The following is a 57,671-nucleotide window of genomic DNA, read 5'->3' as shown; positions in this document are numbered from 1 at the left end:
ATGATCTTCATGCCGGTTGAAGCCGCACAGCACAACAGGTTCCCCGTTCAATAGGATGGTCTCGTCCTTCACAGCGACCGTTCTGAAACCCACACGTTCGTATAGATCGTCGGATGCAGCTTCATCTCCGGTATACAGATGGACAACAAGCTCATATAGATTAGGAGCGTCGCATGACCAAGATTTCACCTTCGGGAACGAATACTCCTTACTGAGGCTGACCGATACACCAGGACCCATCCATACACGACCGAAGGCCATTTGATAACCATCTAAAGTCCCGGTGACATTCACTTCTTGTCCTTGGGATAATGGATTGGAGAGTATCACAGAAATCTCGGCATTCCATCCATCGTTCCCAAGATAAGGTCGGAATTTCACCTGTTCTATAAAAGATCCCGAAAGAAGCTCCATGATCACAGGGCGGATTAACCCGCCGTAGGTATAATAATCATTCGGTACATGCAGCGAAGAGGCTTCACTAAAAGAATTATCTACTAATAGGGTAAGCTCATGAATACCCTGCGATACTTCTGGAATCAGTGCGGTAAATGCCGTATAGGCGTTGTAATGCTCTGCAATAAGGGTACCGTCGAGATAGACTTTGGCGGTATGACTCACTCCCTTGAAGGTTAGGCGCAATGCTCCGTCAGCATTCACTTTTATGAAGCGGCGATACACACCTTTACCCCGATAGGAGGCGAAGTCCGGATGTTGCTCCCAGCAGCCTGGTACCGGTAACCGATATGAATATATGGCTGAAGAAGGATCTATCGCAGATGAATCCAGTGGAGCAAAATCCCAAAGCCCCTCTAGTTCTTCAGAAAATCGAACATAGTGTGTTCTGAATAATCTTTCCATAGTTACCCCCTATTTCTATTTAAGTTGGCCCGCTACGGAATTTGTCCCGATATTGGGTAGGTGTTTGCTCCTTCACTGCCGCATTTACAGCAGCATCTTTGGACTAAGGATAGCGGAAGAATATTTTGCCGTTAACCGATTTAATTCGCATGAATTAGGTATACCACTCCGGCGGCGGCCCTGAATCCGACTTCTTCTCCTTCTCCAGTGCCAACTATACATCCGGTTGTTGTGTCTGTTACGGTTAATGCTCTTCCTGTAGACACACAGCACCAGCCGCCATGTTCTGCTGTAATGACCGCTTGACGCAGATGGCCCTGCTTCCATTCCATATCCACTGTATATCCCCCTCTGGAGCGTAGTCCCTTAACCTTACCCTCTACCCACAAATCGGGCAAGGCAGGAAGCAACCGGAGAACACCGTTATGCGATTGAAGCAGCATTTCGGCAATGCCTGCTGTGTACCCGAAATTCCCGTCAATTTGAAAAGGAGGGTGTGCGTCAAAAAGATTGGGATAGACGCCCCCGCGGTGGTAATTCAAATCCTGTCTGTCCACAGGCTGCAGCAGGTTATCGAACAGAGAATATATCCGGTTGCCGTTGCCAAAACGGGCCCACAGATTGATTTTCCAAGCCAAGCTCCACCCGGTGCCTTCGTCACCGCGCATCTCCAGCGACTGTCTGGCTGCTTCATTAAAAACCTCCATCCCCTGTTCCATCAACCATTCTCCGGGATAAATTCCGTACAAATGGGATACATGGCGGTGATGGACATCCTCATCCGCGAAGTCTTCGCTCCATTCCTGCAGCCTTCCCCCCTCTCCCACAGACAACGGCCATAAACGATCCAGCACTTGCTGCAGCTCTAACGTGAGATCATCTTGAAGGCCAAGCTCATCTATCGTTCGCAGGCAGTTTATGAACAGGTCCTGAATCAGCATTCGATCCATAGTAGAAGCAGTACTCACACCGCATAATGTTCCGTCCGGCAACCGGAAATTATGCTCCGGTGAAGTTGACGGCGAAGTGACTAGTTCTTTGCGTCCATTCTCTACAAGCCAGTCCAGAATGAACAATGCAGCCTCCTTCATTAGAGGGAAGGCCTTATCCCGCAGATAGTCCTTGTTAAGGCTGAATTCATAGTGCTCCCAAAGATGGCGGCATAGCCACGCCCCGCTCATCGGCCACAGCGCCCATACGGGATCGCCTTGCCCGTAATCACCCACCGGTGCAGTCTGGCACCACACATCGGCATTGTGATGGGCAGCCCAGCCCCGTGCACCGTAATGAATCTCAGCAGTCTTCCTGCCGTTCTGTGCCAGATTTCCGATATACTGCAGCAAGGGTTCATGGCAAGATGCCAAATTGCAGGTCTCTGCCAGCCAGTAATTCATCTGTGCGTTAATATTCAGTGTCCAGTTACTGCTCCAGGGAGGGCGCACCTCATTATTCCAGATTCCTTGAAGATTGGCTGGCTGAGATCCGGGTCTGGAGCTGGCAATCAGTAAATAACGTCCATAATGAAACAAAAGCTCCAATAGCTTAATGTCCTTCGCTCCGGATTCACGTATTCTTACATCAATTGGACGCTCCTCTATCCCGGTTTCTCCTCCTAGAGTCAGTTCCATCCTATTAAATAAGGATTGATGATCTGTGATATGCCGTTCCCGCAAACGGGTATACGAAGTTCCGGCCACATGTTCAATTGATTCGGCCGCGCGCTTAGCTACTTCCTCTACGTCTCTTCCAGGCATCTTGTCAAATCCGTTGAAGCTTGTGCATGCACTTAACAATAATGTGACTGCATTCGCATCACGGACATGAGTTGCGCCGTTAACCACGGTTACAGTCCCGCCTTCCGCTATCACCTGGAGACATGCAGCAAAGCGCATGGAGGGACTGGTGTCCGGCTCGCCATACAGGATCGGCCGTTTCCGGTCATTGTAGTTGGGCTCCACATGCTCAGGGGCAAGACCTTTAAGAACAAGACGTCCAGGCTCTGCACTTACGGTGTGCCGGAGCTTGCTGCCCAGCCCTGCACGGAAAGTAAGCATTCCTTCATCCGCTGCTTCCAGGCGGATAACTATAATACCATCAGGATAGGAGGCAAACACTTCGCGTGTGTAAAGAACCCCTCCAATGGCATATTCGGTCCTGCAAACACCAGTCTGTAAATCCAGTGCTCGGGAATATTCTTCAGCAATGTCCCCATGTTCAAATTGAAGATACAAATCCCCGAGTGGCAGATAAGACTGATTATATGGCCCCAGCATTTGCTTCGACAGCTGAGATGCTTGCTCATATTCACCTTCTGACAACAGCGCTCTCACCTGGGGAAGAATATGAATAGCATCCCGGTTATTCGTATCTCTTGGATATCCGGACCATAGTGTATCTTCATTTAGCTGGATATGTTCGGTCTCAATGCCTCCGAATACCATACCTCCCAGCCTCCCATTTCCGACAGGCAATGCTTCCGTCCATTCCGAAGCGGACTTCAAATAATTCAGCAGCACCATTAACACTCCTTTGTAATAATGTTAACGCTTTCAAATTAAAGTAAATAAATGGTTACTATTGATGTTAAATGAGAAAATCACACAATGGTTAGCTGCACCCGTGTGATCAAGGTAATAAGCATACGTACACCCTATATAGGCGATTCATTTCTAAATGTAGAATTAGATATAAATCGCCGTATAGTCAGCTACTGTAAAACAATTAACAGAATTATAGTATTTAATTACCGACTTCCACTATTGCCTTGATTACCCCAGACTCTGGTTTTAGCCAGCTGCCGAATTCATTGATCATATCCCCTAAAGCACAGCGGTGGGTAATATAGCCGTTCATATCAACATAACCTGCAGAGATTGCATCCAGTACACGATCGAAGTCTTCCTTAGTTGCATTTCTGCTGCCCATTAAAGTTAGTTCACGGCTATGGAAATCCGGGTCGTTAAAGGTAATGTTACTTTTGACCAGCCCGACATACACGAGCGAACCGCCATGCGCCACCAGGCCGAAAGCGTTAGCCATGGATATAGCATTACCCGTAGCATCAATGACTACAGAAGCAAGGTTGAAGTCTGTGACTTCCTCCAGCTGCTCCTTAGGATGTTGAGACGCATTTATAGTATGCTTCACCTGGGCCCAGGAACTGCAGAAAGCAAGCCGTTCCTCGTTCACATCCATCGCGATCACATTAGCACCGGCATATCGCGCAAGTGCCATTACACCCAGTCCAATCGGTCCGGCTCCGATAACCAGAACAGTGTCATCCGGCACAAGTCCCGAGCGACGGACCGCATGGGCCCCAATGGCCAGCGGTTCCAGCATTGCAGACTGATCCAGGGTTAGTCCGTCTGTCTTGATCAGATGCTCCACGGGAATGGAGACCCTTTCCCGCATGCCTCCGTCAATATGAACGCCGAATACTTTCATATGCTTGCAGCAGTTAGTTTTACCGCTGCGGCAGGCCGAGCATTCCCCGCAATGCATGTAAGGCACAATACTGACCTGATCTCCACAGCACAGTCCGGCATCATTGGCACCTATGTCCTCTATGATCCCCGACAGCTCATGACCCAGAATACGAGGATAGGTGAAATAAGGCTGATTGCCTTGATACGCATGCAGATCCGTTCCGCAGATGCCGATCCGGCAGATTCGGACAACCGCCTTTCCTTCTTCAAGAATAGGTTCCTCCAAATCATTGCGGAAGGTAAACTTGCCGATCTCTTCACAGACAATGCCTTTCATTATAATCCTCTCCCTTCACTGTGGAATGGGGATTCATTGTATTCCGGTCTGCCACTCACCCAAGTTTTGTTGTGGACCGGTTCCAGTATCTCCAAGACCTCTTTAAGCAGGACACGATCCAACGGCTCGTCGGTCCAAGCAGCATTCTTAATAATATTGTCCGGATTGGCCGTACTGACCAGGGTAGTAGGAATCCCCTCATGTTCAGTTGAATATTGAACGGCCAATTTCGCAATGTCAGCACCTTGAGAGGCACAGTATTCTGCGGCTTTCCGGCAAGCCATCTTCAGTTCATTGCTTGCTGGATGCCAATCCGCTGTCTCGCGGGTGCTCAGCAGTCCCATGGACAGCGGCGAAGCATTAACCAGCCCCACTCCTCTTTGATGGAGCAGCGCCAGAAGATCGAGCAAAGAGGTGTCATTTAGTGAATAATGACAATAGGAGAGAATTGCATCAACTTCAATCTGCGGCAATAAGGTCTGGAAGAGCTGCAGCGGCAGACCGCTGATTCCGCAGAAGCGGATCTTGCCTTGTTCTTTCAGCTTGTGGAGTGCAGGTACAGCCTCCTCAAGAATAATCCCAGCTGGCACGAACTCGATGTCATGCAGATACAGAATGTCCAGGTAATCCGTGTTCAACCGCGCAAGACTCTCTTCCACACTGCTGAAGATTCTTGCCCCACTGAAATCAAAAGTGTCCTCGCCGTAACGTCCTGCCTTAGACGAGAGCAGAAACTTGTCACGCGGTAACTGCTGAACCGCTTTGCCCAGCACAGTTTCAGCTTTGGTAAGACCATAATACGGTGATACATCAATATAATTAATACCTGCGTCTATGGCCGCATGCACAGTTCGGATGCTCTCTTGGTCATCGGTCTGACGGAATACGGAGCCCAAAGACGATGCCCCAAAGCTGAGAGCCGAAACATCCAGTCCAGTGTTTCCCAATTTACGATACTTCATTATAGAATCACCCCATCCTTAAATATGGATATTTCCTTGAATCCTTTAATTCCCTTCAGATAACCTAACCCACTGTCTCCATGACAGGCTCTCTTTCCCAGCGCATAAACCAAATGGCCACTTCCCTGGAGAGACCTTTCCAGCCTTTTAAAGATCGCCCCCATAACTTCTCTTCATCTAGTAACCGCCCGGCTATGTCTTCCATTGTTGCTCCAGCTGACTCTACCAAATCCCATATTTCCGCCATTATCTTCAGCGCCGAAGCATCATCTCTGACCGTATAGGCCTGCTGAACCAGGCTTATTCCGGTATAAGCGCCATCCTCTGCAGGTTTCACCCGATAATACCGCAGCAATCCAGCTAAACCGAGCACCAGCTGCTCCGGAATAGGCATATCCTGTTCCATGTAATATGTTAACGAAGGAAGCAGACGGACGCGGAACTTGCTTAAGCTGTTCATAGCGATATCACTCAGCCGGTGACTGATGTAAGGATTCGCGAACCTGTCGAATACCTCTCCGGTATAAGAACGCAACTCATCCGCAGAGTACGGAAGCGTCGGAATGATCTCATCCACAGCAACCTCACGGACCCTGCGGCCCAATTCCCCGTGTTCGAGCAGTTCTCGCACATGATCAACTCCGTGAATAAGTCCAAGTGGAGCCATCCAGGTATGGGCACCGTTTAATAGTCTGACTTTACGCTCACGAAATGGCTTCAGATCGTTCGTCCAGTGCACATTAAGGCCAGCCTTGCGGAATGGAAGAAGCTCCTCAAGCTCTGGCTCCCCCTCTATCGCCCACAAATGATAGGGCTCCGCTGTACAGAGCAATACATCCCGCACTCCCCACTCTCTAAACCAGGTTTCAGCCTGAGCCTCTTCCGGATAACCGGTCACGATCCGGTCGACCAATGAATTCAGAAAACGGTTATGCAGTTTTACCCATTCCCGGAAGGCTTGCGGCAGGTTCCAATCCTCCGCATATTGCAGCACCGCTTCCCGCAGTACGTCACCATTGTGTTCCAGCAGTTCACAGGGAAGGAAGATCAGCCCGTGCTCCGCTGAGCCTTGATAAGCTTGATACCGCAGATACAATATATAGGCAATCTTACCAGGAAAGGAGAGGATAGGGCCTTGGCCCAGAGGCTCCGCCTTATATACCAGACCGGCTTCTGTCGTATTGGAGACTACAAAGGCAAGCTCCGGGCTAACCGCGAGTTCAGTCAGACGCTCCCAGTCTGTATAAGGATCAAAAGCCTGGGAGAATACCGTCACGACCTCCTTCCTGGCTACAGACGCTCCGTTCTCCAGACCGCGTATAATCAGGGTGTACAGTCCATCTTGGGCAGCCAGCTGTTCAAGAAGATCTTTACCAGAGGGACGCGGCTGAACCACAGCAATACTTCCTGCAAACAGTTTTTGCCTGCGGCATTCGCCAATCATCCAATCGAAAAATCCGCGTAGAAAGTTGCCCTCTCCAATCTGCAGCACCGTCACCGGCGCTTCCAGCAAATCTTCATATCTTTGCTTATCTTCACCTTGCAGCACCGTACTCTTCAGCTGTTTCATAGTTTGTAGAACTCCTTCGCGTTGCCGCCGAATAAACGATCGTATTCTGTGCTTCCCCATCCTGCCGGGAGCGCATTCAGAACAATTTCTATGACCTGGCTATATTCGGCAGCCAGCAGGCATACCGGCCAGTCGCTCCCGAACATCACCCGGTCCGGTCCGAATAACTCCAGAACCCGGCTAATATATGGTATAAAGTCTTCTTTCGCCGAGCTGTCCTGCCCCGCTTCCGTAACCATTCCGGATAATTTGCAATAGATTCCGGGGAATGAAGCTATTTCAGCTAAATGTGTGGACCAGGGTTCCAGCTGACCGCTATAGATTGGAGGTTTGGCTAGATGATCAATCACGCCACGCAGCCCGGGTACCAGCCGCAGCAGATTCACCACCGGCTCCATTTGCTGAAAGGTAAGCAGCAGATCCACAGGAACTCCCTCCGCCGCATAACTGCGAAGAGCATCTACAAAAACTGGCTCCAGAATACGGGAGGCATCCGGCATATCCTGTATCATGATCCGGAAACCCTTGAACTTGGGGTGACGCCGTAATTCTTCATAGTGCTGCCTGTGATCACTGCTGAACAGATCCAGCCAGCCCACGACACCGAGCACTGATGCATTCTGGTCTGCAAGCGACAGAATATATTGAGTCTCTTCCAGTGTCGGAGCCGCCTGTACAAGTATGCTTCCGTCGATTCCATGTTCTTTCAGAAGTGGCTCGAGATCAACCGGTATGAAATCCCGGTATAATTGCGGCAGTTCTGGCGTAATCCAGCCATAGTCTCCCCGGTCAATTTTCCAGTAATGTTGATGAGCATCAATACGCATCCGGTATCCACTCCTTTTTTAGGGAGATCAATTTATGTTATGAATTAATCTATAAGACCATTGTATATCAGATCTAAATAGTAATGTAATCGCTTAACCTTGCATTTTTATAACAATATTTGATATTATTCATCTGTAATTTGTATCTGCGAATTGAAGGAGGAGCTCTTGTGAAGCCGTTCCGCAAACCCTTTACCGGTGATCCCTTATTCCCCTTTGAAGTAGTTCATAAAACTGTGAAGAAACAGGATAATGAACTTCCCGACCATCTTCATGACCGTTATGAACTCGTCTATGTGCATCAAGGTAAAGGGACCTTCTTTATTGACAATACATGGTATGAGAAAAAAAGCGGAGATCTGTTTATCATTCCGGGCAATACCATCCACCATTCCCTGCCGGACAACGATAACCCAATTATCTCTTCAGCACTGTACTTTGCCCCCACCCTGTTTGCTACAGATCCTTTGGATGATTTGTACACCCATCTCTTATGTTTCGATTACGCGCGCAAGAATAAGTCCTATAAACTTGAACTGCCCAATGTTTTAAAATCAATTACAGAAGTATCTATGGAGGGAATATCCGGGGAGATGACGGAACAAAGAACCGGCTATCATCAAGCTACCCGGCTGATCGTCTGCCAACTCCTCCTGCAGATCAACAGATTCATATTGTCGGGGGAGGGCAACACTAACGAGGATTCACGGATGGCCCCTGCCTGGATCATTAAGGCTTTAAAGGAGATTGATGAACATCCGGAACGTGAGATTGGTCTGCTCATGCTGGCGGAACGGGCTAATGTGTCTCCGTCTCATTTCTCCCGGGTATTCCGACAATTGACTACGATGAACGTTACTAACTATGTTAATGCCAAACGAATTATCCGGGCCAAGGAAATGCTGATTTACAGTGATAAGAATATCAGCGCAATCGCCGATATGTGCGGATTTGATACACCGACACATTTTTATCGTGTATTTAAAGCGCTGACAGGAGTAACACCAAATACATACAGGAGAAACCTCTCTAAGGCTTAGCCGACAAATCACCGCTGATTCCCCTGAGAGTTGCGTTACTCCCTACTTCAACCTTTCCGGTCTCTGAACTGTCCTGGAGTCTCATCATCGTAATGGCATCTCCCTGCTCAATGGCTGAGCCCTCTATAACACAAAGTCAACGGTAACCTCCGTTCCACCGCTAAGTATTAATTGAAGATGTTTGCCGATTTCATCCTGTTGCACATCCGCTTCATATCCATTAACCAGGGCCCGGGTCCAAGGAAGTCCTGCACTTAATTGGATGACATTATCATTCCTGCTCGACTTCAGTATCACTTGTACCCTCTCGGCGGAAAGATTCCAGGACAAGGCCTTGACTTCAACCCAAGTTCTGGCCATAAGTCCATGTATAGAACCCGATTCCCAATCGGGGGGCAAAGCGGGAAGCACCTCTATTACGCCGGTATTCGAGAATAGGAGCGCTTCATTAATGGCTCCAACCGTACCGAAGGAGGTATCCGTGCAATAGCAGTTGCATCTTCTGTTGGAATCATGATCTGTCATCAAGGAGGTGTAATAACCAGCAGCCCTCATCATCGGAAGCAGCGAAGAGAGTACCCCTTCACCATTTTTCAGCCTGGCTTGAACCAGCGCCTTATGCATCCAGCCATGCCCCGCAGTATCATCCTCGGTGTTATACCTATTCCTGTTTGCAATCGCCGTCTTGGCAGCCCGGGCCAATCCCGGATTATTTTGCGTTTCATAGGCAGGCCAGGCTGCATAGAGATGGCTCAAATGACGATGGTTGTTGTTCTCCGTATATTCATTCATGCTCCACTCGCATAAGGCACCATCCGAGTCATATTTATAATCCGGAAGCTGCTCAAGCAATGCTTCCCACTTAGCTACTGCAACTTCATAGCCTTCGCGCTTGACTACCTTTTCCATAGAGATGACCATAGACAGACCATCCCGCGCTGCTGAAATATCCATGGTGGCGTTAGCCGTAATTGTGCTGTTATAACCAATGGGATGATTCTCGGGAGAATACGCTGGAAGGATCATGTATTTTTCCCCCGGATTCAGTGCAGTCTTACCAGGCTGATGGCACGCATGTCCATCTACATCCGAATAGTACTCCGGCGTGCAGATCTGCTGCCAGAAATTCGCCTGCTTGGTAAGCAAAGGGAGCAGAATTTCCTCTTCCAGATCCAGATAGCCTCTATCTTTGATCCGTGCGAATTCCTCTTCGGTTAATCCCCCATCCTGAACACTTAATACCGTTCTCAAATCATTGAACCGCATGTGATCCTGAACCGGTATCTGCCTATTGCCGTAACACTGCCAGTACTCGTAGATGGGCAGAAGACACCAGCTTGCCCCTGCGTTCCAGTATTCAAAAGGGTAATCATTATCATATTCGACATGCATTCCCCGTTCGCCATCCGAGTTAACGGAAATCTGGATTGCATCATGCATACCATACGCCATCCGGGCATTGTATTCGAAATCCGGGGTATTCCTCAGGAAGAAAGCAATATATCCGGGCTGTGCTTGTGTTAAATGTCCGGTGTTTATGGAAGAAACCTGCAGATTCACATTGGCATCCAGTGTATAAATCCCGCGCCAGCCAGGATTCCACTCCCCGGTCCACATTCCATACAAGCGCGGTGCACTTGTACCACTACAGCAGATCATGGCATACCGTCCTTGGTTGTACACTTGCTCCATAAACGCATGATTGACTTTGGATGGCTCTGATCGTTGTACATGGATTAAGGTCAAGTTGTCTGAGTCCTTGTAATGCGTATCGTGCCCGATATTGAAGGTTACTGCATTAAATTCTGCTGAATGCTTCCGGGTATGGGAAGCGAGGGCTGCTTCATAATTCAAGTCACCGTCTGGAGCCTTATATTTATGAACGACTGCGTTAGTTTCTTCAAATAGCTCGTCTACAATATTGTAATGAGCCATTGATGCAAAATCTTCGATTCTTCCCATAGAATGAGTTCTGCTTAAGCGTGTAATCAGATATACGGCATCAGCATCTTTTATAAGAATGGCCGGATTTGCCTCTTTGCCGACATTGATCGGTTCATGGCTGTCAGCCATCAACACTCTTTTTCTGGTACCGTTTACAACAACAACCTGAGTCAGGCATGCGTATCCGCCGTAAGCCAGTTCACTTCCCTGGAACGATGGGTAATGGGCCACCTGAGCGAGATACTCCGCACCGGGGTTCACCAGTTTTTTATATTGCAGCCCCGTCAGCTCGTTGTGGCCTTCGTTCGCTCCGCTCATTACGGAGATGTCGTCAATGGAGAGGGTCATGTTAATCTTTGCACCAGTAGAAGAAGCGGAGATCTTGGTAAATGAGACATTATCCTCCCGGGAAGTAAAGGATGTGCGTATCCATTCCCCATGCCCATCGCAATAGCGTACTCCTGTCTCCGCTGTTTCATAATTTGTCCATCTCTCGTAACCGGTCAAATTCCCTTGGGGGAGGATGTTGAAACGGAGCTGGTGCCCGGGATGGTAGCTGTAATAAAAGGTTCTCATCCTTGTTGATCCGGTCTCATCCGTAATCTTCCACTGATCATTCCGCTTAAAAACATTTTGTCTGGCATCATTCAGCTGCCCCGTCAATTCTTCCGGAATCACTCTTGGATCCTTGGAAGGATAGTTAAACCACATATTTTGAAAAATAAAACTGTCCCTATACGGCGAGCCAGATGTGATATACCCGTTCTCCCCATTTCCGCTTACCATCCCCTCCCGCCACGCATTTCCAGGATGGACATCAGGAACCTCTGTATACGAGTTAGCATAATTTCCTTTCTTGTACATGCGTGTTGTTGCAGGTAGACTGTTCATTTGGTATCCTCCTCTGTATGCGTGCAGCCATAACATTCCACTTGAAATTCTGTAATAATTATATCAATGGGGGCTTAGATTGGTTATCCTAAGAGATGACAAGGGAGTGGAATAAATTTCGCATTATTACAAGGAGAGAGTCTGTGAGAATGAATTTACCCAACATTAACATCGAAAATCTGGATATCAAGCTGAACCTTGGTTCAATGGTATTGAACGTGTTGTATGTAAAATTCGGCTATTTCCACAGTTCTATGCCTGAGCACAGCCACAGTCAAGGAACTTACGAGTTGCATTATATTCCAATTGGCCAGGGTATTCTGAAGGCACAAGGAAACCGTTATGCCCTCTCGCCCGGCACGTTATTTGTAACAGGACCCGATGTCGTTCATGAACAGATTCCCGATCCGGAGGACCCGATGGCGGAATACTGCATCTTTTTTGAGATGTTACCCGGCAACTCCGTTTCTCTGAACGTCAAGAATTCCTTTGTGATAGAACCTTTTCTCCCAGAGCTACTAATGTCTACTCCATTCTGGATTGGACAAGAGGGCGGGAACATGCTCGGATTGTTTGAGATGCTTGCTGAAGAGCTTTCCCTCCAACAGATCGGAGTCCATCATATGGCGACCAATATTCTTGAGATGATTGTGATCTGTTTGATAAGACATTATGGAGAGCATCATGTCACCCTCCCGTCCTTCCCCCTGAAGACCCTTGATGATAGCAGACTGCTTATGATTGAGAACAGCTTTTTGTACCATTACAGTTCCATTACCCTGCAGCAGCTCGCCAGCCAATTAGGGCTGAGCACCAGACAGACAGAGCGGATGATTCATAAGCAATACGGGATTCCCTTCAAAGACAAAAAACTGCAAGCACGAATGAGTGCTGCCTCACGGCTCCTGCTCACAACGGATACTTCTATCAGCGTAATCGCATCAATAGTGGGCTTCGCCACACCTGAACAATTCAGTAATGCGTTCAAAAAATATTATGGAATTACAGCCACTCAATATAAAAATAAATGCTGAACCTAAGCTGAAACCTCCTTTGCTTACTCCGGCAAATCCCGGATTGTGCAAAGGAGGTTTCAGTTACTTCAACATTTAATTATTCGATCATCATATCGCCGCATGGTTATGCTGCTTACTTCAGCTTAATTTGCTGCTTCCGGTATTGCTGCGGTGTAACACCATATTGCTCCTTAAAAAGCTTGATGAAATATTGAGACTTTTTATAACCCACCATGCGGGAAATATCCACCACATGCAGATTGGAATCGATCAATAATCTGGAGCCACGCTCCAGCCGCTTAATCGATATGTAGTTTGAAAGGTTTTCTCCAGTCTCCTGCTTGTAGAACTTGGAGAGGTATACAGGGTGAAGATGAACGATCCTCCCTAAGTCTTCTAGGCTGAGCGCTTCATCGAGATGTTCAGCGATATATTTCCGCACGTTACCAATAATATCTTCATTCGACAGGTCTGCTTCCTTCCCCAGCCTCGATATCGCTACAATCACAAATTCATAAGCTTCACTTGGGTTGTCCAGCCGGTGAATTATCCAGTCCATAACCTCTTCAGCACGCAGATTGTTATTGCTAATGTATAAATAATAAATCGCCTCCAGAAGATATATGATCCTCTGCTTCCGGCCCACCAATAGGGAGAACCTTTTATGAATTTTTTGAAGGGAGCACTCCCATTTCCTCGACTCCAATATTGAGAATTCTTCCACATTGTGCAGTACACTGAAGTCGCTGGGCACAACCTCTTCCTGATAGTAGAACTGATAGAACGAATCCCTGACTGAATCCTTGTGGCTAAACTGAAACGACCCTGAAAAGGTGATGAACGGGGAAGTCCTCTCCAGCTTTAGAGCCTCCGATTCAGGAATGATTCCTACCAAAGAAGGGGGTACTGCCCAAACAACAGCATCACACCCTTTAAGAATGTTCCGGAGTGCAGCTTCCTCCTCCCCGTCCGCTGGTGAACTCCTGAAGAACCGCATACGCTTTTGCTCAAAACCACTATATCCTGGTTTGAATTCCTGATATAATGCACCGTTCACGCTGAGAGCCGACAACAGATAGCCAAGAGATTCATAAGGTCCAGAGACATTAACACTTTGTGGTCTGTTATCCTCAATCACTTGGGTGACCTTCCTTATGACCTTTTCCATATCCTCTTTATCCACAGGCTTCAACAAATAATCGAACGCTCCCAGGCGGATGGCCTTTTGTGTGTATTCAAATTCCGAATATCCGGTCAGAAAAATCACCTTAGTCTTCAGCTTCAATGTACTGACATGCTCAAGCAGGTCAATCCCTGATACCTCGGGCATCCGAATGTCAGTGATCAAAATATCCGCCGGAGACACTTCCAGCATCTGCTTAGCTTCAATGGAGTTGGTCGTCGTCTCCAGCTCGCTCACACCGAATTTCTTCCAATCCAGCAAGTGCTTCAAATATTCCACGATGTAATGCCCATCATCCACGATCAATACCTTCACACTATTCGCCTTCTTCCAATTGAAAATCTATGTGTAGTCTGACCGAGAGTCCTCCCCATTCATTCGTAAAAAAGTACAAGCCGCTACTGTTACCATACGAATTTTTAAGACGCTTATTAATATTCCATAGCCCTATCCCTCTCGTCTCCGCAGGGGCCAGCTCGTTTCCGATATGTTCCATAAGCTGCGATAATTCTTCTGCGGATAATCCTTTTCCGTCATCAGACACCGTAATTTCAACACCACCGCCCAGTTCTGCGGCTTCGATGAATACACGATGGGCTCCGTGATGCTCTTCAATACCGTGTTGAATTGCATTTTCGACTATAGGCTGAATCATTAAGGGCATAATCCGTCTTGGACTTATATCTTGCGGCAACTTGATTCGGTAGTCGATCTGCTTGCATAGAGCCATAATAGCTAAGTAATGATCCGACAGCTCGAGTTCAGAAGCTAAGGTTACATGTCTAGAATCCAGCTTTGTCATATAGCGGTAATACTCAGCCAAATGCTTGCTCATCTGCATGACTGCATCCGGTGAGGTCTTCGCCATGGACATAATAAAAAACAGGCTGTTGTACAAAAAGTGCGGGTTAATCTGCGCTTGAAGCTGCTTCAGCTCTGCATTCTGACGAAGCGCCGTCTCCGTAGCAAGCGAATCAAACAACGCCTGAATTTGTTCAACCATGTGATTGAAGCTTTTGAACAGGCTGTCAAATTCGTTGCCAGGGTTCTCTTTGATCCGCGTACCATATTCACCGTGCTCCACCTGATAAAAGCGCTTGTGCAATAAATGTACATTACGGTAAAAGTTGCGGTAGAACATGGAGATAACGAACAGGCCGATGATCAGAATAACCAATATACTGCTGAAGAATACCTGATGATTCCGGTTAAGCGGATTCAGAATATCGTTCATACGCGTGTAAGTAATTAAATAAGAATCAATCGAATCTATATATTGGGACAAGATCACGAAATTCCCGTCATTCGCCTTATAACGATATTCCAAAACCTGTGTTGGATCGGAAGCTATCATCCCTTGAGCCGCCCGTACAATATCAGAATCCACTGTCCGGTCCCCAACCAGCAGCGTCTTGTTCAGCAGAAAAAAGGCATCCGCATTGTCACTATTCAGAGCCTTATCGAGCAGCGCTGTTAAATACTCAGTTTTGAGCTTAACCCCTACAATATATTGAATGTCTAACGGACTACTGGGCTGCTTGATATAGGGATAGACTGAAAAGTAGTATAAACTTCCATTTATCGTCTTCCACCCCCCTTGAGTTACCTCTTTAAAGGGTTCAGAAGTCCGGCCGCTTACCGTGGAGATGAAAGTCCCATCTGACTTCCAGTAGACTCCAACCATCTCTACAGATTGACTGGATACCAGGGTATTATTGATCATATTCCATATTTCATTCTTCTTCATTTGGGAATCATATGTGCTCAAAACCTGCTTTTGACTCTCATAATAGCGAACCGAACTATCCGTCGTATATTGAATCGCGTAAGTCCGTGCTTCGTAAAGAACGCCTTCCAGCATGCTATTCGTATAGATAACCTGATTCTTGGATGATTGGATCAGGCTCTGCTTAAGTGTCTTTGCACTGAGGGTTTCCATTACATAAAACAAAACCAGTGTAAGCGTGAGGAAAAATACAAAAAAATAAATGAAACGCTTCATGTTTATCTTTTTCAGAACAAAGACCTCCTTCTACCGCCTCCCTATAATAGCGCAACCTTCATTAAAGAAAAAGCGAACCACCTGCTTAATGCTGCCCCTTGATTAACATAGTTAAGATCTTGGCTATGATATTTATTTTGTGGCATTTCGTAATGTAAGCGCTTTTGTTAATCTTAATGGGCAGCAGAGAGAAAATGAACTCAATGAATAGGGGGTAAGGACCATCGCACAGGTACTTAACACTAGGGTTAACCAAGTAAAACCCGAAAAACTTCAAAAAGCCAGAAAGAACCCGTGGAAGAAAGAAATCAAGCAAAATTGGCCGCTATATGCATTGTGTATGCCGGCACTAATCTTCGTCCTGATATTCGCCTATGGTCCTATGGTTGGACTGGTCATGGCGTTTCAAAACTATAAGCCGTGGCTCGGAATCACAGGGTCTGAGTGGATCGGTATGGACAATTTCGCGAGGATTTTTCAATATGAAGAATCGACGCAAGCCATTATCAATACACTTATTATCGCTGTCATCAAGATTATTGTCGGGATTATTGTTCCCATTCTCATGGCAATTCTTCTGAATGAAGTTCGCAGTATCGGAATCAAGAAGAGCATTCAGACGCTGGTTTATCTGCCGCACTTCCTGTCTTGGGTCACGGTAGCCGGGATCATGATCGATATTCTGGGACTCGACGGGGGGATTAACCATTTTCTCTCCAGCCTCTTTGGAACCGAACCTATCTTTTTCTTAGGGGATCCTAACTATTTCCGTCCCACTGTAATAATCAGTGATCTATGGAAGAACTTCGGATTCGGTATGATCGTTTATTTAGCAACGATTACTGGTATCGACCCTTCCTATTACGAAGCAGCAGAGATCGATGGAGCAACGCGCAGACAGCAAATCCGCCATGTTACACTACCCAGCATGCTGTCGATGATAATCGTGATCTCAACGCTAAGTTTAGGAAGCATTCTTGATGCGGGCTTTGACCAAATCTTCAACCTCTATAATCCACTGGTTTATAGTACCGGTGACATCATTGATACTTATGTATACCGCTCCTCTCTCCTCAACGGACAGTACGGATTCGGTACGGCAGTTGGATTATTCAAATCAGGGATTAGCTTCATCCTGATTGTCATTTCTTATAGGATTGCTTACAAAATGGCAAATTACAAAATTTTCTAGAAAGGAGACTAGGCATGTATCATAAGACTAAGGGCTATAAGGTTTTTTCTTTCTTCAACCACATCCTGCTCATACTGGTTGCCCTCACATGCTTGCTGCCTCTGCTCCATTTACTTGCACAATCTTTCAGCAGCAAGGCAGCAGTCAATGGTAATCTGGTCTCCTTCTGGCCAGTTCACTTCACATCCGATGCTTATGTAAAAACATTCAGTAACACGAACTTTACCGGTTCCATGCTAATCTCCATTGTACGTACCGTCCTTGGAACACTGATAAGCATGTGTGTGATCACAACTGCCGGATATGCATTATCCAAAGAATTCCGCGGACGCAATATCCTGATGTGGATCTTCGTGTTCACCATGCTGTTCTCTGGCGGGCTAATTCCCTCTTACATTCTGGTGACCAGTCTTGGCATGAAGGACACGATTTGGGCACTGGTACTACCAGGCGCTTTCGGTGCTTATAACCTGATTCTGATTATGAACTTCTTCAAGACCATCCCGAAGGCGCTGGAAGAAGCTGCTTTTATTGACGGATCTTCTTTCTTTGGTATTTTCCTTAAAATTTATCTTCCTCTATCTCTTCCGGGACTAGCTACAGTTGGCCTGTTCATAATGGTAGGACACTGGAACTCCTGGTTTGACGGGATTCTGTACATGTCCAATACTAACAATTACCCGCTCGCCTCTTTCCTGCAGACGGTTGTCGTACAAAGCTCGGCGCAGAGCATGGCACTTAGCGCATCGGAAGCAGCGGCTATGTCGGAGCAGAGCATCAAAGCAGCCCAAATCTTTATAAGCACCTTGCCAATCATTCTAGTCTATCCATTCCTTCAGCGTTTCTTTGTAAAGGGAATCGTCTTAGGCGCAGTAAAGGAATAAACTTCTGGTTATACTACTTTTAAATATAAAGGGGCCAAAATGAATGAAGACGAAAACCACCTTTGCTATTGCTGCTTCCTCATTACTTATGGCTGGCATGCTTGCCGGCTGTGTATCGAAGAACAATACCGCTAGCTCCGCTACAGATACGGCGCTCAAAGACGGGAAATATGTTCCAACCCTAACCATTACAACTGCTAAACAGCAAGATGAGAATGCAGGCAAGTATATTAACGGCGAGAGTCTGAACGACAATGTAATGACCCGCTGGGGTGTGGACAAACTGGGTATCAAGATTGAAACTACCCTGCTCGGCGGTGATGCATCCAACTACAACACGAAGCTTCGTCTGGCTCTCACCGGCTCCGAAAAGCTGCCAGACATTATTCCGGTATATGATACTTCACTGGCAAATGATCTTATCCAGTCCGGACAGGTGAAAGAGATCACCGGAGACATCAAAAATTTCATGCCTGACCGGTTAAAAGAAATATACAAACAGTATCCGACAACATTCAACCCGATCGTCCAAGATGGTAAAGTATACGGTATGGCAATCTCCCCCAACTTGACCGAAGGTGAAGTCATGCTGGTTCGGCAGGATTGGCTTGATAAGCTCAAGCTGAAAGCGCCCACAACCATTGATGAATTTGAAAATGTAATTGCTGCCTTCACTAACGACGATCCAGACGGTAACGGTAAAAAGGATACCTACGGGTTTGATTTCTCCGGCAAGGATTCTTACAATACAGGCTGGGTCAGTGATGCCGTAATGATATTCAGTGCCTATTCCGGTAAGAATCTTCCGGGCCAGTGGTATAACGAGGATGGCAAGCTTACCTACGGATCTGTGGCAGATGGCAACAAGGAAGCACTCGCCAAGCTCCGTGACTGGTATTCCAAAGGATATTTGAATAAAGAATTGGCTACCCAAGGAGCCTGGGATGCACTCGCCGATTTCACAGAAGGCAAAGCCGGTATTATTATCGGGCGTCCATGGCTGTATGGCAGTGTTAAGGATGTAGAGAAGAATATTACGGGTGCCAAAATCGCAGTCTACCCGACAATCAAAGGCGTTAAAGAAGACAAAACCTATCAATCTGCCCAGCTTAATGATGGCGTCTTTATGTTCAACAAAAACTTTAACAACATGGAAGCATTCTTCCTTTACTATGATAAGCTCTATGATCTGGCCTTCGGAACCGGCGACTTTAAATATGGCTATGCCCAAGGTTACGACTACGATATTGTTAATGGTGAAGTTGTATTCGACCCAACCAAGTTCAATAAACCGCTGGAAGCTGTCCAAAGCCCAGGCAAGATGACATTCACCAAGAATTCACCAAGCGCCGACGGACCGGGCCAATCCTTTTATGATGTGGCTAACGGTGCAAAGCCGGATACTGGCAAGCTGTTAATGGCTGCCAGTGCCGACAAAACGATGAGAGACGGATACGCCATTTCGTATGAGAATAGCGATGTGCTGTTGCCTACTGCCTTCAACGGCCCGCCTACAAAGACTATGCAATCCTCCTGGGAGCAGTTGACGACGATGGAGAAGGAGACCTTCACCAAGATCATTTACAGCAAAGAACCTCTTGAAGCCTATGATGAGTTCGTTAAGCAATGGTACGAAAAAGGTGGAACACAGATTACAGATGAAGTCACCGAATGGTACAAGAAAGCAAACGAAGTTGACGTAATGTCTGCAATGGGCCTGAAATAACCACAGGTATTTAGCACAACTGAAACAGCCGACACCTGCGCATACCTAGTATGCTGGTGACGGCTGTTTCAGTTTCTCTAATCCAATCCAGATAGCGCCTCACTATCCATGGCGTTCATCCTTTATCTATAAACCAGCTTCTGAAGCGTAGTGAAGTGTGCTAAAGTGAGAAAGAGTAGGAGAATAGCTAACCGATTCTTATCGTTATTCACGAAAGGAGATACAACATGATTGAGTATAGAAAGGCGAAATCGAACGAACGGGAAAAACTTATTGATCTAGCCAACTTCGCATTTGATCAAGATATAGGATCACTGCTTCCAAAAGTGTACAACCAGGAATTCGATCTTTCGTCACTTCATAAGGTTGCAGTAGACGATCAGGGTTCGATCCGTGCGCAGGTAGCCGTACTGCCCGAGACCTTAAGAGTATGTGATTCCACGCTGCGGGTAGGATTCGTAGGTATTGTATCTGTGCATCCAGGGGCACGTGGTGAAGGGCATATGAAAGAATTAATGAACTTATGGCTACATGAGATAAGTGATACCTGTGATATAGCTGTGTTATGGGGTCAGCGGCAGCGATATGAATATTTTGGATTTACTGTTGGGGGCATGCAATACAAATATATCATTGGGGATGCCAATGTGCGACATGCCCTGAAGGATGTAGATGCAGAGGGTCTGTCCTTTAGTCCACTGTTCGATCTTGAAGGGGGCCAGGGCTTTGCTCATAGGGTTCATTCAAAGCAGCTTGCATATGTAGAACGTGATATACAGCAGTTACCTTTAATTTTCAGCTCTTTTCAACAAAATGCTCTCGGTATACTAGATAAAGACAGACTTATCGGCTATATGATTGTAAATGGAACTGGTGATGAAGTTTCAGAATTGATGATGGAAGTTACGAGTGATATTGAACGTACGGTTAAGGCTTATATGAAACATATGGGAATAGATAGAATAACAATTCGCACATCTGATTATGATACCGCTCTCAATCCGAGCCTTGGCAAATTTGCTGAAGAGTATGTGATTGAGCCAGCCCACATGTATAATATTTTTGATTTTGCCAATGTATTAAAGGCATACTTAACGCTAAAACATCAGACGATTGGCCTTGAGCCGGGAGAATTTTCTGCCATACTGGATGGGCAACCAGTCACCATATGTGTTGATCCTAAGGGTGTAACGGTTGACCGGAGTGCAACACCTGGCGCAGTTATCCTAAATAAGGAACAGGCGCAGACTCTCCTTCTTACCCCACACGGCCGATTCCTGAATGTATCCGCACCTGCAGGTTGGTTCCCGCTTCCGTTATACTGGTCCAAGGTGGATTTGTTTTGAATACCGTTCTTTTTTATGAAAAAACGTAATGAAGACAACAAAGCAGCGATTATCCTGTACTGGAGAATCGCTGCTTGTGACTCGGTTATACTGTTGAAAAGGGCGATGCAGGCAACCCTTCCCGATTATACAGATTGGCCGTATCCGGATTATCTGCCCATGCGTACCTCACTTGAGCGGGATCAGGAATCTCATCATGCCAGACAACAACACAATCATCTTCAATACTAGCGTTAGCCCAGATGAAGGGTTGACCAACTCCGGCAATGGCGAAATGCTTAAGTGTATCTCCATTTTTAGCGACTAATCCCCCTCCAGTATTACTAAAGTGAAGGATCATTCGTTGCCCAACCTTTTCCGCGAACTGGAACAGGGGACCTGAAGCCACTACCGCATCCTCTTTATAGACTACCCTCCGGGCTGCGAGTGCGAGCCTGTAACCAATATCTTTCTTGTTTACCGGATGGATATCATTCGATTCTCCAATATCTATAGCTACTGCCATTCCTGTCATGGATACGGCAAGTGTCTTCCGCTGCACCTCCCTTAGCTTCGCCCATTGGCTTTCGGCAGGACTATCTGAAGGCTCCGAAAAGTTGGGCAACTGCACATACAGGAAAGGGAGATCATCCATGCCCCACTTTTCTCTCCAATCAGCAATAAGTGTCTGAAACAGACTCTCGTATAATTCGGGATTGTTCAAGTTGGATTCCCCTTGGTACCAGATGATACCTTTGAGCGAATAAGGGGCAACTGGAGCAATCATGCCATTATAAAGGCCTGCCGGACGCCACTGGACAAAAGAAGGCGCAGGCATCGGACCACACTTGACTCCAATCTGATACTGCCAATCACCGCTTAAATCGAGACTTCTTTCCCCGATCTGAAGACGATAAGGCTTGCCTTTATAAAATCCGCCTTTACCGGAAACATTGACTACTCTTACGACAATCGTATTGCCCCCTCTTTGCAGAAGACCTTCCGGTATACTGTACACTCTTGAAATATACTGGCTTGTCAGAGCTCCAATCTGAACCCCGTTGAGATAAACGGTATCTTCATCCACCACATTGCCGAGCTCAAGCATCGCTGGAAGCCCCAGTTCACCAGAGTGAACTTCGAATTCCTTCCGGAACCACACACTGCCGTTAAAAGATCCTAAGCCCTCTTCTTCCCAATAGGAAGGCACTGGAATAGAAGACCAATCTGAAGCATTGAAGGCCGGATCATAATAAGGCGTTCCGCCGACAGCTAAACCCGCGTCATTCTGATTGACGTAGCCGTACCACTGCTCTTGATTGACTTGATCTTCTTGCGCCAATGACTCCAGGTACTTCTTGTCCTTTAGCTTCCGTAACTCCTCTGCAGCATTCGGAAAAGGTGCAAGGGCTTCCTCGCTCATAAACGCTTCAATCGGTGCCCCGCCCAAACTGGCCTGAATCAGCCCAATCGGCACGCCGTTCTGCTCATATAGCTTGGCTGCAAAGTAGTATGCCGCAGCAGAGAAATTCATGATGCTTATAGCATCAGCCGCTTCCCATCTTCCAGATTCAATATCAGCACACGGTTGTTCAAAATTATATACTACCGGAATCAATAATTGCCGAATCGCGTCATTCCCCGCATTGGCAATATCTTCAGGAAATGCTTGTTGAAGCGAAACCATCTTCATTTCCATATTGGATTGGCCAGAACATAGCCATACATCGCCCAGCAGAATATTCACGAGCCTGAGACGTTCCGTTCCGTCCCTGGACTCAATGATCATCTCAAAGGGCCCACCCGCATCTCCCGTCTGAAGACTGACTTGCCATCGTCCATCCATCGCCGCAATCCCGCTGTAGATCAGATCCTTGAACCGGACATTGACCACTTCTCCTGCTGGTGCCCATCCCCAAATCTTGACACACGAGTTCCGCTGTAATACCATGCCGTCACCGAAAAGACGCGCCAAACGGATCTTTTTTAGGCTCTGCATAAGCTATAACACTCCTTTTATATCGAACGGATTAATTAAAAGCTCTATGTTTCTTCACTAATTTGCTTTACCATATTTATATTATGGCATTTAACAATAGAGATCGGTTAAGAACGGAGAATCATTCAATGTACTACGATTTCAGCGAGCGTTCCATTATAAAAGGGAATGGTTATAAGCCTCCAAATTCACACAAATGGGGACCTGGTGTCCGCGATGTTTATGCCCTGCATTATATTGTAAGCGGTAAGGGCTATTTGGAGACAGGCCATGCCACTTTTTCTTTGATGACCGGCGAGAGCTTCATGATATTCCCTGATACGGAAGTCTATTATTATCCTGATCCGCAGGATCCGTGGGAGTATTATTGGATTGAATTTAACGGGCTTGAGGCCTCACGCCTTTTGTCGATGATTAATATTGCCGCTGATCATCCGGTCCTGAAAGCCTCACCGCAAGATTTCAAACCACTTTTTCATAGGGTCAACAGTGCTGGAATAGAGCCGTTCGAACGAGAGCGTTCTGATGCAGGTCTACATTTGTTATTGTCTTATTACATGGAGCATTACCCTAGTGATAAAGTTTTTTTCAAAAAGGACTATGTACTAGCAGCAAGAGATTACATTGAAAGCAACTTTTGGAATCCATCATTATCTGTTTTGGATGTAGTTGAATTTGTGAAGATTGAGCGCAGCTATTTGTTCCGGTTATTCAAGGAAGAAAACGGCGTCTCCATTTCTGGTTATCTTACCGCCTTCAGAATTCAGCGTGCCTGCGAATTATTGACAAATTCCCAGTTATCGATCAAGTCATTGTCCTATTCCGTTGGCTATCAGGACCCGTTGTATTTTTCGAAAATATTCAAAAAAGCAACTTCATACACTCCGTCACAATACAGAAAAGCACACTGCCCGGCAAATGATGCCCATTACGCCATAAAGGAGCAACCTGCGGCAGGCAGTCATGATATTTCTGTCTGATCTAAGCTTAGCGAAACAGCACACAATTCCCGGATTCTCGGAAATATTTTATCAACTGCTCAATAGGGCCGCGACCGCATTTCAGTTGCTCGCCAAGACAGTCTATACACAGGAAATCTTTAGCATTTCGCGTAACAAGCTTCAGGTATATCGCCACATCATCCGTCATTAAGGGAACTCCGCAGGTTCTGCATGTCCTATTCATGTTCATGCTATCCCTTACACCAATTTCGCCCGCACAATCAGACAATCATGAGCTGGAACTACAGGAGCATATCTTTCTTTAAATGTACCGATTTCTTTATGCTCCCAGCAGTCATATAACAACAGCGATTTTCCCGAAGCATAGGGTAGTCCGATATCCCAGAATTGCAATGACATCTCCCTTTGCCCATCACTTAAATTGAAGAAACCTATGGCAACGTCTCCGTCCGTTAATACCTTCACCAGCATAAACACATCATCCGTATGAAACCATTGCGGTTCCGGCTTGATGCGATAAGCACCGCGGCCTTCCACATCCTGATTAATGGCGATCAAATCCTCATTCATCAGAATATCCTTAGTAGCCTGATTGGCTCTGCGGATGTCACTGCCAATCATTAGCGGAGACCCCATCAAGCTCCATAACGAAAAATGGGTCTTATACTCTACATCGCTGCAACCGCCAACCTGGCTTCCGATAAAGTCACTGTTGCTGCCTCCGTACATGCCGACAACCAGCATATCCATATCATTATGGCAATAGGCTCCTGTATAAGAGGCTTTGTCAAGCTGTGATAAAGCCAGGCCTTTAATCGAATCCCAGCTATCCTGAATATCCCCTGTGGACCGGTACATATGAGCGCCTGATTCACGAATCCAGTGATATACATTGTCCTCGCCCCAATTGCATGCCGAGAACAGAATCTCTCTTCCGCAGTTTTTTAGCGCGAGACTCATTCGCTTGTACAACAGTTCCCCTGAAATATGTCTGGGCTTGAAGCAGTAATCATACTTTAAGAAATCAACGCCCCATTCTGCCAGTAATTCGGCATCCTGAAATTCATGTTCAAAGCTCCCCGGATATCCTGCGCAGGTGTGTGTCCCTACACAAGAGTACATTCCGAACTTTAATCCCTTGGAATGAATATAATCTGCAAGCGCCTTCATTCCGTTCGGGAATTTGGCTGCATCAGCAACCAGCTTGCCATCCTTGTCTCTTTCTTTCAGGCTCCAGCAATCATCAATTACAATGTATTCATATCCCGCATCCTTGTACCCCTCTGCAACAAGCGCATCGGCAGCTTCCCGGATGAGCTGTTCGTTAATATCCCATGTAAAGGTATTCCAAGAATTCCACCCCATAGGTGGGGTCAAACCGAGTTGGTATTGGTTCATAAAAGTATTCATCCTTTCGTGTAACCCGAAGATTAAGTGTAAGAACTAAGGCTGTATTCTTTATGTATTTAATCACAGACGACTCTTGTGATCCATAGCTTAACGTTGCTTTCATATGTACATTTGTTGCTTTTCTACGAAAAATAGAACCCCATGTAATTCACCTGCAAAAGGGCTGCTCACCGCGCGCCTTTACGCAAGCGGGAACAGCCCTCTAGAAGCATACTTAGTGAATGAGTCCAACCCCTATTGTCCATGTCCTCAGAAGCTTGAGTGTGTCATGGAACTCAAGACTGTGGCTGACCAGAGACCCGAACAAAATTCAAGCCTGTTCAGTCTTCCGTACCCGATTGAAAATCCGTGTAGTCACTGGTAGTTGTAACACCACTGCTGGTCGAGCTGCCCAGATATTGCTTCAGCCATTTCAGCGCCGGGCGCTCCGAGCCATTGGTATTCACCAGGTGGGTATTGGCGGCCCAGGTCTGATTCTGGATGTAACCCCAGAGGGTTACGCCCTTCACAGCAGAATTCTCCCACAGTACAGGGAATTTCTCTTTGTATCTGGCAAGCTGTGTGTTGTCGTCGCCGGTGATGTCCAGTTCAGAGACGTAGATAGGCAGGCCCGTGGAGGATAGCTTACCCAGTACAGTTCTCATGGTACTCACACTTACATTGTCCATATTGAAGTAATGGCACTGGATGCCGATCCCGTCGATCAGGCCTCTGGACTTCAGGTGATTGATAATGGTCACATATTGATCGGTCAAGCCCGGGTCACCGATAATGCCATATTCATTGATGAGCAGCTTGGAATTCGGGAACGCGGCTCTGGCTTGCTGGAAGGACCAGATGACCCAATCCCAGCCGGTGCTTCCGTCACCGCCGATAGCATTACGGTAGGAAGGCTTGGCATGCAGCGGCTCATTGACTACATCCACGAATGCGGACTTGGAGTAGCGTTGTCCCGCCGCGGCAATCCATGAGGTCACCTCCGATTTCTGATCCGCCGCCGAAAGGCCGGCAACCCATGAAGGCTCTTGACTTCCCCAGACCAGCGTATGGAATTTGAAGGGGATGTTCCGGCTGACCGCATAATTATAAGATGTATCCGCACCGCTCCAATTCATGTTGTTGCGCGTGCCTTCAACCGCTCCCCATTTGGTAGCATTCTCAGGTGTTACCTGATTCCAATAGTTGGCGAAGTTACCGGGAACACTGCCAGCAATGATATTTCCCAGGAACTTTGGCCCACTAGTAAGCGCGGCGCTGGCGTTCCCCGACATCACGGACGCGAGCAGGACACCGGCTAAGGCCAAACCGCTTACGAACTTTCCAATTCTGGTTTTCAACTCAAATCATCTCCTAATTCATAATGGATTCACCACGGCTATTCCAGACGTAAATAATCAAAATCAACAAAACCGCCCGCTGATTTCGTTGCGTAATTGAACAACGCAAACCGGTAGCCCATAAAATGGGGCAGCGTATAAGACATCTGAAGCGTATTGCCAGCCGCTGTCCAATTACTTCCATCAAGGCTGTAGTAGAAGTAGGCCTTATCTGTCTGATTGGTGAAATCACAGACCACCTTCAGATAGACTCTGTTCTGGCTGATTGGCACATTTGCCACTTCGGCTATAGACCCGGAGCCGGCATTGACCATCACGATAGACTTGGAATTGCCGGACATTTTCACGCCTACAAAGCCATACTTGGCTTGAAATGCTGCCAAACCGGCATAATCCCCATCCTTCATTCCGCTAGTCTCCAGAGCAGTAATCCCTGTACTTTTCGGTCCGAATGTCCGCTGAGTCAGTGTGTTCCGGGCCTCCAGAATACTGGAGCTTACCTTGCCCGTGGTCAATCGCATGAAGCCGGGACGCTGGGTCAGTGACCACTTCGCAGGATCGGGATTATGGTTCCACTGCCATACCTTGGCAAGTCCCGCTCCAGACGAAGCTGTTCCTGCAAATGACACATCATCTACATAAAAATCCATCAGGTCATTTGTGGCATCCGGCGTAGAGCTATAAGGGGTCTCAAGAAAGATAAACGTCTGCGACAGATCTGCACCGGCGGGCAGCGTGTAGGTGCCCTGAATCGTGCCCCACTCCCCTTTAGTCAATGTGGTAGACCCAAGAATCGTAATGCCGGTGTAGCTTGGGCCATTCTGGATGTCGAAGTTAAATGGCTTGGTAGCTGGGCCTGTGGTGTATTTGACCTTTGCCGAGAAGCTATAGACTGCGCCGGGAGTTACTTTGCCGGTGAGATCCTGCTTCGGTCCGGCCCCTGTCTGCTGTCTGCCGGTGACCTGCAAGCTTCGGGAACCGCTGTAACGGTCCGCTGCAGTGGAGGCAACGGTTGCCGTATTGTTGGGAGTCCATGGGCTGATAGCGGCCTCTTCAAAACCTCCGTTCACAATAAGCTCCGCAGATGCGGAAGCCGATGTGAACTCATCGGACGCATATACCTTTTTCACGGGATAGCCTTCTGCTGGCATGTTCAGGGTCCGCGGTGCTGTGCCGCCGGTACCAAAAACCGGCCAGTTGCCCACCCAAGACACGGGAACAAGATACGGCATACGCCCGACTGCTCCGCTGTCCTTGAAGAGCATGGCATACCAGGAGCCGGAGGGCGTGTCCACTATTCCCCCTTGGGCAATGCCTGAATCGTTAAGCGATACCTGGCCCGTATAAGTTCCCGTCAAGCTGGAGGACCGGTAGGTCAATTGGGTGCGTCCGCTTCCCGAAGGCCAGCAGATCAGAAAGACATAATAATAGCCGTTAATCTTCTGGATATGCGCGCCTTCGGCCTTTACAATGAAGCTCGAGCCGGCAATATTACTGGAGCCGGGGATGATGACCTGGTTGAGCCCCCCGGACTTGATGGCTTTGGCATCCGCCGTCAGCTCGATCAAGCTGATATTATCGGAGCCGTAGACCAGAAACACGCGTCCGTTATCGAACAGCAGCGATGCGTCATGATAATAACTTCCCAAGACAGAGGAGGTCCATGGGCCGCTCTCAATGTTCTTGGTCTGATAAATATAGGTTTTACCGGTTGAATTAGAGCCAAAGGACACATAGTAGATGCCGTTGTTGTATCTGAGGCTGCTTGCCCAGGAGCCTTTACCATATTCATTCTGGCCGTTATTCAAATTCTGCGCATCACCGCTCGCATAGGTATCGTAGACGTAGTTTACGATTTCCCAGTTCACCAGGTCATAGGACTTCATGATCGGAACACCAGGGTTCATATGCATGGTGGTGCTGGTCATGTAGTATACATCGCCTACCCTGATTACATCATTGTCCGGGGCATCGGCATAAATAAACGGATTGTTAAATGTCGAAGCGCCCACTGCAGAAGGATTCAGTATCAGGCCTATCCATAGCGATATTGCCAACAAAAACATACCTGTTTTTTTGACCATAGTGCTTGCCTCCTGCCTGGTTATACGATCATAAGCTCCACTCAATGTAATCCACAAAAGCATCCCAGGTTCCGTTGTCGGTGGTTACGAGCAGCTTGACCTCCTGATTTCCGGTAGCATGGGCCACATTGGATAGGGTCTGAACGGTAGGAGTGGTTCCACTGAAGTAGAAGGAGCCAACGGTCGTCCCGCCGATTTGCAAATCCACTCTGGCCGTGGCGGAATTGCTTGAGGCTCCCCGGACAGAGATGTTGTGCGTGCCATAGGCAAAATACTGATTGAACGCAGCAGCATCATCACTCCCATACAACGCAGCCCCGTTAAACGGGGAAGTGGTCTTCCCTGCATAGGTGCCGCTGAGCGTCATGTCCTCAGCTTCAACCTTATTTCCGGAAGGAGCAGTGGTGCCCGCGGAGAATTGCCAGTAATCGAGATTAAACAAATTGCCCGAGCCTGATCCGGTGAATACCAGATAGAGTCTGTGGACCCCGGTCACATTGCTGACAGTGGTCTCTACCTCCTTCCACGTCTGCAGACCTCCGGTCGATGGGACATTAAGCGTTCCAACCAATGTGCCTGCTACGCTGTCCAGCCGGATTTCGATTTTGCCGCCTGTGGTCGAGGCCACGTTTGCCTTGAAGGAATTGGCGCCGGAACCGAAATCCGCGTTGCCTAAGGCAATCCAGTCTCCATTGTTAATGCTGGTCACATTCATATTGCTTACAGGACCGCCTGCAGCCTGAGTAGGTTCGGTGGCAATGCCTGCGTTCCAGCCGATCGTCTCGGCTTCCACCCGGGTAAACGGATTCAGATTGGTAATCTGGGCAATACCCGCCATGTCTCCCTGAACCTCTTGAATGGTCCCGTCCGCATTATAGACGAGCTTATTGATATGCGGGGAGCGGTAGCCTTTGCCGTCTCCCAGTACGGCCTTCGCCACAGTCTGGGCATGGTACACTACGTACCATTGGTTGTTGAAGTTAAATACCGCATGGTGATTGTTGCCGCCTACACCGAAGAAGGTATACGGATTCTTCAGAAAATGTCCGGTATACGTAAAGGGGCCCATGGGACTGCTGCTCACCATATAACCGATTTCACCTGCCGGATAAGCAGACGGGTGAGTGCCGGAGAAATTAATGCAGTAAGAGTAATAATATTTGCCCCCATACTTGTGGATTCCAGAATCCTCGAACATATAAGGGGCATCAATTGTAGATGCGCTTCCAATAATGCTCGTCATATCCGCACCCAATTTCAACACCCTGGCTGTTTTGGGATTAGCCACAGAAGCCGGGTCCGAGGTGTTGGGAATGCCCCCGCCGCAGTACAGATATCCGTTACCGTCGTCGTCCACCAGGACAGCCGGGTCAAACAGCCAGGTCACGCCGGACATTCCGGGTGTGCTGCCTGTCACGAGCGCTTTGCCAAGCGGGTCCTTCCAGGGACCGGTCGGGGAATCTGCCGTTAACACGCCGAGGCCTGAAGCACCATTTGCAAAATACAGAAAAAATTTATCCTGACCGTTGATTTTTTTTACCACCGCTGAAGGTGCCCATGAGAGAGAGGCCCATTTGGCAATGCCGGCTCCACCGTTTGCATTATTGGCTCCGGCCACAGGGATGGACCCGTGATCTGTCCAGTTCACCATATCGGCGGAGGAGATGACATTGATTTTGTTCAAGGCGCTGAAATCATTGTCCTTCACAGTTCCGTTACTATTATAGACGTAGGCATCGCTAGACATATAAACATAGACTCTTCCGTTATATGTCAGCGCAAAGGGATCGGCTCCCAGCTTATGATCCATCAGCGGATTGGAGCTCCCCGGCTGCTTAGCCGTGGCATTGTTTGCAGCATGCACTGACATCATAGGCAGACAGCTAAGCAATAAAACAAAGGTAAATGCAATTACCGAGAGTTTTTTAAACATCGACATACCTCCATTAAGAATGATTTGTAATCCCTTCCAATCTATTGCGTCACAAATCCCGGGTTGCTGGGCACCCTCCTCTCAACTTGAATTCTTTGAAAGATTCTACTAATATTTTCTATTCGAGATCATTTTAGTATATTCGGTATACGGGAACAATGCAGTTTTTTGTCTGAAAGGTTGAAATTTTTTGGTATTTCTACGGAAAAATAAATAGAAACGGCTGCCCCTTCCATCCCTGGATGATGCAGCCGTGCGGAATTATAACTTATGAGAGCTCTTTGTCCCAATCGCTTCCTGTATCAATATTTACGGTTCTCCACCTCGATGCCCGCCAGTTCCTGTGTGAAAATATCTTCAGGGGTCACCATTCTCTTAGGCAGTGTCCGCCCGCTCATGATTTCTTTGACAGCCTGCATGAGCAGCGGACCAAGCAGAGGATTGCACTCGACCACAGCATTAATATTCCCATCGGTCATTTGCTCGAACGCCCGCCGTGTGCCATCCACTGAAACAATAATGATATCGACTCCCGGCACAAGTCCCGCCTCTTTGATGGCTTCCACCGCACCGATCGCCATATCGTCATTGTGAGAATAGAGCACCTGGGGCCACTTCTCCCTTGGCTGCTGTAAAAAAGTCTTCATCATCTCGCGTCCGCCGCTTTGTGTGAAGTCCGCCGGCGCCGTCTGCGTAATCCGGAAGTTCGGTTTGCCCTCAAGCATCTTCCGGAAGCCCCTTCCCCGGTCAATCGACGGCGTTGAACCTACTGTACCCTGCAATTCGGCAATTTGGATGACTTCGTTATGATGCCGCATTTTGTCGATCACATATTTGGCAGCCTTGATGCCTTCTTCATAGAAGTCAGACCCGATAAAAGTGACATAATAGGAACTGTCCTCCACATTGACAGACCGGTCCAGGATGATGACGGGAATCCCCGCATGCTTAATCTCCTTCAGGATGTCTTCCCATCCGGTCTGCACTACCGGTGCAATTGCAATAATATCCACGTTGCTGCGGATAAACGAACGGATGGCCTCGAACTGCTTGCGCTGATCCTGTTCGGCATTCTTCATCATGAGAATGATTCCTGCCTCTTCAGCAGCTTCCCGGATGGACGCACTATTCGCCTCCCGCCAAGTACTCTCTGAGCCAAGCTGGGAGAAGCCTAGCCGAATGGGCCTTGACATGGCCCTGTCCGGGGACGGCTCCAAGCTATCCTCCACCGCAGGAGAGCTATGAGGCACCACCGGTGCCTGTACGTTATTATCCTGGCCGCTCCAGCAGCCGCCAAGCGGCAGCAGCAGCAGCAGGACCAGGCACCATTTCACTGTCCTCATCAGCATCCCCCTCCATATGATAGCGATTTCAATTATATCCCAAAAGCATTGGAAGACAAGAGTGCTTTTTCTCCCAATGCAGGTTTTATATTGATATGCTATTGCTTTAGCGTCGCGCGCCTGGAGCTTAATACCCGCTGCAAGAGAATGAATACGAACAACAGCAGGCCGATGGCGATCTTGGTCCACCAGGAGCTAAGCGTTCCCTCGAAGCTGATGATCGTCTGAATTACACCCTGAATGAGCACTCCGAAGAAGGTGCCGAGGACGTATCCCACACCTCCGGTCAGCAGGGTACCGCCAATCACGACAGCTGCGATCGTATCCAGCTCGAAGCCGACAGCATGAAGCCCATACCCGGACAGCATGTAAAAGGTGAACACCACACCAGCAAGCGCCGAGCAGAAGCCGCTCAAGGTATAGACTAACACCTTGGTCCGTGCCACCGGAAGACCCATCAGCAGCGAGGACTGCTCGCTGCCTCCAAGCGCATACACGTTACGCCCGAACCGGGTATAGTGAGCGATGTAGATAGCGGCGGCGACAACTACCAGGGCGATGATGGCGCTGACGGAAAGGAAGCTTCCGCCCGGCAGCTGAATTTTGGTCTGGGCAACGGCAGTATAGAAGGAATTATCAATTGTAATCGTATCAATACTGATGACATAACACAGGCCGCGGGCCAGGAACATTCCCGCCAGTGTTACAATGAACGGCTGAATCTTAAAGTAATGGATCATCGCCCCCATGGCGCTGCCGAACACGGCTCCCATCAGAAGCACCAGCGGAATCACAACCGCTGGCGGCCAACCCTGCTGCTGCACCAGACTGGCGGAGACCATCGTCGATAGAGCGATAACAGAGCCGACGGACAGGTCAATGCCGCCCGACAGGATCACGAACGACATACCGACAGCCGTGATTAGCAGAAAGGCATTGTCAACCAGCAGATTCATAAGCACCTGCAGAGAGAAGAATCCGGTATACCGGAAGGAACCGGCTCCGAACATAACAAGGAACAGCAGAACGGTGACGACCATCGGAATATATTTGCGGTTAAGAGACATGGCGTGATATCCCCTTCTCTGCTGGATAATGCCGCGTCTTCCAGCGTGCGGCAATGGAGGCGCGGAATGTTTCTGACTGGATCAGGCAGACTGCCAGCACTACAAAGGCTTTGACGACCAGTGTAATCTCTGGAGGGACGCCGATCATATAGATCGTTGTGGTCAGTGTCTGGATAATCAGCGCTCCAATCACAGTGCCGGTGAGATAAAAACGTCCGCCGTTCAGTGACGTCCCCCCGATCACCACTGCCAGTATGGCGTCAAGCTCATACCAGAGACCGGCATTGTTGCCGTCGGCGCTGGAGACATTCGAGCTAAGCAGCAGTCCGGCGATGCCTGCGCATAAGCCGCAGAATACATAGACCGACAGGATGACCCAAGCCGAGCGGATGCCTGACATCAGGCTGGCCGTCGGATTGCAGCCAACCGATTCAATGAACAGACCCAGCGCAGTCTTGCGGGTCAACAACACGGCGATGACCACAAACAGAGCAACGACAAATATTGAAAAGGGTAGCGCGGCCAGAGAACCGGAACCAATATAGGCGTATTTGCTGCTGGTGACCGTAATAATCTGTCCGCCGGTCACCAGTTGGGCAATTCCCCGACCCGCCACCATCAGAATCAGTGTGGCGATAATCGGCTGAATGCCGGCCACGGAGACCAGCAGTCCGTTCCAGGCACCCAGCACAAGCGATAGGCCGATGGCCAGGAGCACTGATAAAAGAATCAGGCCCAGCGCGTTCTGGTCCTGGCCTCTGCTGATGCTCAGGCAAGCGATTGCGCCTGAAATGGCGACAATGGAGCCGACAGATAAGTCAATCCCCTTGGTTGCCACCACCAGTGTCATCCCGATTGCCACCAGGATAAGAGGCGATCCGAAGTTGAGGATATCAATCAGACTGCCGTACAAATGCCCGTCGTGCATCGTGATGGAGAAGAAATCCGGCGAATAGCACAGATTGAACAGCAGCAATGCGGCCAGTACACACAGCGGCCAGAATAAATGATGTTTAACCATTGTACCCATGATACGTTTCAGCCTCCCGCAATGGCCTGCATAATATGCTGCTGGCTCATATCCTTATCTGAGATTTCCTTCACTTTACGGCGGTCGCGCAGGACAGCAATCCTGTCACTGACCCGCAGCACCTCCTCCAGCTCGGAGGAGATGAACAGGAATGACATCCCCTGGCGCGAGAGCGACAGCACCAGCTTTTGAATTTCCGCTTTTGCTCCAATATCAATCCCCCGCGTAGGCTCATCCAGAATGAACAGTTGAGGTTCTGTCAACAGCCAGCGGGCCAGCAGCACCTTCTGCTGGTTGCCGCCGCTCAGATTCTTGATCAGATGATCGGGACTGGGCGGATTGATGTTCAGCATGCGGATATATTCCTCTGCCATTTCCTCCTGCCGCTTACGGGAGATCGTCTTGAAGGTCCCATATTTGGCCTGCAGCGCAAGAATAATGTTTTCTCTTACGGTCAGATCGCCGATAATCCCCTCCGTCTTGCGGTTCTCCGAGCAGAAGGCAATCCGGTGCGCAATGGCTTCCCGGGGGGAATGCACCGTTCCTTGCGTTCCCGGCAAGGTCAATTTCCCAGAATCCGGCCGGTCAGCGCCGAAGAACAGCCGGGCGGCTTCTGTCCGGCCGGAGCCAAGCAGGCCCGTCAAGCCCACTACCTCTCCTGAGCGGATCATCAGATCAAACGGCTCGATCCCCCCTTTGCGGCCAAGTCCTTCCGCCCGGATCAGTTCGTTGCCCAGCGTATCCTTGTACTCTTCGGCCAGACTTGGCAGCTCTTCCAGCAAACTCAGATCCTTGCCGATCATTTTCATAACCAGCTCCATCCGGGTCAGCTCCTTGACCATATATTCACCGACAAATTCTCCGCCCCTCAGTATGGTGACCCGGTCCGAAACTTCGTACATCTGATCCAGGAAATGCGTGACAAATAAGATCGACAGACCGTCCTTTTTGAGCTTCCTCATAATCCGGAACAATTGCTCCACTTCGATCTGATCCAGACTTGAAGTCGGCTCATCGAGAATTAGTACCTTGGCGGAAATATTCAACGCTCTGGCAATCGCGATCAACTGCTGTACCGCCACAGAATACATATGCAGCGGGAGGGTAACATCAATTTGCACATTCATCCGCTCCCGGAGCAGTTCCGCCGCACGCCGGTTCATTTCCTTCCATAGAATCCGTCCAAATTTCCGCGGTTCTCTTCCGATGTAGATATTCTCCGCGACAGTCAGATTGGGACACAGGTTAACTTCCTGATAGACAGTACTGATCCCCGCCGCCTGTGATTCTAACGGGCTGCGGATGGCAAGGGGGGCGCCGTCCATCTCCACATTTCCTTCATCTATCGGATACACGCCAGTCAGTACTTTAATCAGTGTCGACTTACCGGCGCCATTCTCTCCCATAAGGGCATGCACTTCACCCGGAAACAGGCGGAGGTCCACATCAGTCAACGCTTTTACACCCGGAAACCGTTTGTGAATCTTCGTCATTTGCAGTATGGGCTTCAGTGTGCTCATTCTCGCATCCACTCCCTGTTATTCATAAAAGCAGCCCGGTGGAAGTTATCCCGCCGGAGCCGCTTGTAGTTGTTGCCTCTAATTAGTACTCACGGCTTGGCAATGCTTCCTTGGCCTGCTCGGAAGTGAAGGTCGATTCATCAGTCACGATCCGGGCTTCTACCGGCTTGCCGTCTACAACATCCCTTACCACCTTCATAAGCTGCGGTCCAAGCAGCGGGTTGCATTCGACGATGAAGTTGATTTTACCTTCACTGGCTGCCTGCATTCCGTCTTTGACGGCATCCACCGAGATAATTTTGATATCCTCTCCAGGCTTCAGTCCGGCTGCTTCAATCGCCTGAATGGCACCAAGCGCCATATCGTCGTTGTGTGCATACAGAACGTCGATATCCTTATTGGCCTTCAGGAATGCCTGCATAACTTCCTTGCCTTTAGCCCGGGTGAAATCGCCGGTTTGCGATGCGATGACCTTCAAATGGGCGTTGCCCGCAATTTTCTCCGCAAAGCCCGCCATGCGGTCATTTGCCGGTGCAGAACCAGTAGTTCCTTGCAGCTCCACTATGTTAACGTCCTCTGAAGCATCCTTGTACTGGTCCGACAGCCATTGGCCCGCCTTGCGGCCTTCCTCCACGAAATCCGAGCCGAGGAATGTGACATACAGCGAAGTATCCTTGGAGTCCACGGCGCGGTCTGTCAGAACCACAGGAATCCCCGCGTCCTTAGCCTCCTTGAGTACGGTGTCCCAGCCGGATTCAACCACCGGAGAGAACGCAATGACATCGACCTTTTGCTGAATGAAGGAACGGATGGCCTTGATCTGGTTCTCCTGCTTCTGCTGGGCGTCCGAGAATTTCAGTGTATAGCCGGCTTCTTTGGCAGAATCCTGGATGGACTTGGTGTTCGCACTACGCCAGCCGCTCTCCGCCCCAACCTGTGAGAAGCCCAGCGTAATACTCTTGCCCTCCGTCTTGCTTCCGTCATTCGCCGCAGTCGATTGCACGGCTGAGTTGCCGGATTCCGTCTTCCCAGCATTGTTGTTGCTGCATGCCCCAACCATGACCATAGTCAGAGTAAGCGCCAGCACAGCCCCCATTTTCCCGAATTTCTTCATGTATATTGATTCCTCCCCTTCGCATTCACCAGGATTTGGTGTCGGGTTCATTATAAACCGCTTCCAAAACACCGATATATGGGCATCCTTTGGCATTTGCTTTCTATTTTTTGTTTTTTAGCGGCTGCGGCCCAAGGATGTGTAATCTTTTATTGAAATGGTGTGATTTTTGTTTACGCTTTCTTTTTTTGTTTTCGGTCCGCTCCTTTTTGTTATAAACTATAATCGAATCCAAATATATGCTATTTATGAAAGGATCTCCCGATAATGCGGATCACACGCTGGGTCTCCTCGAGTCTGAGGACGAAACTGCTGGCTTTGTTTGTTGTGCTGTCCACCATCCCGCTGATTGCCGTCGGCCTCATTTCCTATCAGAAATCCTATCATTCGATTTCCAGTCACAGCAAAGCTTCAAGCATCCTTCAGGCGGATATGCTCAGCACGAACATTGATAATCTGTTCAAGGACACGGAACGGCTGCTGGAGCTGAGTAACAATCCCCAGGCGATCCATTTTCTATTCTCGCAATCGGAAACCTACCAGGAAGCGAAGGATATTCTTCAGACCTTTGCCCTTTACCGGGAGACCTACAAGTATGAAAATGTACTGAACATCAGCCTCATCAATCTGTATGGCAAAGGTATCAGCGAACGCAGGGGTATTTTCCAATCCAACATCAATCCGTTGCGCAATCCGCACTTTCAGACGCTGGCTCAGAATCCCGACAGCATCCTCCGTATTCCTCCCTCCTCGATATCCGGATATGACCGGGTCGACGGTTTCACATACAAGAATCAGGGTGTGATCTCGATTATGGCGGCAGTCAAGCAGCGGATCACGCATGAGGTGATCGGGTTTGTCATTGTGGATCTGAACGATTCCTTCATTAAAGATTTCTGTGACAAGGTGCCTATCGGCAAAACTGGATTTTTCTATATTGTCGATGGACAGAACCATCCCATTTATGTCCCTCCTGTCAGTGATACGGACCTGGCGATTATCCAGGAAGCCACAATTCCTGACTCTGCACTGAAGGAGAACGGCAGCTTCGTGCTGCATACTACCGGACCACCCCGGTTCATTGTCCATACCTCCTCCCGTTCTACCGGTTGGGTCATCATCGGCATGGCCCCGCTACAGGAGATTGTTGCCGAAGCCAACCGGATCAGACAGTTGATTATTGTCAGCGTTGTACTAAGCATAGTATTCGCCATCACGCTTCACTATCTGCTTACGAAGCGGCTGATCCGGCCTATTCAGCTTTTGCAGCACAAAATGCGGCTGACTGCGAGCGGTTACCTGGAAGCAAAGGTGAAACCGGAGGGAAATGATGAAATCGCCGATCTGGGAGAGAGCTTCAACATCATGGTGGGTCAAATCAAAGAACTGCTTGAGCAGAGCATCCGGGAGCAGCAGCAGTTGCAAAAGGCAGAGCTGCGGACGCTCCAGGCGCAGATCAATCCGCATTTTCTGTACAACACCCTTGATTCCATTGTGTGGATGGCAGAAGCCGGCAAAAACGATGGTGTCATCCGTATTGTGAAAGCGCTATCTGACTTTTTCCGGCTTAGCCTGAATAAAGGACGCGATTGGGTGCTGATCCGCTCCGAGCTTGCCCATGCGCAGAGTTACCTAATTATCCAGCAGATGCGCTATCGCGACATTCTGGAGTACCGCATAGAAGTTGCTGAGGAGCTGCAGGAGTATCCGATTCTGAATATGACGATTCAGCCCTTGGTGGAGAATGCCCTCTATCACGGAATAAAGAATAAAAGAGGCCAGGGACAGATCATCATCAGCGGCTATGCGGACAACCAGTCTGTTGTGCTTACCGTCTCCGACAATGGAATCGGCATCTCGCCGGATCGACTGGCGGTACTCCGGGAACAAATCGAGCAGCCAATCCAGTCGGAGGACGCCTATCCCGCCCAGAACGGCTTCGGTCTCCAGAATGTGCACCAGCGGCTACAACTGTATTTCGGAGAGGAATATGGCATAAAGTTGGAGAGTACAGAAGGCATAGGTACACAAATCCGGGTGCGCATACCCAAGAACAGGGGGACCTAATATGAAAAAGGTTATGCTTGTGGATGATGAGATTCTGATCCGTGAAAGTATACGGGAATGCGTGGATTGGGAGCGGGAAGGGTTCATCTATTGCGGCGACGCATCCGACGGAGAGCTGGCCTTGCCGCTCATTGGTGAGAAGCTCCCGGATATCCTCATTACCGATATCAAAATGCCTTTCATGAACGGACTGGAGCTTAGCTCCGTGGTCCGTCAGCGATTTCCGAAGATCAAAATCATTATCTTGAGCGGCCACGATGATTTCCAGTATGCCCGGACCGCATTGCGGCTCGGGGTTGAGGATTATTGCCTGAAGCCGTTCAGCGCAGCTGATCTCCTGCAACTGCTCCACAGTGTCAGCGTTAGGATTGATGAGGAGCAGCGGCAAAAGGACAGTTATGCCTATACGCCAGGTAAGCTATACGCCGAGCTGTGCGGAGGACTGATCGGTACCGCCGCCGCCATCGAATCGGCGGAGCAACTGGGGCTGCCGCTCATCGCCCCCTACTATGCCATTGCCATCTTCACTTTGAATATCCCGGAAATCGAAGAGTACACATCCGCCCCTTCTTCAACACTACGAACTGCGGAAGAGCATTTCAGATCCCTGTTGACGGAGCTGACAGAAGGCCTATTTTATAAACGCAGCCGGACGGAAACGGTATTAATCTTCAAGGGAAGTACCCCCGAGCAATTGAACAGGAGTATGGATGAGGTCTGCAGAGCGCTGAAGCAAGGGCTGAGAACAGTATGCGGCTGTGAGCTGTCCGTCAGTCTGGGCGATGTGCGGGAACGCCTGCAGGGAATCCACCTGTCTTACCTCGAAGCCGAAAATAATCTTATACTCAAAAAGATGTCCCGGGAGAACTCGGCGGCACTGCTTGATGCTTCTTTTAACCCTTCGGAACACGGCACTCTACTCGACCGGAACCGGCTGATCCAGTTTCTGAAGCTGGGAGACGGTAAACAGAAGCCGGAATTTCTGTCACACCTTGCGGCAGAGATGGAACCGATGAATTGGAATTCCGTGTACGCTTACTACCTGATGACCGACATTACCCTGGAGCTGGTGCAAACGGCTAAAATCTGCTTTCGGGCAGCCGCCGAGCCTACAGAGATTCTCAGAGAGCTCCAGCAGGAGATCCGGTGCATTTCCGATACCGGTGAATGCCTCCAATATTTGAGCAGACTATTTGCCCGTCTCTGGGAGTGGCGGTCGGAAGGCTCGGATAAATACCGGGGGCTGATTGATAAAGTGAAACATTGCATCTGCGAGCAGTATGGCAATGAGCAGCTTTCTCTCCATGACATCTCCAGACAGGTCGGGGTAAGCCCCAGCCATCTAAGCAAAATCTTCAGCCAGGAAACCGGACAGACCATGACTGAATTTCTGACCTCGACCCGGATGGACAAAGCCAAGGAACTGCTGAAGACGACAAGCCATAAAACCTTTGAGATCGCCTTTAGCGTAGGCTACAATGATCAGCATTATTTCTCCAATTTGTTCAAAAAAGTAACCGGGATGACTCCGATGGAATACCGGAAGCAAGGTCACGCGGAGGAACCGCTCCCTTCTGTTTGTAAAGGGGGGGAATATCCGTGAGCGTATCCCGGGTAAGGATAGCTGCTTTCTCCATCATGTGCCTGACAGTAGCTCTGTTCCTGAGCGGCTGCTTCCCAGCCGGAGTCGTGCATACACCGCAGGAGAAGCAGGCGGCTGCGACCGGACGAAATGAAGAACAGCCGCTGACCTTCGGCATCATCTATCCTATGGTAAATGCCAACTATGAGTGGATTACGGAAAAGGCAGAGGTGGAGGCCCGCAAACATAACGTTCAATTGCTTGTTCAAGCGCCCGATGAAGCCAATCTGGAGCAGCAAATCCGGATCATGGAGATGATGATTAAACGGGGAGTCGATGGTATCGCAATCGCTCCGGTGGATTCCCAAGCCCTCGTTGGTGTGATTAATAAAGCCGTTGACCAGGGGATTCCCGTGGTCTGCTTTGAATCGGATGCGCCGGACAGCCGAAGGAGTGCTTATATCGGGGCCGACAACAGGCAAACCGGCATCGTGATCGGCCAAACGGTAGACCACTTGCTGGGCGGAAGAGGGATGATCCTTGTGGAGTCCGGAATGTCCCACATGCTCGGGTTTGGAGAGCGGCTTCAGGGACTGCAGACTTACCTCGCAGAGCATACGGAGATCGATATCCTGGACATTAAGCACAATGACGGCAGCGGAGACAACGCTGTATTGCAGCTCGAGCAGATGATATCCGCCCATCCCCATTTCTCCGCCTTGGTGAGCCTCGATTTTGTCTCCAGCTCAAGCTCTGTACTGGTCTGGAAAGCCAAAGGACTGAAGCGCTATAATATCGCCCTCGGTCTGACCCCTTCAATGATGCAGGCGATGGATAACGGGCAGATTACACGGGTAATCTCACAGAACGAGCAGAACTGGGGCGAGAACCTCATCAGTACCCTGCTGCAGAAATCCCAAGGCATCACCAAGACGAAATGGATAGATACAAAGATCACGATTATCGGAAATTAGCTTGCACCCGCTGTTGGCCGTAATCTGCTGCAAACAAAACAGCTACACCGTCCTTTATAGGACAGCATAGCTGTTGAAGATTGTAGGTCCCTATTCTTGGGAAGGGTATGGATTCATCGCCTGAATGGTGCCGTCCGGATTATAATGCAGCTCCATATATTTGACGCAGCGCTTATGATTGACACCGTCAGACAGGGAACTGTCATGATAGAACAGATACCACTTCTCTTCAAACTGAACGATGGAGTGGTGCGTGGTCCAACCGATAACCGGAGACAGAATCTCGCCCATGAAGGTAAATGGACCCGTCGGATGTTTACTGACCGCATAGACCAGGGTATGCTTCGTGCCAGTCGAATAAGACAAATAGTAGTGGCCATTATATTTATGTACCCATGGCCCTTCAAAATATCTCCGGTCCTCATCTCCGGCAAGAATCGGGTTTCCTTCTTCATCCACAATGGAAATTTCTTGCGGTGCCTCCTCTAAAGACAGCATATCTTCGCTTAAGAGCGCCACACGCGGCCCTAATGCAGGCTGGTCAAGGGCAGGCCCTTCCGCTCCCGGGCAGAAGGTGCCGGTCTGCCATTGTTCGAGCTGGCCTCCCCAGAGGCCGCCAAAGTAAATATAAGCACGGTTGTCTTCATCCACAAAAACAGCGGGGTCGATACTGAAGCTGCCGGGGATATAGTCGGGCTGGGGCGTGAACGGACCTGCCGGGGATGAAGCTGTCGCTACCCCCAGGCGGAAGATCCCTTCCCGGTCGCGGGCCGGAAAAAATAAATAGTAGGTATTGTTCTTGTAGGCGGCATCAGGCGCCCATAGTTGTTGCGAAGCCCAGGGAATCTCGCTCAGATGAAGCACTTGCCCATGATCTGTCACAGGGGATTCGAAATTCTCTATGGATAGAACATGATAATCTTCCATCGCATACTGGTCACCGTTGTCGTTGTCCGGTCCATTATGATCCAGATCATGCGAAGGATAAATATATATTTTGCCTTCAAATACGTGGGCAGACGGATCCGCGGTGTAGATGTGGGTTACAAGGGGCTGGCTCTGTTTTGGCAACTGATTCATGTGAAATCTCCTCTTCTTAAGTAAATTGGTAAAAGCATCTCTTCGCACTGAAACTACGACAGCGGGGAATAATAGAAGCCATCATAATACCCCGGCGCTGTATCCTTCTCACCGTTCCCCGACACATGTAAGCCAAGACATACACCGGTGAAGCCGCCGTTGACTTCTGGAGACAGACAGGATACCGGTACCTTATGCTCTACTTCATGCCAAGCTTCTCCGTCCTCCGAGTAAGCGAACGCGTACATTTCCCCATCGCACCGGATACGTAGATGAAGCGGACACGCAGCTTCGGGAACAACGTTCTGGACCTGTCTCTGGCCGCCGTCCCGGATGGCCAGCTCCAGAACCCGTCTTCCTTCACGGTAAGCTAATCCCCAGAAAATGTTCCCCCGGTTGTTCAAACGGGCGGCCACTCCTGCGTACTCCCCTTCCTTTGTGGGCGTATAATCCAAGCGCACGGCCATTTCCATATGAAGATGCTTCTGCCGGATACAAGCGAACACGGCCGGAGCCTCGTCATCCAGTGTATAGGCATTGCCCCGGATCGACAGCGTACCCGGACGCTCTGTCCAGGAATAGCATTCCTCCTCATACGCCCGTAGAAAGGCCCATTCCGGACCAAATCCGTTCTTCAGCTCCATGCGCTGAACCGGTTCATCCTCCGGTAGACTGTCTGCGGATACCACCGTTCCTTCATTATTATCGATCATAGGCCAGCCTTCTTCTGTCCAGCTCACCGGCGCCAAAAAGGTCTCTCTGCCAAGGGGGGAATACTTGCCCTGCACAGGCCGCATACCCAGGAAGACCGCCCACCAATTCCCCTCCGTATCCTCCACTAGATCAGCATGGCCCAGACATTGAACAGGGTGCTCCTTCAAGCCACGGTGCGTCAGAATAGGCTCCGGCTTGTCCTCAAAAGGGCCGAACGGGCTGCTGCTGCGCGCAATGATCTCCCGATGGTCTACGCTGGTGCCGCCTGAGGCGGTCATCAAATAGTACATCCCGTTGATTTTGTAGAGATGAGGCCCCTCCACCCAAGGCCCTCCGTCCCCTCTCCAGATCACTTCAGGTTCGGAGAGCACCTTGCCGGTTACAGGGTCTATTTCGTACTGGATAATGTGCGATTCCAGATCGGCTCCGTTCTGCACGGTCACATAAGCGCGTCCATCGTCCTCGAAGAACAGAGAGGGATCGATTCCCCCGTAAGGTAAAAGAATGGGATCAGACCACGGCCCTTCCGGCCGCTCAGCGGTTACGTAGAAATTGCCGATTCCTCTTACATCTGTAGTAATCATATAAAAGCGTCCCGCATGGTAACGCAGGGTGGCGGCGTAGATCCCGTCGGAGCTGCCGCTTGTCCGGAGATCCAATTGGGAACGCCGGGTCAGAACATGCCCAACCGGCGTCCAATGGATCAGATCCTTGCTGTGAAACAAAGGAACCCCGGGAAAATACTCAAACGAACTGTTCACCAGATAATAATCGTCCTGCACACGAACCACACTGGGATCCGGGTAATACCCGGATATCACAGGATTTCTATAAGTTGTGGACTGCATAATATCCTCCTTTTTCAGCAACCGCTTACAATACATATTGTACTGTACTTTCCAGGCCTCCACCCATACCAAAAATAAAGAATTCCCCCTTAAAATCTTGGCTATGTTTAAGTTTAATGTTGATTATGGCATTTATCATACTTTATATACTTTATATACTTTATATACTTTATCCTATATTTTGTAAATTTTAGAGTGTCTCTGTAATCCGATATTTATTTTATCTAATGATAGATCAATAAGTCGTGAGGATTGGTCATTGTTTGAAGGAAAACGATAATTTATTATAGTTGCATAGTTGTGTAAGCGCTAACATCAAGGAGGGATATTAGCAACATAACGTTCAATTGGGTATCGGATTGTTAGACATTGTTAATGGAAGGAGGACAGCATGCCGGACAGCAGGTTTGGGTTAAAGCCACCCTGTTGAAAGCTCCAAATATTATACAAAGGGGGAGTGAACCGATGCGTAATCACAGCATAAGGAGCAATTCTGTACGAAAATTTCTTTACATTTCGCCCTTTATGGTATTACTTGCTGTCTTTGCCTACTACCCCCTCTATGGATGGGTGTATGCATTCTTTGACTATATGCCGCCGATTCCGCTGTCACAAGCGCCATTTGTCGGTTTCAAATGGTTTCGTTCCCTGGTAGAAAATCAGGTGAAGGTCGATCAGCTGCTTCAGGTCATCAAAAACACATTTGGCATCAGCGGACTGAGCATACTTTTCTCATGGCTCCCAATGATTTTCGCAATTTTCCTGACAGAGATTAAAGCTGTGCGCTTCCGGAAATTTATCCAGACCGTAACCACGCTTCCTAACTTTATCAGTTGGGTACTGGTGTATTCCCTGGCCTTTTCCATGTTCTCCAGTGAAGGTGTCGTCAATGGCTTTCTGAGTCAGATGGGACTTATTGATTCTCCTGTACTTTTTCTTCAAAACTCGGAACATGTTTGGGTTACGATGTGGATATGGATTACATGGAAATCACTGGGTTGGTCGGCCATATTGTATATAGCGGCCATTATGGGGATCGATGAATCTCTTTATGAAGCGGCTTATGTAGATGGTGCGACCAGAATGCAGGTCATCCGCCATGTGGTTTTGCCAAGTATGCTGCCGACTTACTTCGTACTATTAATGCTCCAGATTGCCAGCTTTCTGAACAATGGATTGGAGCAATATTTTGTGTTCCAGAATGCATTCAACAAAGACACCATTCAGGTATTGGATTTATATGTATACAACCTTGCCATGGGAGGCGGCAGCTATTCCGTTTCCGTTGCGATCAGTATGCTGAAAAGCCTGATTAGTGTTGCGCTTCTCTTTTCCGTAAACGGGCTGTCCAAATTGTTAAGAGGAGAGGGCATCGTATGAGTGACAACCCGACTGGAATGACTCCGATTGCTGTAGAAAATAACAGCCGCCTCTCCAAAAAAATAAAAATGCAGGTCAGTACAACCGACAAATTGATATCTGCTGTCATCTATGTCCTGTTTTCCCTCTTTGCATTTATGTGTGTATATCCTTTTTACTCTATCATTATCAATACCATAAGCGCCAACGATCTCAGCGCCAAAGGTGAAATTGCGTTTTGGCCGAGGGGAATCCATTTCCAGAACTATGTTGACGTGTTTAAAATACCGGGACTGTGGAATGCATTTGTTATTTCTGTGGGAAGAACAGTCATAGGTACTCTTTTGACGGTAGGGGCCTCAGCCTTTTTGGGATTCATGTTTGCCCAAGAGGACATGTGGGGGAAAAAATTCTGGTACCGCTTTACCATTATTACGATGTTTTTTAATGCCGGTATTATCCCCTGGTACTTGACGATGAGATCCTTGCACCTCACAGACAATTTCCTGGCCTACATTCTGCCGTCCATCGTAGCTCCATTTTTCATCATTCTTGTGAAGACATTTGTTGAGTCCACGCCAAAGGAATTGCAGCAGGCCGCCAGCATTGACGGTGCCGGGATTATAACGATCTTTTACAAAATCATCTTGCCCATCAGCAAACCGATATTGGCGACAGTCGCCATATTCTCGGCAGTGAACCAGTGGAATTCCTTTCAGGATACACTGCTGCTGGTTACGGACAGCAGATTGTACAGCCTGCAGTTCATTCTCTATAACTACATCAATCAGGCCAGCTCCTTATCCACCATGGTCAATCTGCAAAATGCCGGATCAACCGCCATGGCCAGTCTGTCCACCAAGCAAACCACCACATCCATTCGGATGACCGTTACGATCATCGTTGTCGCACCTATTTTGCTGGTGTATCCGATTTTCCAAAGGTTTTTTGTAAAAGGAATTATCATTGGTGCAGTCAAAGGTTAATAGGCACGAGGATGATAAACTAATCATTTTGGGGGGCTGTAAATGAACAGAAACAATAAGCTGGCAAGAAAATCATCAATGCTGATCGGCACCACCCTGCTTCTGGTAACAACAGCATTGAGCGGATGTAGTAGCAATTCCAACAATGCGGGTACAGCCACAGCAGCACCCGATCCGGGTACTGCAACGGAATCATCCAGTCCGGGTACAGGGATCGATCACAGCAAACCGCTAACCATTACCGTCTTTGACAACGCAGCAAATTACCAGGGGGAGCAGACCGGATGGTATGGAAAGCTGATTAAGGATAAGTTCAATATCACCTTAAACATTCTGTCTCCGCAGGTTGCCGGCGATCAGCTATACAAGACAAGGTCTGCATCGGGAGATCTGGGAGACCTCCTGATTATTGATAACAGTCAGCTGGAGGAATTGATACCGGCAGGCATGATTATGGATATCACGGATAAGATCAAGAATACCGAACATCTGTCCAAATATGTAGACAATCACTTCAAGCCTTTCAATGCTGCATTCCAAAGCATCAATCCTGATGGAAAAATTTATGCGCTGCCGACTTTTACATCGGACACTTCACCGACAACATTCTCGGAAGAACTCCCTTACTCCAGTCCGCTTATGCCTTGGGATTATTACAAGGGAATAGGATCTCCCAAGCTGAACAATCTGACCGATCTTCTGAACGCACTGAAGCAGATGCAGGAGAAGTATCCCAAGACACCTGACGGCAAACCAATCGTTCCGATCACCTTATGGAAGGACTGGGATAATGGAAGTATGGAAAATGTCCGTTGGCTCAGTAACTGGTACGGTTATGAACAGCCGGATGGAACCTCGACCATACAGCTAAACGCAAAAGGCGATATTGTACCTCTTGTTGACGACAACAGTATGTACAAGAAAATCCTTAAGTTCTATTATGACGCCAATCAGATGGGGCTGGTTGACCCTGACTCGCCATCCCAGGACTGGAATAAAGTCTCTGAAAAACTGACTAACAAACAGGTTCTGCTCTTGTGGTATTCCTGGGAAAGAGGCTTCTACAATACTATTGAAAGAGGCAATAAAGGTGACGGGAACGTTGCGATCCCGATCGCTGATACCCATATTATCCAGAATAGTGATGCCTATTTCGGGAATGGAAGAGTATTTGCTGTGGGTTCAAAAGCCAAGAATCCGGACAGAATTATTGAATTCATGGATTGGATGTCCTCTCCTGAAGGCCTTCGCTATTATACCAATGGATTTGAAGGCTTCAACTATGAAAAAACAGCCGACGGCAAGTTTAAGCTGACACCCGTAGGCCAAACCGCCTTCCAGGACAATACCCCTGTTCCTGACGAGTATGGCGGCGGCGGATATCAAGACGGACAGAGCAAGATCAACACTATGATTATGAGCGATTTTGTAATCGATCCGGATACGAAAGAATTTTATAACAATACCTATTGGAGCTCCACGATAGAAGCGAACAAGACCGTTCTTACTACAGAATGGCAGAAGACTTATAATGCAACCACTCCGACAGAGTACTATCAGAAAAACAATATGATCGATATCGTGCCAAATATTAATACAAGTCTCGGATCGGACTCCTCGGATATTAAGAATAAACGGAGCCAGATCTCGGATTATGTGAAGAACACCTCCTGGAAAATGATATTCGCCAAGGATCAGGCAGAATTCGATAAGCTCTGGACCAAGCTGAAGAGTGATGTGGTGGGACTCGGCTGGAATGATGTTCTTGCCGTAGATACGGAAAGAGCACAAAAAATTGTTAAAATGCGTGCCGATGCAGTCGCCAATAAATAGATCATTATCACAACAAGCACTAGCCTATATCCTGCTCTAATCAAAGATAAGGGGCGTTCCCGGCAGCCATCATGGTCTGCCGGGAACGCCCCTCTTTATGTCGTATACAGCTGCTTGCAGCGGATATTCTTGAGCAGTCCGCTAAAAAATAAGCTTAGAGAATTGATATAAACCGTTCTTCCAGACCGGCCAATCATGGTCACCATGTTCCTCCACCCAGATATGAGGCACAGAATGCTGCGACAAATACGCATGCGTCCGGTCGCTGACATTCTTAAGGCTGTCCAGATCCCCGCACGATAACCAGAGCAGGCTAAGCAGCCCGGCTGCCTTCTGAGGCTCCGGAAGCAGTTGTTCAGGCAGCTTCGTATTTGGAGCCGGAGAGAATGCCCCGATCCAAGCGAAACGGTCCAGATTGTTCAGACCGATATTGAGGGATTGTCCTCCGCCCATCGATAATCCGGCAATGGCACGGTGCATCCGGTCCGTCAAGACCGAATAGTTCACTTCAATATAAGGGATTAGATCATGGAGTAAGTCCGATTCGAATATTTCAAAGGCTTGTATCTTATCAGGAGCAAAAATATCTCCTTCCGCCCGGTCATTCAGCATCGCCCGCCCGTTCGGAAGTACAACAATCATAGGCTTCAGCATTTGATCCGCATACAGATTGTCCAGAATGATCTGGGGCTTGCCGTGTTCGTACCATTCTGTCTCATCTCCCCCAATCCCGTGCAGCAGATACAAGACGCTGTACTTCTGGTCTGTGGAATAACCGGGTGGCGTATATACCATTGCCTTTCGGGTGCAACCAACAGTACTGGAGGGATATTCTATAGTATGGATCTCTCCCCGCCCGATGCCATCCCTCTCCTTGTCATAACCTGCAGTTTGTATCGTGTAATTCGGATTACTCTCCTGCACTGCGCTCATTCCTCTCTTACTATGGTTGGCTAGCCTTTGAAATATTGCTCGACCAGAAATTGCATAACCTCACCCGGAGGTTCCTCTGCCAATGCTGACTTGTCAGCAAACACCATACTGTAAGGTGTTTCCGGTGTACACGGTATCCAGAGAGGCAACTCCTCGCCCGTCGAATCTTTGCCGTTCGGATCGCCTGTGCCAATGAAATAGGCAAGATAATTGCACATCTGGCGGGCAAGATCATAATGCTTGCCCACAAAAGGCCGCCAGCATTTAGCCAGCGTCTCGAAGTGGAACCACAGATCCACCGAATGGAAGGTTCCGGGGTCATCCCAGCCCGGAATGTCGGCGTCAAAAGTGTAATAGTACATCGGAACACCGCTGCCGGAATCACTATTAGCCTTAATAGCAACACGGACCGCATATTCAATATTGTTCACGGAGGCCTTTTGGATCATTTCCTCCAGATTCCCTGTATCAACGGCGCATAGTTTAAGATACTCCTCGGCTTCACTGCCAAACATCTCCACAGCCATGGCTCTGAATTCCTCGACGCTGCCGGCGCCCGGAACACCGAAAAATTCGGAAGAGGTATTTCCCAGCATGACCGGCACCTTGTGGTGCTGCCCCTTCAGAAAAAGGTCATATGGATTACCGGGACAGTACACCTGGTCCGTGACCGTTCCCCAGAAGTGGCCATACTGCAGCATTTTATCGCGGATATATATGGCATCCAGCTTGCGGGCTTCTTCCAGAGTTGACACCCCCATAAATTCAAAGAAGGCGGCCCCCTCCTCTTCAGCCTGCATGAGGGTACGGTCAAACGGAGGCATCGGATTGTTAGGATACAGCGGGGTAAAGATGCCGCTCATAACCACCGCACGCTGAAACAATCCTTCATTCTGCGGCGAGGTCAGCTGGGTCATTACACTTGCACCGCCGGCAGATTGTCCTCCTATGGTAATTTGATCTGGGTCTCCGCCAAAAGCAGCGATATTGCGTTTCACCCACTGCGTGCCTGCCTGCTGATCCAGATGTCCAAAATTCGCGGGAGCATCCGGGGATTCGGCAGTGATCTCAGGATGGCTCAGAAAGCCAAACGCGTTCAGGCGGTAATTCACGGTCACAACGACAATCCCCCTGCGGGCAATCCGTTCGCCGTCAAACTCCATTTCAGCCGTATGGCCTACCTGAAGTCCTCCGCCAAAATACCATACAAAGACAGGAAGCTTCTCATCCGCACTGAGGGCTGGAGTCCAGACATTCAGATAAAGGCAGTCCTCGTCCATCGGAAGATCCGGATCGACCGACCATTCGCGGGTATAGATATTATTCACATCTATGACAGTAGGGGCCTGCATCGAAATGGGGGCAAAATCAAATGCTTTCAATACCCCTTCCCAGTTTTGCACAGGCTGGGGAGCACGCCAGCGGTTCTCCGCCACAGGCGGAGCCGCAAAGGGAATCCCCTTAAAGCTGGTAATACGCGGATCAGCTGCCGGCAGTCCTTGAACCATACCATTTTCAACACGTACTTCTCTTAACATACCGTTACTCCTCTCTGAATATAAACGTTTATTTCTTTGTTTATTCGATCAGCTGAGGAAGAGCTCCCTCTACTTAACTGGACGGATACGGATCAGCTCCGTATATTTGACACACCGTTGATGGTTTATCTTACGGTTACTTCAATAGATACTTTTTTCAGATCCTGGTTCAGGTCTTTATCCTCTGTCAGATCCAGGACCGGAACGCCGTCAATGTCAAAATGCACACGGCGAAGGCCGGAACTTCTGGGTCCGTCAATCCCCGGTCTTGCATGGTAAGCGTTCCAAATGACTCCATCCTCATCGGTAACATAAGAATTGTGGCCCGGTCCATATTCTCCCGGTACACTTCTGGAGGTCAGCAGCGGGTAATTACCTTTGGTCCAGCTGCGTATATCCAGCAAATCCGCACCCTTGTCAGCCGTCAGAAGACCCACAACGTAGGTTGCATCCACCGCCGCGCTCGCAAAGGTCATAAATAATTTGTCCTCGGTGTAGAGAGCGAATGGACCTTCATCTACAAAGGTATGATTATTGGCCCACCCGTAATCAGGTTTCGTCAGAAGTACCGGATCACTCGTCAGCTTCCAGGGTTCCTGCGGGTCGATGGTGGCGATATAGATCCAGGCTCCAAGATCGACAGGCTCGAATTGGCGCTCCGACCATGCGGCATAATGCTGGCCGTTCCACTGAATCACGGTCATATCGAGGGAAATCGTCTTGCCTGCTTCACACAGATATGTACCATCCCTCTTTACTACACGCTTAGGCATCGACCAGTCAGCAGCGCACATCGGATTTCCCTCTGCCCGTAACTTCATGACATGCGACTCTTCATAGAGGAACTCACCTGGTGTTGCCGCATGAAAGATATAAAGTTCATCTTCAATGATATGAAACTCCGGCGCCCAGAGCAGCCCGCCGATCTGCTCATAAGTATTCGAATCCAGAATCAATGCTTCCTCGGCATCTACTAATCCAGGGATGGTCTCTGCTTCCCGCATATATAGCGTGTGGTTTTGATCCGCATCATTGGTGGCAATGAAATAATACTTCCCTTTCCATTTAGCAATGCAGGGGTCTGCACGGTCAAAAGCGATCGGAAACGGGTAATGATCCTGATGGACTTCACCGGTAATGCTATAGGTTCCCGCCTTGTCCCAGGGGATTCCCTCCGTATTCCAATCCACCCTTTTTAGCGCTTGGGTGCCGTCGCTGTACAGAGCCGTCGCCCGGATCTCTTTCACATCCTGTTCCGATGCTGCTGTCACGCGGTCCGGAACTTCAATAGCAATGTTGGCCGGAACTGTAAGCTTAGCGTATAGTCTGCGGGCTATTTCATTCGGTACCGATATATAATTGCGCGGCAGAATCCCCTCAATATCGGCGAGCACTGTATCCAGGATAAACGGCTCCGCCGCTTCTGGTGCGGAGAGTCCCTTCATACTCATGATATCGGCTATAAAATTCTGATAACCGTTCCCCAGCTCATCGATCCAGCGGATCAGGTAGCCCTCCCGGGCGGTATCATACTCGCAGGAGATATCGCTTACAAAAGTATCCGCCTTAAGCTCCAGCAGTCCAACCTCCTTGTATTGCAGCAGATCACTGGAGGAGAACAGCAGTACTTTCCCCTTGCTCTCTGCATCGGCTTCCCCTTCAGCTTCTGTACGGATTGCGATCACCCCGAACTTTCCCTCAGCGGTATGGAACAGATACGGATTCTTCAGGCTCTTAGCCCGGAGTGTACCGTCCTCGTTCTCTGTCGCCTTCGCGAATAATACCCCCGAATTATGGTTCAATTCCTGAAAAAGAACTCCGTCGCTGCAGTAAGCCAAATGCATGCTGTACGCCAGCTTCGGAGCATATACCATATCCTCCTGAGGTAACCTGGTATAACAAAGGATATCATTCCGATCTGTGTTTGGTTGTGGTATCATGGACAAGTAACCTTCCTTCATTATTGATGATTTCTAATGATCATAAATTCGTAATTCATTTGTGTAATTCAGTTATTTTCCCAAAGTTCCTTAATTCACATTATAAATTATAGAAAAATTCGAAATCCCATACAATGATATATCCTGTCCATTAATTGATGTATCCGAAGAAAGGAGAAACAGATGCCCAAGATTCACTATGTTGAATTTGATGCTACTCATCCTGACGATTTTGTCTTCAGTATACCCGATGGCCATGATGCCTGGCTTCTGGTGCTCACACAAACTCCGGCGTTGTTTAAAGTGAACGGAGAATTGAAAGAGTATCCGGCCCATTCTGTTATTCTTTATCCTCCTAAGCACACTATCTATTATCGTGCTTGTTCCAATAAGTACGTTAACGACTGGGTCCGTTTCGATGCGGACGAGTCCTATATTACAGAAACCACTTTACCCATCGGCGTCCCCTTTTCGCTTCCCGACCCCAGCTACTGCCATCAGCTGTTTCAGCTGTTGACCTTTGAGCATACTTTTCAGAATGACTACCGGGAGCTTTCCATTGACTACCTGTTTAGAATTATCTTCAATAAGCTGTGCGAAGCATCTCAGGACAAGCTGAGCCCGCAATATTATAATCTCCTGAACTTGCGGAAGACTCTTTACAATAATCCCGGCCATCCTTGGACCGTTTCATTAATGGCTGAGCATCTGCATATCAGTGCAGGCTATCTGCAGACGATATATAAATCCACCTTTGGGATCTCCTGTATGGAGGATGTCATTCATTGCCGGATCCGGTTGGCCAAAGAAAAGCTTGGCTTCGGTCCACATAAAATTGCCGAGGTCGCAGCGCTTTGCGGGTATGCCAATGTGGAGCATTTCTGTAGACAGTTCCGGCAGCTTACAGGCTACTCCCCCCGTGCCTACCGCGATACACTCGCTTCCAAAGAACAAATAGTCCAGGCTGAACTTTAGCGGTGCCGGCATTCAACTCCAGAACCAGAGTCTTACGGTCGGCCTGATCAACGTAAAGCCATATTTCGAGCGCAAAGGGCGGTCCATACGCGGCCGCCCTTTGAGTTGGAATTTGTGGCATGGTCAAGCTCTGTACTCTGCAGACCTTGTTCTAATTCAGCCTATGATAATGAAAATAATCGAAATCGGCATAACCGCCTGACTGATTAGTCGCATAATTGAACAGTCCAATCCTGTACCCCATAAAGTGATCCAGCGTGAATTTCATATGCAGCGTCTTGCCGATTGGATTCCATGCAGTCCCGTTTGTCGAATAAAAGAACTGCGCCTGGTCAAGGCTATCCTCAAAATTGAATTCAACTTTGAGATAAACCCTTTCCCCGGTGAACACGATACTCTCCACCGTCTCCTCGCAGCCGTCGCCGCCGTTAACACACATCTCGATCCTGAACTGTCCCGGCTCCCCGGCTGCGATCCTTACAGTACCAAACCCATTCTGCAGAGCAACCATTCCCGCACGGTCACCGGGCTTCATTCCCAAGATCTCCAGCACTGTCTCTGCGCTGCAGGCCGGGCCTTCCGTACGTTGCGTCAGCGTATTGCGTGCACATAGGATGCTGTCCGTGATTTGACCGGTGCGGAGCCTCAGATGGCCCGGCCGCTCTGTCACAGACCACAGCCCAGGGTCAGGATTATGATTCCACTGCCAGTTCAAGGCCAGCCGGTTAGTCGCATAGTCGAACTCATCGCTGATTACAAGAGATTTCGGTTCTGCGACTGGAAGTTTTGTCTCAACCACTTGATGTGCGGAGCCTTTACTCCCGATGACCGGCCAATCGTTCTCCCAGCTCACAGGAAGCACGCAGGGTATCCGCCCGACAGCATCATGATCCTGGAACAGCACAGCATACCAATCGTGATCCGGGGTATCAACAATACCGCCTTGGGCTACACCATTATTATGGTAGCCCAGGTCATGATCCAGAATCACTTTCCGTTCGTAGGGACCCAGAAGCCCGCGCGAACGGTAGCAGACTTGACGTCTGCGCATATTTCCGGTTCTCGGCCATTCAATAAAGAACAAATAGTAATAACCGTTCAGCTTGTACGCATGACAGCCTTCGATCCGCAGAATCATATCTCTCCGTTCGCCTTCGAGCAGCAGTTGATCGGTTTCCCCCGGCTTCACGGCCGTAAGATCTTCCGTCAGCTCCTTAATATAGATATCACCATTACCGTAGATCACATAATTGCGTCTGTCGTCATCCAGCAGCAAGCCCGGGTCATGGTGAAGACCCGGGATTACCGAACGCTCCCATGTTCCATGCTCAATATCCTCCGTGTGGTAGATATAGAACCGGTTCATGTCATTGGATGAAAAACAGACGTAGAATACCCCATCCTTGCAGCGGAGCGATGCCGCCCAGGAACCCTTTCCATAAATCCCTTTTCCGTCGAGCAGCCGGTGGGCATCGTTATCCTCAAAGGTATCATATACATAATTTACAATTTCCCAATCCATTAGATTTACTGATTTCATAATCGGACAGCCCGGCATGACATGCATACTTGTGCTGACCATATAGAATGTAGGGCCAACCCGGATGACGTCTACATCCGGAACATCTGCCCACATAATAGGATTGGTTATAGTAGCAGTATTCACTGAATTGCCCTCCCTTGGATTAAATGATCTATTCTATAAACCTCCAGGACACAAGCTTGAATAGTGGAATCCCTGTTTTTCCTGTAAACACCAGATACAGGTCATGGGTTCCTTGCACACCGTTAACCTCCGTCTTTAACTCCATCTGATTCTCCGGCCCGTTTGCGGCGGGAACAGGCAGTTCGCCAATGATTGGACCTGCCGGGTCATCCAGATGTAGTTCAATCGCACCGCCGCCCTCAAGGCTCATGATATCCGCACTAAATGCTTTGGCACCTTTGCTTCCGAATTCGACTCCGGCTAATCCGATCCAATCGCCATTGTCAATCTCGGTTACAAGTCTTTCCCCCACAGCTGTCTCGAATTCCGTCTGGATACCTGCGCTCCATCCCATTGTCACTGCCTGCACTGGTTGATACGGGCTTAAAGGTTTGAATTGCTGCACCCCTTGATAGTCTGCTTCAACCTCCCGAATGGACCCATCCCCGTTATGAAAAAGGCGGTTAAGATGCGTAGAACGGTAGCCGTTCGCAATCCCCTGTGCTTTGGACAAGGTTTGTGCGTGATAGGCGATATACCATTCGTCATGAAATTGAAAAATCGCATGATGGTTATTGCCAGACACTCCGAAAAAATGTCCCGGATTCTTTAATATCGTCTCATGATAAGTCCAGGGACCCATGGGTTTGTCGCTCGTCATATATGCAATCTCACCCGCAGGAGGGCTGCCAGCCGGACGTTCCCCATCATAGAAATTTGAACAGTAGGTATAGTAATAGATGCCTTCCCGTTTATGTATGCCGGCATCCTCGAACATGAACGGGGCGGGAATAACCTCCGCAGTTCCCTCAACACTGGTCATGTCCTCTCCCAGCTTCATCACCCGTGCTGTACCCGGTTCCGCGTCTTTCCCTTCCGGTACTCCGCCCCCGAAATAAATGTAACCCTTACCATCATCATCAACCAGAACCGCCGGGTCGAACAGCCAGGTTACATCCTCCACTCCCGGGGTTGAACGCAAAATAAGTGCCTCCCCAATAGGGTCAACCCATGGTCCCGTTGGGCTGTCACTCGTCAGAACGCCGATACCGCTGGCATTATTGGCGAAGTACAGAAAGAATTTATCCATGCCTTCGATTACCTTGTGGACTGCTGCAGGTGCCCAAGACTGGGTAGCCCACTTGGCCGCCCCATCCGGCCCTGCTACCGCAATTTCACCATGATCGGTCCAGTTGACTAAATCGTCAGAGGAGATTAACGCAATCTTATTGATACTACTGTATGTGTTTTCTTTTACCACACCGTTCTCGTCATACTCCAGCGCGTCATGGGTCATGTACAAATAGACGCGATCTCCGTATACCAGGGCATACGGGTCGGCCCCATACCGATTTGCAACCACCGGATTACCGTTGGGTGGAACTTTTCCTATTGCTTGATTGAATTGAAATGTCATAAGATGTCCTCCATTTTGGGATTTCCCTGAATTTATCAAGTGTTATAACTTCGATGCAGCCAGATCGGCAAGCCGACCGAACGAAGCTTTGGGCTGATGATGTACGTCAAACAAAAACGGCCAGTTTTTACGCCCGCGGACCGGGAAGCCGTCCAGCCAGGTATAGTCATCAGCTACGCCCCAGAATGTAACAGAATCAATGACCTTTCTGTATTCAAGCAGAGCAGCAAAAATCTCTGCATACCGTTCCTCCTGAAGCTTCAGCATCTCTACTGTTGGCGCTTTCAAATCAGTCCGTTGATCTTCAAACCGGAACATGGAGAGATCAAGCTCCGTAATGTGGATTCTTAGGCCAAGAGAAGCATATAGCTCAAGTGCACTGCGGATTTCGTCAATGGTTGGACCATAGATGTTCCAGTGTGCCTGCATGCCTATCCCGTGAATAGGTGTATTTTGGTCGAGCAAACTGCGGACCAGCTTGAAGATTTTGTCCCGTTTGACAGGATCGGTCTCATTATAATCGTTGTAGAACAGCAAAGCGTCCGGATCTGCCTGATGGGCCATTTCAAAAGCCATACGGAGATAGTCCTCTCCAAGGATTTCTAACCATTTCGTATTTCTCAGGTATTGGTCTGATTTATCCTCAATGGCTTCATTAACCACATCCCAGGCATAAGCCTGCCCGCGGTATCGTCCAACCACAGTGTTAATATGGGTTTGCAGACGGCTGAGCAGC

The 57,671-nt window shown here is 48.8% G+C and carries 41 protein-coding genes (2 of these 41 cut by a window edge); 14 read left to right on the top strand and 27 right to left on the bottom strand.

Annotation, left to right across the window (positions count from 1 at the left end):
• The 6 genes from ACAN54_RS14105 to ACAN54_RS14080 all read right to left on the bottom strand — a co-directional run.
• Positions 1-861 carry the 5' portion of a glycoside hydrolase family 2 protein gene (locus ACAN54_RS14105; RefSeq protein ID WP_379155787.1) on the bottom strand. Its footprint begins 834 nt before the window's first position, so the window shows 861 of its 1,695 coding nt (coding positions 1-861); its start codon is at positions 859-861; the stop codon falls past the left edge of the window.
• Between the two features lie 140 nt (positions 862-1,001).
• The gene (locus tag ACAN54_RS14100) at positions 1,002-3,377 is read right to left on the bottom strand and encodes a glycoside hydrolase family 95 protein (protein ID WP_379155784.1); all 2,376 of its coding nucleotides are present in this window, start codon (positions 3,375-3,377) and stop codon (positions 1,002-1,004) included.
• A gap of 223 nt (positions 3,378-3,600) precedes the next feature.
• A complete protein-coding gene (locus ACAN54_RS14095) occupies positions 3,601-4,623 on the bottom strand; it encodes a zinc-binding alcohol dehydrogenase family protein (RefSeq protein ID WP_379155781.1) in 1,023 nt (340 codons plus the stop codon).
• Complete coding sequence (locus tag ACAN54_RS14090) at positions 4,623-5,585, bottom strand: aldo/keto reductase (protein WP_379155777.1); 963 nt, start codon at positions 5,583-5,585, stop codon at positions 4,623-4,625. The genes ACAN54_RS14095 and ACAN54_RS14090 overlap by 1 nt, the downstream gene beginning before the upstream one ends.
• Before the next feature lie 64 nt (positions 5,586-5,649).
• Complete coding sequence (locus ACAN54_RS14085; RefSeq protein WP_379155773.1) at positions 5,650-7,155, bottom strand: tagaturonate reductase; 1,506 nt, start codon at positions 7,153-7,155, stop codon at positions 5,650-5,652.
• A complete protein-coding gene (locus ACAN54_RS14080) occupies positions 7,152-7,982 on the bottom strand; it encodes an amidohydrolase family protein (RefSeq protein WP_379155770.1) in 831 nt (276 codons plus the stop codon). The genes ACAN54_RS14085 and ACAN54_RS14080 overlap by 4 nt, the downstream gene beginning before the upstream one ends.
• Before the next feature lie 170 nt (positions 7,983-8,152).
• On the opposite strand from ACAN54_RS14080, the gene ACAN54_RS14075 reads away from it, so the two are divergent.
• Positions 8,153-9,022 (top strand): helix-turn-helix domain-containing protein, encoded by an 870-nt coding sequence (locus ACAN54_RS14075; RefSeq protein ID WP_379155767.1) that lies wholly within the window; start codon positions 8,153-8,155, stop codon positions 9,020-9,022.
• Between the two features lie 123 nt (positions 9,023-9,145).
• Here the strand turns inward: ACAN54_RS14075 and ACAN54_RS14070 are convergent, their stop codons facing one another.
• Positions 9,146-11,857 carry a glycosyl hydrolase family 95 catalytic domain-containing protein gene (locus ACAN54_RS14070; protein ID WP_379155764.1) on the bottom strand — a complete coding sequence of 904 codons (2,712 nt, stop codon included), beginning with the start codon at positions 11,855-11,857 and terminating at the stop codon, positions 9,146-9,148.
• Between the two features lie 149 nt (positions 11,858-12,006).
• Between ACAN54_RS14070 and ACAN54_RS14065 the strand changes: the two genes are divergently transcribed.
• Positions 12,007-12,891, top strand: a complete 885-nt coding sequence (locus tag ACAN54_RS14065) for an AraC family transcriptional regulator (RefSeq protein ID WP_379155761.1) — start codon at positions 12,007-12,009, stop codon at positions 12,889-12,891.
• Between the two features lie 115 nt (positions 12,892-13,006).
• Here ACAN54_RS14065 and ACAN54_RS14060 read toward each other — a convergent pair whose 3' ends face one another.
• Positions 13,007-14,371, bottom strand: a complete 1,365-nt coding sequence (locus ACAN54_RS14060) for a response regulator transcription factor (RefSeq protein ID WP_379155759.1) — start codon at positions 14,369-14,371, stop codon at positions 13,007-13,009.
• Between the two features lies 1 nt (position 14,372).
• Positions 14,373-16,058: a sensor histidine kinase gene (locus ACAN54_RS14055; protein WP_379155754.1), complete on the bottom strand. Its 1,686-nt coding sequence runs from the start codon at positions 16,056-16,058 to the stop codon at positions 14,373-14,375.
• A gap of 340 nt (positions 16,059-16,398) precedes the next feature.
• Between ACAN54_RS14055 and ACAN54_RS14050 the strand changes: the two genes are divergently transcribed.
• The 4 genes from ACAN54_RS14050 (at position 16,399) to ACAN54_RS14035 (ending at position 21,206) form a co-directional block, all read left to right on the top strand.
• Positions 16,399-17,250 carry an ABC transporter permease gene (locus tag ACAN54_RS14050; protein WP_379155750.1) on the top strand — a complete coding sequence of 284 codons (852 nt, stop codon included), beginning with the start codon at positions 16,399-16,401 and terminating at the stop codon, positions 17,248-17,250.
• A 14-nt stretch (positions 17,251-17,264) separates the two neighbouring features.
• Positions 17,265-18,134: a carbohydrate ABC transporter permease gene (locus tag ACAN54_RS14045; RefSeq protein WP_379155747.1), complete on the top strand. Its 870-nt coding sequence runs from the start codon at positions 17,265-17,267 to the stop codon at positions 18,132-18,134.
• Positions 18,135-18,177: 43 nt separating this feature from the next.
• A complete protein-coding gene (locus tag ACAN54_RS14040) occupies positions 18,178-19,860 on the top strand; it encodes a type 2 periplasmic-binding domain-containing protein (RefSeq protein WP_379155744.1) in 1,683 nt (560 codons plus the stop codon).
• 227 nt (positions 19,861-20,087) lie between these two features.
• Positions 20,088-21,206 carry a GNAT family N-acetyltransferase gene (locus tag ACAN54_RS14035; RefSeq protein WP_379155741.1) on the top strand — a complete coding sequence of 373 codons (1,119 nt, stop codon included), beginning with the start codon at positions 20,088-20,090 and terminating at the stop codon, positions 21,204-21,206.
• A gap of 85 nt (positions 21,207-21,291) precedes the next feature.
• On the opposite strand, the gene ACAN54_RS14030 is transcribed toward ACAN54_RS14035, so the two are convergent.
• Positions 21,292-23,184, bottom strand: coding sequence for a sialate O-acetylesterase (locus tag ACAN54_RS14030; RefSeq protein ID WP_379155738.1), 1,893 nt, complete (start codon positions 23,182-23,184; stop codon positions 21,292-21,294).
• Between the two features lie 128 nt (positions 23,185-23,312).
• Here ACAN54_RS14030 and ACAN54_RS14025 point away from each other — a divergent pair, with 128 nt between their 5' ends.
• On the top strand, positions 23,313-24,164 hold the full coding sequence (locus tag ACAN54_RS14025) for an AraC family transcriptional regulator (protein ID WP_379155735.1): 852 nt from the start codon (positions 23,313-23,315) through the stop codon (positions 24,162-24,164).
• 219 nt (positions 24,165-24,383) lie between these two features.
• On the opposite strand, the gene ACAN54_RS14020 is transcribed toward ACAN54_RS14025, so the two are convergent.
• The 9 genes from ACAN54_RS14020 to ACAN54_RS13980 form a co-directional block, all read right to left on the bottom strand.
• A complete protein-coding gene (locus tag ACAN54_RS14020) occupies positions 24,384-25,544 on the bottom strand; it encodes a glycoside hydrolase family 27 protein (protein WP_379155733.1) in 1,161 nt (386 codons plus the stop codon).
• A gap of 332 nt (positions 25,545-25,876) precedes the next feature.
• Positions 25,877-26,893 (bottom strand): endo-1,4-beta-xylanase, encoded by a 1,017-nt coding sequence (locus ACAN54_RS14015; RefSeq protein ID WP_379155730.1) that lies wholly within the window; start codon positions 26,891-26,893, stop codon positions 25,877-25,879.
• Positions 26,894-26,931: 38 nt separating this feature from the next.
• On the bottom strand, positions 26,932-28,977 hold the full coding sequence (locus ACAN54_RS14010) for a beta-xylosidase family glycoside hydrolase (protein WP_379155727.1): 2,046 nt from the start codon (positions 28,975-28,977) through the stop codon (positions 26,932-26,934).
• Positions 28,978-29,005: 28 nt separating this feature from the next.
• The gene (locus ACAN54_RS14005) at positions 29,006-30,910 is read right to left on the bottom strand and encodes a carbohydrate-binding protein (protein ID WP_379155724.1); all 1,905 of its coding nucleotides are present in this window, start codon (positions 30,908-30,910) and stop codon (positions 29,006-29,008) included.
• Between the two features lie 302 nt (positions 30,911-31,212).
• The gene (locus ACAN54_RS14000) at positions 31,213-32,253 is read right to left on the bottom strand and encodes an ABC transporter substrate-binding protein (RefSeq protein WP_379155720.1); all 1,041 of its coding nucleotides are present in this window, start codon (positions 32,251-32,253) and stop codon (positions 31,213-31,215) included.
• Positions 32,254-32,351: 98 nt separating this feature from the next.
• Positions 32,352-33,320, bottom strand: coding sequence for a galactofuranose ABC transporter, permease protein YjfF (yjfF, locus tag ACAN54_RS13995; protein ID WP_379155717.1), 969 nt, complete (start codon positions 33,318-33,320; stop codon positions 32,352-32,354).
• Positions 33,310-34,350 (bottom strand): ABC transporter permease, encoded by a 1,041-nt coding sequence (locus ACAN54_RS13990; protein WP_379155713.1) that lies wholly within the window; start codon positions 34,348-34,350, stop codon positions 33,310-33,312. Before ACAN54_RS13990 ends, yjfF begins: the two co-directional genes overlap by 11 nt.
• Before the next feature lie 8 nt (positions 34,351-34,358).
• Positions 34,359-35,870: a sugar ABC transporter ATP-binding protein gene (locus tag ACAN54_RS13985; RefSeq protein WP_379155710.1), complete on the bottom strand. Its 1,512-nt coding sequence runs from the start codon at positions 35,868-35,870 to the stop codon at positions 34,359-34,361.
• 82 nt (positions 35,871-35,952) lie between these two features.
• Positions 35,953-36,984 (bottom strand): ABC transporter substrate-binding protein, encoded by a 1,032-nt coding sequence (locus ACAN54_RS13980; RefSeq protein WP_379155707.1) that lies wholly within the window; start codon positions 36,982-36,984, stop codon positions 35,953-35,955.
• Between the two features lie 267 nt (positions 36,985-37,251).
• On the opposite strand from ACAN54_RS13980, the gene ACAN54_RS13975 reads away from it, so the two are divergent.
• The 3 genes from ACAN54_RS13975 to ACAN54_RS13965 are packed head-to-tail and all read left to right on the top strand — an operon-like array spanning position 37,252 to position 41,607.
• Complete coding sequence (locus ACAN54_RS13975; RefSeq protein ID WP_379155704.1) at positions 37,252-39,051, top strand: cache domain-containing sensor histidine kinase; 1,800 nt, start codon at positions 37,252-37,254, stop codon at positions 39,049-39,051.
• A gap of 1 nt (position 39,052) precedes the next feature.
• On the top strand, positions 39,053-40,654 hold the full coding sequence (locus ACAN54_RS13970; RefSeq protein WP_379155701.1) for a response regulator: 1,602 nt from the start codon (positions 39,053-39,055) through the stop codon (positions 40,652-40,654).
• On the top strand, positions 40,651-41,607 hold the full coding sequence (locus ACAN54_RS13965) for a sugar ABC transporter substrate-binding protein (RefSeq protein ID WP_379155697.1): 957 nt from the start codon (positions 40,651-40,653) through the stop codon (positions 41,605-41,607). The genes ACAN54_RS13970 and ACAN54_RS13965 overlap by 4 nt, the downstream gene beginning before the upstream one ends.
• A gap of 90 nt (positions 41,608-41,697) precedes the next feature.
• On the opposite strand, the gene ACAN54_RS13960 is transcribed toward ACAN54_RS13965, so the two are convergent.
• Entirely contained in the window at positions 41,698-42,687 is a 990-nt protein-coding gene (locus tag ACAN54_RS13960) for a glycoside hydrolase family 43 protein (RefSeq protein ID WP_379155694.1), read from the bottom strand.
• Between the two features lie 53 nt (positions 42,688-42,740).
• Positions 42,741-44,249, bottom strand: a complete 1,509-nt coding sequence (locus tag ACAN54_RS13955) for a glycoside hydrolase family 43 protein (protein WP_379155691.1) — start codon at positions 44,247-44,249, stop codon at positions 42,741-42,743.
• Between the two features lie 525 nt (positions 44,250-44,774).
• Here ACAN54_RS13955 and ACAN54_RS13950 point away from each other — a divergent pair.
• Genes ACAN54_RS13950 through ACAN54_RS13940 form a run of 3 tightly spaced genes read left to right on the top strand, consistent with a single transcriptional unit; the run spans position 44,775 to position 48,427 of the window.
• A complete protein-coding gene (locus ACAN54_RS13950; RefSeq protein WP_379155686.1) occupies positions 44,775-45,629 on the top strand; it encodes an ABC transporter permease subunit in 855 nt (284 codons plus the stop codon).
• Positions 45,626-46,594, top strand: coding sequence for a carbohydrate ABC transporter permease (locus tag ACAN54_RS13945; RefSeq protein ID WP_379155683.1), 969 nt, complete (start codon positions 45,626-45,628; stop codon positions 46,592-46,594). Before ACAN54_RS13950 ends, ACAN54_RS13945 begins: the two co-directional genes overlap by 4 nt.
• 42 nt (positions 46,595-46,636) lie before the next feature.
• The gene (locus tag ACAN54_RS13940) at positions 46,637-48,427 is read left to right on the top strand and encodes a type 2 periplasmic-binding domain-containing protein (RefSeq protein ID WP_379155680.1); all 1,791 of its coding nucleotides are present in this window, start codon (positions 46,637-46,639) and stop codon (positions 48,425-48,427) included.
• A 141-nt stretch (positions 48,428-48,568) separates the two neighbouring features.
• Here ACAN54_RS13940 and ACAN54_RS13935 read toward each other — a convergent pair whose 3' ends face one another.
• The 3 genes from ACAN54_RS13935 to ACAN54_RS13925 all read right to left on the bottom strand — a co-directional run bounded on the left by ACAN54_RS13935 (position 48,569) and on the right by ACAN54_RS13925 (position 52,772).
• Positions 48,569-49,360 carry an alpha/beta hydrolase gene (locus tag ACAN54_RS13935; RefSeq protein ID WP_379155678.1) on the bottom strand — a complete coding sequence of 264 codons (792 nt, stop codon included), beginning with the start codon at positions 49,358-49,360 and terminating at the stop codon, positions 48,569-48,571.
• A gap of 20 nt (positions 49,361-49,380) precedes the next feature.
• Positions 49,381-50,898, bottom strand: a complete 1,518-nt coding sequence (locus ACAN54_RS13930) for a carboxylesterase/lipase family protein (protein WP_379155675.1) — start codon at positions 50,896-50,898, stop codon at positions 49,381-49,383.
• Between the two features lie 125 nt (positions 50,899-51,023).
• Positions 51,024-52,772 (bottom strand): family 43 glycosylhydrolase, encoded by a 1,749-nt coding sequence (locus tag ACAN54_RS13925; RefSeq protein ID WP_379155672.1) that lies wholly within the window; start codon positions 52,770-52,772, stop codon positions 51,024-51,026.
• A gap of 249 nt (positions 52,773-53,021) precedes the next feature.
• Between ACAN54_RS13925 and ACAN54_RS13920 the strand changes: the two genes are divergently transcribed.
• Positions 53,022-53,813 (top strand): helix-turn-helix transcriptional regulator, encoded by a 792-nt coding sequence (locus tag ACAN54_RS13920; protein WP_379155669.1) that lies wholly within the window; start codon positions 53,022-53,024, stop codon positions 53,811-53,813.
• Between the two features lie 151 nt (positions 53,814-53,964).
• Here ACAN54_RS13920 and ACAN54_RS13915 read toward each other — a convergent pair whose 3' ends face one another.
• The 3 genes in view from ACAN54_RS13915 to ACAN54_RS13905 are tightly spaced (at most 42 nt apart) and all read right to left on the bottom strand, a layout consistent with a single transcriptional unit that may run on beyond the window.
• On the bottom strand, positions 53,965-55,479 hold the full coding sequence (locus tag ACAN54_RS13915; protein ID WP_379155666.1) for a glycoside hydrolase family 43 protein: 1,515 nt from the start codon (positions 55,477-55,479) through the stop codon (positions 53,965-53,967).
• Positions 55,480-55,507: 28 nt separating this feature from the next.
• On the bottom strand, positions 55,508-56,935 hold the full coding sequence (locus ACAN54_RS13910; RefSeq protein ID WP_379155663.1) for a glycoside hydrolase family 43 protein: 1,428 nt from the start codon (positions 56,933-56,935) through the stop codon (positions 55,508-55,510).
• Between the two features lie 42 nt (positions 56,936-56,977).
• Positions 56,978-57,671 carry the 3' portion of an endo-1,4-beta-xylanase gene (locus ACAN54_RS13905; RefSeq protein ID WP_379155660.1) on the bottom strand. Its footprint extends 326 nt past the window's final position, so 694 of the gene's 1,020 nt are visible here — the last part of the coding sequence; its start codon lies beyond the right edge, outside the window — the gene reads right to left on this strand; its stop codon occupies positions 56,978-56,980.

The organism is Paenibacillus diazotrophicus, from assembly GCF_042610465.1.
Note: the sequence above shows the minus strand (reverse complement) of the source record. Positions and strands in the feature narration are given on the sequence as shown.

What these genes read in the sequence shown, in the direction of transcription:
- ACAN54_RS14095 (WP_379155781.1), bottom strand. Translation starts at nt 4,623, where the DNA reads ATGAAAGGCATTGTCTGTGAAGAGATCGGCAAGTTTACCTTCCGCAAT.
- ACAN54_RS14090 (WP_379155777.1), bottom strand. Translation starts at nt 5,585, where the DNA reads ATGAAGTATCGTAAATTGGGAAACACTGGACTGGATGTTTCGGCTCTC.
- ACAN54_RS14085 (WP_379155773.1), bottom strand. Translation starts at nt 7,155, where the DNA reads ATGAAACAGCTGAAGAGTACGGTGCTGCAAGGTGAAGATAAGCAAAGA.
- ACAN54_RS14080 (WP_379155770.1), bottom strand. Translation starts at nt 7,982, where the DNA reads ATGCGTATTGATGCTCATCAACATTACTGGAAAATTGACCGGGGAGAC.
- ACAN54_RS14070 (WP_379155764.1), bottom strand. Translation starts at nt 11,857, where the DNA reads ATGAACAGTCTACCTGCAACAACACGCATGTACAAGAAAGGAAATTAT.
- ACAN54_RS14065 (WP_379155761.1), top strand. Translation starts at nt 12,007, where the DNA reads ATGAATTTACCCAACATTAACATCGAAAATCTGGATATCAAGCTGAAC.
- ACAN54_RS14055 (WP_379155754.1), bottom strand. Translation starts at nt 16,058, where the DNA reads ATGAAGCGTTTCATTTATTTTTTTGTATTTTTCCTCACGCTTACACTG.
- ACAN54_RS14050 (WP_379155750.1), top strand. Translation starts at nt 16,399, where the DNA reads ATGCCGGCACTAATCTTCGTCCTGATATTCGCCTATGGTCCTATGGTT.
- ACAN54_RS14045 (WP_379155747.1), top strand. Translation starts at nt 17,265, where the DNA reads ATGTATCATAAGACTAAGGGCTATAAGGTTTTTTCTTTCTTCAACCAC.
- ACAN54_RS14040 (WP_379155744.1), top strand. Translation starts at nt 18,178, where the DNA reads ATGAAGACGAAAACCACCTTTGCTATTGCTGCTTCCTCATTACTTATG.
- ACAN54_RS14035 (WP_379155741.1), top strand. Translation starts at nt 20,088, where the DNA reads ATGATTGAGTATAGAAAGGCGAAATCGAACGAACGGGAAAAACTTATT.
- ACAN54_RS14030 (WP_379155738.1), bottom strand. Translation starts at nt 23,184, where the DNA reads ATGCAGAGCCTAAAAAAGATCCGTTTGGCGCGTCTTTTCGGTGACGGC.
- ACAN54_RS14025 (WP_379155735.1), top strand. Translation starts at nt 23,313, where the DNA reads ATGTACTACGATTTCAGCGAGCGTTCCATTATAAAAGGGAATGGTTAT.
- ACAN54_RS14020 (WP_379155733.1), bottom strand. Translation starts at nt 25,544, where the DNA reads ATGAACCAATACCAACTCGGTTTGACCCCACCTATGGGGTGGAATTCT.
- ACAN54_RS14010 (WP_379155727.1), bottom strand. Translation starts at nt 28,977, where the DNA reads ATGGTCAAAAAAACAGGTATGTTTTTGTTGGCAATATCGCTATGGATA.
- ACAN54_RS14005 (WP_379155724.1), bottom strand. Translation starts at nt 30,910, where the DNA reads ATGTTTAAAAAACTCTCGGTAATTGCATTTACCTTTGTTTTATTGCTT.
- ACAN54_RS14000 (WP_379155720.1), bottom strand. Translation starts at nt 32,253, where the DNA reads ATGAGGACAGTGAAATGGTGCCTGGTCCTGCTGCTGCTGCTGCCGCTT.
- yjfF (WP_379155717.1), bottom strand. Translation starts at nt 33,320, where the DNA reads ATGTCTCTTAACCGCAAATATATTCCGATGGTCGTCACCGTTCTGCTG.
- ACAN54_RS13990 (WP_379155713.1), bottom strand. Translation starts at nt 34,350, where the DNA reads ATGGGTACAATGGTTAAACATCATTTATTCTGGCCGCTGTGTGTACTG.
- ACAN54_RS13985 (WP_379155710.1), bottom strand. Translation starts at nt 35,870, where the DNA reads ATGAGCACACTGAAGCCCATACTGCAAATGACGAAGATTCACAAACGG.
- ACAN54_RS13980 (WP_379155707.1), bottom strand. Translation starts at nt 36,984, where the DNA reads ATGAAGAAATTCGGGAAAATGGGGGCTGTGCTGGCGCTTACTCTGACT.
- ACAN54_RS13975 (WP_379155704.1), top strand. Translation starts at nt 37,252, where the DNA reads ATGCGGATCACACGCTGGGTCTCCTCGAGTCTGAGGACGAAACTGCTG.
- ACAN54_RS13970 (WP_379155701.1), top strand. Translation starts at nt 39,053, where the DNA reads ATGAAAAAGGTTATGCTTGTGGATGATGAGATTCTGATCCGTGAAAGT.
- ACAN54_RS13960 (WP_379155694.1), bottom strand. Translation starts at nt 42,687, where the DNA reads ATGAATCAGTTGCCAAAACAGAGCCAGCCCCTTGTAACCCACATCTAC.
- ACAN54_RS13955 (WP_379155691.1), bottom strand. Translation starts at nt 44,249, where the DNA reads ATGCAGTCCACAACTTATAGAAATCCTGTGATATCCGGGTATTACCCG.
- ACAN54_RS13950 (WP_379155686.1), top strand. Translation starts at nt 44,775, where the DNA reads ATGGTATTACTTGCTGTCTTTGCCTACTACCCCCTCTATGGATGGGTG.
- ACAN54_RS13945 (WP_379155683.1), top strand. Translation starts at nt 45,626, where the DNA reads ATGAGTGACAACCCGACTGGAATGACTCCGATTGCTGTAGAAAATAAC.
- ACAN54_RS13940 (WP_379155680.1), top strand. Translation starts at nt 46,637, where the DNA reads ATGAACAGAAACAATAAGCTGGCAAGAAAATCATCAATGCTGATCGGC.
- ACAN54_RS13935 (WP_379155678.1), bottom strand. Translation starts at nt 49,360, where the DNA reads ATGAGCGCAGTGCAGGAGAGTAATCCGAATTACACGATACAAACTGCA.
- ACAN54_RS13930 (WP_379155675.1), bottom strand. Translation starts at nt 50,898, where the DNA reads ATGTTAAGAGAAGTACGTGTTGAAAATGGTATGGTTCAAGGACTGCCG.
- ACAN54_RS13925 (WP_379155672.1), bottom strand. Translation starts at nt 52,772, where the DNA reads ATGGTATATGCTCCGAAGCTGGCGTACAGCATGCATTTGGCTTACTGC.
- ACAN54_RS13920 (WP_379155669.1), top strand. Translation starts at nt 53,022, where the DNA reads ATGCCCAAGATTCACTATGTTGAATTTGATGCTACTCATCCTGACGAT.
- ACAN54_RS13910 (WP_379155663.1), bottom strand. Translation starts at nt 56,935, where the DNA reads ATGACATTTCAATTCAATCAAGCAATAGGAAAAGTTCCACCCAACGGT.